The sequence below is a fragment of the Amycolatopsis sp. MtRt-6 genome (genome assembly GCF_017308975.1).
GTDB lineage: Bacteria > Actinomycetota > Actinomycetes > Mycobacteriales > Pseudonocardiaceae > Amycolatopsis.
The window spans coordinates 455,631-511,856 of the sequence record NZ_JADWPD010000001.1; the positions used below are offsets into that span (position 1 = coordinate 455,631).

Genomic DNA, 56,226 nt, shown 5'->3' on the forward strand with positions numbered 1-56,226 from the left:
CTGAACAACCGGATCCGGATCCCGTCGCGGAAGAACGTCACGCAACACGCGGACGGCGCCGCCGCGATCGGGGCGAAGGGCCTGATCGTGCACGGCGGGCACGTCGGCGCGACCGACGACGTCGAAGCCGGCCTGGACAACTGGCGCAAGCTCTTCGAGCGCGAGCAGGAAAAGGGCGGCTTCAAGGTACCGATCCTGATCGAGAACACCGCCGGCGGCGAGAACGCGATGACCCGCGACCTCGACGTCATCGCCCGGCTGTGGGACAAGGTCGGCGAGTTCGGCGCCGGGTTCTGCCTGGACACCTGCCACGCGTTCGCCGCGGGCTGGGACCTGGCCACCGCTGTCGAAAAGGTCAAGGCCATCACCGGCCGGATCGACCTGGTGCACCTCAACAACTCGCGCGACGAGTTCGGCTCGACCCGCGACCGGCACGCCAACGTCGTGCAGGGCGACGGCACGATCGACCCCGAGGTGCTGGTCGCCGTCGCCCGTGACGCGGGTGCACCGGTCGTCGTCGAAACGCCGGCCGACGGCCAGGCCACCGACATCGCCTACCTGCGGGAACAGCTCGGTTAGACGGTGACGGCCTTCCGGCGGCGCCGGACGGCGTTCGGGATGATCACGTCCCGGGCGCCGTCGAGGAAGCCGCCGGCCGGGTCGTCGTCGCCGTCCATCCGGACGAGGTCGGTGGCCGGCCGGTAGATCTCCCGCACGACCAGCACGCACAGGCCGATGACGGCGAGGTCGCGGACCACGACCGTGCCGAGGAACCAGCCTTCGGGCAGGCCCTTGTGGTCGACGCCGAGGTAGTAGAACATCCGCGGCACCCAGACCACGGCGTCGATCAGCATCCAGCCGAGCAGCAGCCGCCAGCGCGGGATCGCCAGCACCGCCAGCGGGACGAGCCACAGCGAGTACTGCGGGCTCCACACCTTGTTCGTCAGCAGGAACGCGGCCACGACGAGGAACGCGAGCTGGCCGACGCGCGGCCGCCGCGGGGCGGCGAGGGCGAGGTAGGCGATCCCGGCGCAGCAGGTCAGGAACAGCACGGCCACCGTGATGTTGAGGTACGTCGGCGTCTGGTTCTTCTGCAGCACGCCGTCGAACCCGGCCCAGCCGGTGACGTACGAGAAGACGTTGTAGAGCGAGTCCGGGTCCATCGGCCGCAGGGTGCTCATCCGGAAGAACTCCCACCAGCCGCGGGTCGCGGTGAGGATGAACGGCGCGTTCACCGCCAGCCACGTCACGACCGTGGCCCCCGCGGTCTTCCAGAACGGCGTGAGCTTGCCCGCGCGCAGGCAGAGCGCGAACAGCACGCCGAGCAGGAAGAGCGGGTAGAGCTTCGCCGTCGCGCCGAGGCCGAGCAGGAGCCCGGCGAGCAGCGGGCGCTTCCGCGCCCAGGCGAGCAGGCCGGTCGCGGTGAACGCGGTCGCGATCGCGTCGAAGTTGGTGAAGGCGTGCACCAGCACCAGGGGCGAGATCGCCACCAGCACCATGTCCCACGGCCGGCGTTTCACCGTCCGGCCGGTCGCCCAGACGGTGACGAGCCAGGCGAGCGCGAGGAAGAACGCCGTGATGTCGAAGTAGATCGCCACCGGCAGGGCGCCCGGCAGCCAGCCGGCCTGGGCGACGTTGTACCAGCCCTGGGCGAGCTTCGCGTTGGCCCACTGGAAGAGGCCGGTGAACACCGGGTACTCCATGTACCGCGTGTTGTTCTCGGCGGTCTGCGAGCTCTCCTTCCACGACGTGTAGTACGGGAAGGTGCCCGGCCGGTCGAGCCGCTCGGAGCCGTAGAGCGGCACGATGTCGGAGTAGCACATGGCGACGAACGGGCGGCCCGCGCGCCAGTCGAGCTGGGTGTTGCCGTTCGAGTCCTGGTACTGCTGGATGCAGGAGCCCTTGCCGAACCAGCACAGCATCAGCGCCAGCGTGGCCAGCAGCAGGCCGACGCGCTGGGGCGACCAGAACCAGTGCCTGCCGACCGCCGCGTGCTCACCGAGCGGGCCGCCGATGGGTCTGGTGACCGCCGCCGCGAGGGGCTCGTTCCAGCTGGGGACGACCCGGTCCGCCCCGGTCAGCGTCACGGGGGCGGGGTCCGCCTCCCGCGTGGTCTCCTCTGGCACGAGGCGGATGGTATCGGTGATCGACGTGCGTGGCGGTGAAGCCGGTGATCACGCCGGATTCGCGTAGTAGGAGGCCAGGACCTCGGCGGCCGCGCCGCGGGTGACGAGCTCCTCGCCGGAGGTGTCTTCGACGACCTCGATGCGCTGCCAGTGCGGCAGCGGCAGCAGCTCCTCGAGCCGGGCCGAAACGGCTTCGCGGTGGACGTCCGGCTCGTCCCGGACCGCCCGCCCGGCCAGCACGATCCGCTCCAGGTCGAGCACCTGCACGAGGTCGGCCAGCCCGATGCCGAGGAAGCCGGCGGCGGCCCGGGTGCCCGGCGCGCGCTTGGCCATGATCTCGACGCAGCCGCGTCGCCCGCAGGCGCACCGCGGCCCGTCGAAGGCGATGGTCGTGTGTCCGAACTCACCCGCGTTGGTCCGCGGGCCGCGGTAGAGCCGCCCGTCGATCAGCAGGCCGACGCCGATGCCGGTGCCGACGAGCACCACCGCGGTCGCCGTCGGCTCGCCGTGCGGCCAGAGCCGGGCGAACGCGGCGGCGTTGGTGTTCTTGTCGAGCGTCACCGGCAGCCCGGTGCGCTGTTCGAGCAGGTCGCGCAGGGGCACGTCGTGCCAGCCGGGCATGTTCGTCGCGGCCCGGACCAGGCCGGCGCGGTGGTCCAGCGGGCCGACCGCGCCGAGGCCGAGGCCGAGCACGTCGAAGCCGTCGGCGAGCTCCAGCGCGGTGGCCCCGATGGCGTCGACGGCCTGCGCGGGCGTGAAGCCGCGCGGCAGCGGCCCGCCCGCCGTCTCCTCGACCTCGCCGACGAGGTTGGCGCGCAGCACGTGGTACTCGTCGCGGTCGAGGCGCGCGCCGAGCGCGTGCTTGGCACCCGCCCGGATGCGCAGCGCCGTGCGGGGCTTGCCGACACCGGCGGAGGGCTGGCGCTGCTCGTCCAGCAGGCCGGTTTCGAGCAGCTCGGGGACGATCTTGGAGACGGCCTGCTGGGTGAGCCCGGTGCGTTCGGCGAGCTCGACCCGGCTGAGGCCGCCGGCGCGCAGGATGTGCGTGAGCAGCAGGGCGCGGTTGTGCGCGCGCACGTCGCGCAGGTTCACGCCGGTGTCCGCCATGGATGGATCTTCGCACGTCTGGTCAATTAGGCAACGCTGTTGTTTAATGACGGCATGGCGGACGACTTGCGTGTGGGCATCCTGGGGTACGGCATCGGTGGCCGCGTGTTCCACGCGCCGCTGGTCGCGGCGACCCCGGGGCTCACCCCGGCGGTCATCACGACGTCGGGCAACGCCGCGCAGGCCCGCACCGACCACCCGGGCGCGGAGGTCGTGCCCGACGCCGACGCGTTGTTCGAGCGGGCGGCTGACCTCGACCTCGTCGTGGTCAGCACGCCCAACCGCACGCACGTGCCGCTCGCGCTGCGGGCGATCGAAGCCGGCCTGCCGGTGGTCGTCGACAAGCCGTTCGCGCCGACCGCGGCCGAAGCCGAGCGGGTTGTCGAGGCGGCGAAGGCGGCGGGTGTCGGCCTGACGGTCTTCCAGAACCGGCGGCTCGACTCCGACTTCCTCACCGTGCGGAAGGTCCTCGAGTCCGGGCGGCTCGGCGAGGTGTTCCGCTTCGAGTCCCGCTACGACCGCTGGGTGCCGAAGCCCAAGGACAACTGGCGCGAGTTCGGCGACCCGGCCGAGGCCGGCGGCCTGCTCTACGACCTCGGCGCGCACATCGTCGACCAGGCGCTGCAGCTGTTCGGCCCGGTCACCCGCGTCTACGCGGAGGTCGACCGCCGCCGGGCGGGCGTCCAGGTCGACGACGACGTCTTCGTCGCGCTGCACCACGCGAGCGGGGTCCGGTCGCACCTGTGGGCGTCCGCGCTCGCGGGCACCCTCAACCCGCGGTTCCGGGTCCTCGGCGAGCGGGCGACGTTCACCAAGTACGGCCTCGACGTGCAGGAACCGCAGATCAAGGCGGGCATGCGCCCCGGCGACGACGGCTGGGGCGTGGAGCCCGCGGCGGACGCGGGCCGGATCGGCGTCGGCAGCGACGTCAGGACGGTGCCCACCGAGACCGGCCGCTACGAGCAGTTCTACGCCGAGGTGCGCGACGCGCTGCGCGGCGAAGGCGAGTTCCCGGTCGACCCGGCCTCGTCGGTCGAGGCCCTGCGCGTGATCGAGGCCGCCCACCGCTCCGGCGTCGAAGGCACCGTGGTCGAGCTCTGACCCCCTGACCGGCCGTGACCTCGGTGACCCCCAGCTCCGAGGTCACGGCCTCCTTCGTGGTCAGGGGCCGAAGTTCGCCTGGCCGGTGTCGTTGCCGTTGCCGCGCCCGCGGCCGTCGCGCCGGTCGCCGTCGCGCACGCCGTCTTGCTGCTGCCGCTGGTCCCGGTCGTCGCCGCGGCCGATCGTGAAGCGGTCGTCGTCCTGCTGTTGTTGCTGCTGTTGCAGTTGCCGCTGCTGGAGCTGGAACTGCAGCTGGTCGTCCTGCGGCGAGGTGATCGCCTGGACGCGGTCGAAGCGCTCGGCCGGCTTCCCGGCCAGGTAGAGCTGCATGAACCGCTGCCACACGGGGGCGGCCACGACCGACGGCGTCAGCGGGGCGCCGTTCGGGGCGCGCAGCGCCTTGTCGCCGTCGCCGCCCACCCACACCGCGGCGGACACCGAGGGCGTGTAGCCCACCATCCACGTCTGCGAGTTCGTGTTCGCGGCGGACGCCGGTTCGTCGGCGGCGGGTGTGTGCTGCTGGGTCCCGGTCTTGCCCGCGCACTCGTGCCCGGCCGGGCAGGACAGCCGCGAGAACGGGATCACCGGCGCCAGCGCGGCGGTCACGTTGCCGGCGATCTGCCGGCTCCGGTCCCGGTCGTTGTCCGCGAACGCGTCCGTCGCGCGCGCGCCGGTCTCGTAGGCGGTCTCGCCCTGGGAGTTCGTCACCTTCTGCACGAAGTGGCGGCTGTGCTGGATCCCGCCGGCGGCGAAGGTCGCGTACGCCGAGGCCATGTCCGCCGGTGTCACCGCGGTCTGGCCGCCGCCGATCGAGATGTTGTTGTCCCCGGTGAACAGCACGCTGCGGCCGCCGTTGTCCTTCGTGCGGATGCCCGCTTCCTGCGCGGCCTCGGCCACCCCCGCCGGCTTGGTCACGTTGAGCACCATGTCGTAGAAGACGGTGTTGGTCGACCGCTGCATCGCCTCGGCCACCGTGCACACCTCCGAGCAGCTGCTGCTGGTGCCGGCGTTGCGCACCGGCAGCGGCACGTCCGGGAACGACCGCGGCGAGCGGCCGTCGAAGACCGCGTTGAGCCCGCGGCCGCCCTTGAGGAACGCGGTGAGGTCGAACGGCTTCATCGACGACCCGGGGTTGTGCGCTTCGTCCGCCCAGTCGCGCCCGGCCTGGTCCTCGCCGTTCGGGCCCTTCACGATCGGCTCGCCGCCGTAGTAGGCGAGCACACCTCCGGTCTGCGGGTCGACGGCGACCATCGCGCCGAGGATGCGGTCGTCGGTCTGCCCGGCCATGCCCTGCGCCACGGCCTGCTCGGCGGCGTCCTGCGCCTTCGAGTCGATCGTCGTGAACACCTGGAACCCGCCCGAGTAGTACTTCTCCTCGGGGATCCCCGCCGCGGCCAGCTCGGCCTTCACCTGCTTCTTGACGAACGGGTTGACCGTGTTCCCCTGCCGCGATTCGACGAGCGGGATCGGGGTCGGGAACCGCGCCGCCTTCCGGTCGGCGGCGGAGAGGTAACCGTTGCGCTGCATGCGGTCCAGCGCGGTGCTCCACCGGTCGCGGGCCACCGTCTGGTTCTCCGACCGGCCCGGCTGCTGGATCAGCCCGGCGAGCAGCGCGGACTCGGAGAAGTTCAGCTGGGCGGCGTCCTTGCCGAAGAACGCCTGCGCCGCCGCCTGGACGCCGTAGGCGCCGCGGCCGAAGTAGATGATGTTGAGGTAGGCGGTGATGATGTCCGCCTTCTCGTAGGTCTGGTTCATCTTGAACGACTTCGCGAGCTCGACCCACTTGCGCGTCAACGTCGGCGAGTCGTCACCGGAGGCGTTCTTGATGTACTGCTGGGAAATCGTCGAACCGCCGCCGGAGCCGCCGGTGACCTGGTTGTAGGCGGCCCGCAGGATGCCGGAGACGTCGAAGCCGGAGTTGGTCTCGAAGGACGCGTCCTCGGTGGCGATCACGGCCTTCTTGACGACGTCCGGGATCTGTGCGGGGTCGAGGAGCTGCCGGTTCCCACCGGTGGGCACGTCCTTGCCCATCTCGGTGCCGTCGGCGTAGAGGTAGGTGACCGCCTGGCCCTGCGACTGCGCGACCGAGGCCGGCGAAGGCACGTCGACGGCGAAGTAGGTGATCACGAAGGCGACCGCGGGCACCAGGAAGAACAGGCCGGACAGCACGTACACCACCCGGCGGACGGTCTTCCAGCGGCGGTTGCGCGGGCCGGGGGCGATGGCGGCGGTGAGCTCGTCCGGTTCGTCCGGCCGCGGGAGAGGCCGTCGTGGCTGGTAACGACCACGCGGAACCGGCCGGCGGCCGAGCCTCGAGCGATTTCGGTCGGTGTACACGGGCCGTCCTCGGGTACGCAAGTGGGCTGCGGGCGCAGACCCCTCGACACTCCACACGGACCGCGGACGGCGGCGGTTCACGGAAACCGGAAGGCCCCGCACCGTGCAGGTGCGGGGCCTTCGGTCAGCCGTCCTCCGAACCCGGTGGCCGGGCGAACCCGTTGCCGTCGCCGCCGGGGATCGGGATGGTGGACCCGCCCGGTCCCGGCCGCGGCGTCCTGGTCTTCGTCGACGACGACTCGGTCTCGGTGGGCGTTTCGGTGGGCGTCTCCGAGGGCGTCGAGGTCGGCGTCTCCGTCTCCGTCGGCGTGCTCGACGGCTTCGACTGTGTCGTGGTGACGTCGTTGGGGTCCTTGCCGATCGGGTCGACCTTGTCGAACTTCTCGCCCGGGGTCCCCTCCAGGTACTTCTTCATGAAGTCTTCCCACATGGGCCCGGCGATGGTGCTACCGAAGATGGGCTTGTTCGATTTGTCGTGCAGCGGGATGTTGCCGTCGCCGCCGACCCAGGCCGCGGCCGAGACCGACGGGGTGTAGCCGACCATCCAGGTCTGGGCGTTGCGGTCCTTGTACGCCGCGGGGTCGCCGTCGCGCGGGTCGTACTGCTGCGTACCGGTCTTGCCGGCGCACTGGTGACCGGTCGGGCACTCCAGCTTCGAGTGGGGGATGACCGGGCCGAGCGCCGTGGTCACGTTGCCGGCGATCTGCGCGGTCTTCTGCGCGTCGCTGTCGAACGCGGGCTTGGCCTGGTACTTGCTCTCGTCGAACTCGACCTCGTCCTGGGCGTTGGTCAGCTTCGCGACGAAGTGGGCGTCACGGTGCATGCCGTCACCGGCGAAGGTGGCGTACCCCGCGGCCATGGCCTCCGGCGTCGCCACGGTGGCGCCACCGCCGAGCGCGATGTTGATGTCCTGGCTCATCTGCGGTGACGTCGGAACGCCCGCTTCGTTGGCGGCCTGGGCCACCCGCGCCGGCTTCGTCACGTTGTACACCATGTCGTAGAACACGGTGTTCGCCGAGATCTCCATCGCCTTGGCGACGGTGCACTGGGGGCCGCAGCTGGAACTCTCGCCCGCGTTGCGGATCGTCTTCGGCGGGTTGCCGAACTTCCGGTTGTTGGACCCGTCGAAGGTGTCGCCGAGACCCTTGCCCATCTTCAGGTACGCGGTGAGGTCGAACGCCTTGAACGACGAACCCGGGTTCCGCGGCTGGTCGGCCCGGTCCTGGCCGGTCTGGTCCTTGCCTTCCGCGTTCTTCACGATGTCCGGGCCGCCGTAGTAAGCGAGGACGCCGCCGGTCTTCGGGCTCACCGCGACCAGCGCGCTGAGGAGCCGGTCGTCGGTCTGGCCCTTCATGTTTTCCGCGACCGCTTCCTCGGCCGCCTTCTGGGCCTTGGGGTCGATCGTGGTGTAGACCTTGGCGCCGGACGCGTGCAGCTTGGCGCTGTCGTAGCCCTCGGCGGCCAGCTCTTCTTCGATCCGCTGCTGGATGTGGTACGACATCGTCTGCTGACCGGTGTCCTTGGACGCCTTCGGGATCGGCGTCGGGAACTGCGCGCTCGCGCGTTCGTCGGCGCGCAGCCACTTGTTGGCGACCATCTGGTCCATCACGTACGTCCACCGCCGGTGGATGTACTCCTGGTTCTCCGACTTGCCTGGGCCCTGGATGAGGCCCGCGAGCAGGGCCGCCTCGGACGGGCTGAGGTCCTTGGTGTCCTTGCCGAAGTACGCCTTGGCCGCCGCCTGGATCCCGTTGGCGCCGCGTCCGAAGTAGACGATGTTCAGGTAGCCCGTGATGATCTCTTCCTTGGACTCCTGGTTGTTCATCTTGAACGACTTGGCCAGCTCGGTCCACTTGCGGGTCAGCGTCGGGGCGTCGTTCTGGGTGGCCTGCTTGATGTACTGCTGGGAGATCGTCGAGCCACCGCCCTGGCCGCCGGTCGCCTGGTTGAAGACCGCGCGCAGGATGCCGGTGAAGTCGAAGCCGGAGTTGGTCTCGAACGTCGCGTCCTCGGCCGAGTACACGGCGTGCTTGACGACGTCGGGGATCTCGCCCGGCTTGAGCAGCTGGCGGTCGCCGCCCTTGGGCAGTGACCGCCCCATGACGCTGTTGTCGGAGTAGTAGTACGTGACCGGCTGGCTCTGCAGCGCCGCGACGCTCTCCGGCGTCGGCACGTCGACCATGAAGTACGTGATCACGAACGCGATCGCCGGGACCACGAAGAAGACGCCGACGCACGCGTAGGCGACCCGCCGGATGATCTTCCAGCGGCGCTTCTTCCGCTGCGCCGGGGTGAGGACCTTCCGGCCCTTCTCGTCGAGCTCCTGCTGGGGCTCGATGTCGTCGGCGAACTCGTCGTACCGGCGGTCGTCGTCGTACGGGTCGTAGGCGTCTTCGGTCCCGTTGTGCGCGTGGTGGGTGATGAGATCCGGCTCACGCTCGGGTTCCGGTTCCGGACGGCGCCCGGCGGGCGGTGGCTGCCGGAAGCCCTGCGGCGGCGAACCGGGCGGGCCACCGGGACGGCGGCCGCCGGGCGGTGGCGGCTGACGACGGCCGGACGCGCCGGCCGGCCCCTGCGGACGTCGTGGCTGCTCACCGGGCCACTGACGGCCGCCTTCGTCGCCGGCGGGCCAGGCCGGGCCGCCCTGCCGGGGGTTGCCGCGAGGCGGGGTGGCGCGCCGGGGCGACTCACCGGGCCACGCCGGTCCCGCGTCTTCACCCGGCCACTGGGCGCGGCGGGGTGCGTCTGGCTCCTGGTTCGGCCAGGAGCGGTTGTCGTCGGTCACGGATGGGCCTCCCGGATCAGTACCCGCAGGGGTACTGACCTGCGTGTTGCGATGGTCGTGCGGTGGCTCACCGGCCCGCGGTCCTTCGCGGACCCGCCGGTTCCCCTGTGCCCAGGACGTATGACCGCACCAAGTGGTTCCAGTGGCACGCCCGGCACACTTCGACGTCGTACACGGTGAACTCGGCGAACAAGCCGGCCATCCTGGCCAGCTCCTCGGGGGTCCTCGCCGAGCCCGCGACGTGCTTGAGTTCGTCGCCGTAGACCCAGGACACCAGGGTCAGCGGCTCCTGGCGGCAGATCGGGCAGGGGAGATCACCGTCCCGGCCGTGGAACTTCGCCGCCCGCAGCAGGTACGGGCTCGCGTCACAGGCCTCGTGGCTGCCGACGCGCCCGGAGCGGACTTCGGCCAGCAGCGCACGGCGCTGCAGCGCGTAGTCCACGACCTGCCGCTGGTTAATCACGAGGACAGAGTACGGGCTCTTCCTGTGTCGTCCACGCCCCCTAGCGCCCGCAGGCCCGGGACCGGGGCGGACACGCCGGACGTTCGATAACTCTCCGGTGAATTTCGCCCCTGATGGGTAATCGGGCGAGGTTAGCTTCGCCACTTCGATGTATCGGCGCGATATAGTGGCTGAGTAGGTTGGATCGAGGCGCTCGTTCGGAGCAACGCGGGTCGTCTCGGTTTGTTCCCGGAAGGGGGTGCGGTGTGCTGGAGTTCGCGATCCTCGGTCTTCTGCACGAAGCGCCCATGCACGGGTACGTGCTGCGCAAGCGGCTGCACGAGACGCTCGGCACGTTCCGGACGTTCTCGTACGGCTCGCTGTACCCGACCCTGCGGAAGCTGCTGCGGGCCGGGTACCTGGTCGAGGAGCTGGACGAGGCCGACGACCGGGCGTGGTCGCGGCGCGGACGGCGGGTCTACAAGCTCACCGCGGAGGGCAAGGAGCGCTTCGGGGAGCTGCTCGGCGACGCCGGGCCGCAGACCTGGGACGACGAAGGTTTCGGCGTCCACCTGGCCTTCTTCTCGCGCACCCCGGCCGACGTGCGGATGCGGATCCTCGAGGGCCGCCGCCGCCGCGTCGAAGAACGCCGCGAGGGTTTGCGGGCGGCGCTGGCCAGGGCCGAGGAGAAGATCGATCGCTACACCCGCGAGCTGCACCGGCTGGGGCTGGAGACCAGCGAGCGGGAGGTGCGCTGGCTCAACGAGCTGATCGCGCACGAACAAGCCGAACGGCAGGGTCCGGAGACCTGAGCCGGCCGGCCCGGGCCGCAGCGTCGCGGCACCAGACCTACTGAACAGACGGATTGAAGGAGAAACCCCCATGGGCGACAACCGCCGCGTACGGGTGGCCATCGTGGGCGTCGGCAACTGCGCGGCGTCGCTGGTCCAGGGTGTCCAGTACTACCGCGACGCGGACCCGGCCACCCGCGTCCCCGGTCTGATGCACGTCGACTTCGGCGGCTACCACGTCCGCGACATCGAGTTCGTCGCCGCGTTCGACGTGGACGCCAAGAAGGTCAGCCGCGACCTGTCCGAGGCGATCTTCGCGTCCGAGAACAACACCATCAAGATCGCCGACGTGCCGCCGCTCGGCGTCACCGTCCAGCGCGGTCACACCCACGACGGCCTCGGCCGCTTCTACCGCGAGACGATCGAGGAGTCCGACGAGACCCCGGTCGACGTCGTCGCCGCGCTGCGCGAGGCGCAGGCCGACGTGCTCGTGTCGTACCTGCCGGTGGGCTCCGAGGTGGCCGACAAGTTCTACGCCCAGGCCGCGATCGACGCCGGCGTGGCGTTCGTCAACGCGCTGCCGGTGTTCATCGCCTCCGACCCCGAGTGGGCGAAGAAGTTCGAAGACGCCGGTGTCCCGATCGTCGGCGACGACATCAAGTCGCAGGTCGGCGCCACCATCACGCACCGCGTGCTGGCCAAGCTGTTCGAGGACCGCGGCGTCCAGCTCGACCGGACGATGCAGCTCAACGTGGGCGGGAACATGGACTTCCTGAACATGAAGGAGCTGGAGCGGCTCGAGTCCAAGAAGATCTCCAAGACCCAGTCCGTCACCTCGCAGGTCGATCGCGAGCTGGGCAAGGGCAACGTCCACATCGGACCGTCGGACTACGTGCAGTGGCTCGACGACCGCAAGTGGGCCTACGTCCGGCTCGAGGGCCGCGCGTTCGGCGACGTGCCGCTGAACCTGGAGTACAAGCTCGAGGTCTGGGACTCGCCGAACTCGGCGGGTATCATCATCGACGCGGTCCGCGCCGCGAAGATCGCGAAGGACCGCGGCATCGGCGGCCCGATCCTCTCGGCGTCCTCCTACTTCATGAAGTCGCCGCCGGAGCAGTACGACGACGCGACCGCCCGCGACGCCGTCGAGCAGTTCATCCGCGGTGAAATCGAGCGCTGAGCCGTCCCGCGAGAAGGCCGTCACCGCTGGTGGCGGCCTTCTTCGCGTGGTCCACTAAACCGGTGGGGCGGGGTGCGCGTTGGCGGGGTGTGAGTGCGAGCGTGGGCGAGAGCGTGCCGGGGGACCTGGGCGCGCCGACCTTCCACGACCTGTTCCGGGAGTACTTCGGCCAGATGACCCGCTTGGCCCACCTGCTCGGCGCGGACGACGCGGAGAACGTCGCCCAGGAGGCCTTCGTCAAGCTGCACCAGCGCTGGGACACCCTGACCGACCACACGCGCGTGGCCGGCTACCTCCGCACGACCGTGGTGAACATGTCGCGGTCGCGGACCCGGCACCTGCGCGTCGTCCGGCGGACCCCGCAGGACCGGCCACCGGACGAGCTGTCGGCCGAGGTCAGGGCCGTGGCCAACTGGGAGAACCAGCAGCTGCGCGCGGTGGTGGCGAAGCTGTCCCGCCGGCAGCGCGAGGTGCTGGTGCTGCGGTACTGGCTCGACCTCAGCACGGCGGCCATCGCGGAAACCCTGGGCATCTCCCCGGGCACGGTCAAGGCGACGACGCACCACGCGATGGAGAATCTGCGCAAGCACCTGGGGGACGACCTGGGAGGTGAGCGATGACCGACCTGGAACGCAAGCTGGCCGAAGCACTGCGGGGGCAGGCCCGGGAGGTCACGCCCGACCTCGACGCGGCCTGGGCCGAACAGCAGCGCAGGCAGCGGCGGCCACCGCGCCGCCGCAAGGTGGCGGTGTGGGGTGCCCCGCTGGCCGCGGTGCTGGTGGTGCTGACCAGCGTGCTGCTGGCCACCCAGCTGAACACGGCTTCGCCCCCGCCTCCGCAGCCCGCGACGCAGCCGGGGCAGGAGCTGGTGTTCGCCAAGCCCGAGATCGCGCCGAAGAACCTGGCCGGCGGCGACGAGCCGCTGGCGCTCACCGACTTCGCCGGCCAGACGGACACCTGGACCTCGTACGCGACCAACCCGGCCGACCAAGCGGGGAAGTCGTGGTTCTGCGTCGAGACGTTCGCCAAAGGCACCACCCACGGCGGGCCCGGCTCGCAGTACGGCATCGAGTCGCCGTCGTGCGTCCCGCTGTCGGATGGCGCCGTCCGCGCCGGGTACGTGGGCAAGTACGGTGGCCCGCTGCCGGCGGGCAAGGCGGTCCTCCTCGTCGGCGCCGAGGTCCGGGACCTGCGCCTCTACGACGAGGCCGGCGACCTGAGCCCGGCGAAGGAAGTCGGCGTGCTGGGACGCGACCGGGTGTTCCTCGCCGAGGTGAACCCCGGTTCGCCGCCGGTCCGCTACGAGATCAACCCAACCCCAGTGCCCCCGGCAAGCCGGTGATCTTCTCCACCACCGCGGTCGCCTGCTTCAGCACGTCGGGATCGGGCGGGAAGTGCGGGTTCGGCACCGCGTACACCGCCATCTTCGCCGCCAACGCCGAGCGCAGCCCGTTCGTCGTGTCTTCGACGGCCGCGCAGTCCTGCGGCGCCACGCCGAGCAGCTCGGCCGCCCGCAGGTAGACGTCCGGCGCCGGCTTGCCCGCCCCGACCTGCTCCGACGACACCGCCGCCCCGACCGGCAGGCCGGTCACGTCGAGGAACCCCTTGATCAGGATCACCGGCGACGAGCTGGCGATCGCCACCGGCCACCGCGCCGACACCTGCCGGACGACGTCCACCGCGCCCGGGATCAGCGGCGGCTCCGCCGCGTACCGGGCGGCCATGCGCTTGACGACGAGCGTGGCGATCTCCGGCGGCGACAGCTGTGCGCCGAGCTCCTCCACCAGGTAGCGGGCCCATTCCGGGGTGCTCATCCCCTGCTGGGCCCGGGTCGCCTCCGCGCGCCAGGTGCCGCCGTGCTCGGCGACGACCGCGCGCCGCACCTCGTCCCAGATCCGCTCGGAGTCCACCAGTACGCCGTCGAGGTCGAAGATCACCGCGTCCATGGCTCCGAGCCTAACCTGTGAGCGGACTTACTTAGGCACCCTTACCAATTTTTGTTAGCCTGGCTAAGTGACTTCCGCGATCACCGATCTCGCCCACCGGCTGCGGCCGCTGGTCTTCCGGCTCTACCAGCAGGTGCGCCGCCAGACCCCGCAGCTGACACTGACCCTCACCCAGGGCTCGGTGCTGAGCGAGCTGGTCAACGGCGGCCCGCGGCGGATGAGCACGCTGGCCGAGCTCGAGCAGGTCAAGCTCCCGTCGATGACCGACGTCGTCGGCCGGCTCGAACGGCTCGGCCTGGCGACCCGTCGTCCGGACCCCGCCGACGGCCGCGCGGTGCTCGTCGAAGTCACCGACGAGGGCCTGCGCTTTTACGCCGAACTGGTGACGGCTCGCGAGGAGTTCCTCCGCGAGCGGCTCATCGCCATGGACGAAGCCGACCGCGCCGCGATCGAGGCCGCCCTGCCCGCTCTCGCCAAATTGCTCGTCGGCACCAAGAAGGAGGAACTGATCAGCGATGAGCGCTGAACACCACTCGAGCCTGCTGGACGCGGTCAAGGGCCAGCCGAAGCAGGTGTGGATCACCGCGTTCGCCGCGGTCATCGCCTTCATGGGGATCGGCCTGGTCGACCCCATCCTGCTGTCCATCGCCAAGGGGCTCGACGCGACGCCGTCCCAGGTCACCCTGCTCTTCTCGTCCTACCTCGGCGTCCAGGTCGTCGCGATGCTGCTCGCCGGCGCGGCGAGCGCCCGCTTCGGGGCGAAGCGCACGGTGCTGGCCGGGCTGACGCTGATCGTCGCCGCCACCGCCCTGTGCGCGGCCGCCGGGTCGATCGAGCAGCTCGTCGGGCTGCGCGCGGTCTGGGGCCTCGGCAACGCGTTCTTCATCGCGACGGCCCTTTCGGTGATCGTCGGCGCCGCGACCGGCGGCCAGTCCGGCGCGATCCTGCTCTACGAGGCCGCCCTCGGCGTCGGCCTGTCGGTCGGCCCGCTGCTGGGCGCGCTGCTCGGCAGCATCTCGTGGCGCGGCCCGTTCCTCGGCACCGCGATCCTGATGGCCGGCGCGCTCGTGCTGTGCGCGGTCTTCCTCAAGAGCGACAGGCACGAGCGGCGGACGCCGATCAAGCTGCTCGACCCGCTGCGCGCGCTCAAGCACCCTGGCCTGCTGCGCACGTCCGTCGCCTCGGCGCTGTACACCGCCGCGTTCTTCGCGGTGCTCGCCTGGTCGCCGTTCGTCCTCGGCTGGAGCGCGATCGCCGTCGGCCTGGTCTTCTGCGGCTGGGGCCTGTGCGTCGCCGTCGCCGGAGTCGCCCTCGCGCCACGGCTCGCCGCCCGGCTCGGTGAACGGCACGCCGCCGCGGCCGCCGTCTTCGGGTACGCCGTGCTGATGCTGGTCCTCGCCGTGCCGAGCAAGCCGGTGCTCGTGGCCGGGATCATCGTCTCCGGGCTGGTGTCCGGCCTGCTGAACACGCTGTTCACCGGCACCGCGATGGCGATCAGCGACGCGCCGCGCCCGGTCGCCAGCGCGGGCTACAACTTCTGCCGCTGGCTGGGCGGGGCGGTCGCCGCGACGCTGGTCGGGCACGTCGCCGAGTGGTTCGGCTCCCCGCAGGCGCCGTTCGTCGCTTCGGCCGTGCTGTGCGTCGTCGCGGGTGCGTTGCTCTCGCCGCGCGAGAAGAAGGCGGACCCGCACACCGTGCCGCGGGAAGCGGTGCTCGTCGGCGAAGAGTTCTGAATCTCACGCTGAGCGACGGCCCCTGGACCAATTGTCCGGGGGCCGTCGGCCGTTCGGGCCGGACGTTTGCGGGCATTGCGAGCAATACACCTGTTGTTCATCCGGATGTCTGGATCGGCTGGTTTTCGGCACATACGGTCACTTCGTTCCCGAATGCCACCATGGAGGCGCTGTGCCCGACCGTCTGCTCCCGCTGTTCCCCGCGCACGCGGGTGGACGTTCCCCGATCACCTGCGAGTACCGCTGCGGCAACGCGTGCGCGCACCCGGAGCCGAACCAGTCCGGGAACGAGTACTTCGGCGACCTCGTCAAGGACATGTCCCGCCGCCGGGTCTTCAAGGCCGGCGCCGTGCTCGCCGCCACCGCGGGCGGCCTCGCCGCGCTGTCCGGGACCGCGGCCGCCGCCGACGGCAGCGCGACCGCGGCCGCGAACGGCCACGGCGGGCCGAAGCCGCGTCCGGTCCCCGGCACCGACTTCGACCCGGTCCCGCCGAACAAGCTCGACGCGGTCACCATCCCCGACGGCTACGCCCAGCGCGTTGTCATCCGCTGGGGCGACCCCGTCGTGCCGGGCGCGCCGAAGTTCGACTTCACCAAGCAGACCGCGGCCGCGCAGGCCAAGCAGTTCGGCTACAACAACGACTTCGTCGGCCTGATCCCGCAGGACCCGCTGGGCCTGACCAACCTGCTCGTGGTGAACCACGAGTACACCGCCGAGCCGCACATGTTCCCGGCCGACCAGTACGACCCGGCCAACCCGACCGAGGAACAGGTCAAGATCGCCTGGGCGGCCCACGGGCTGTCGGTGCTGCTGACCCGCCGCGACCCGGTCCGCGGCCACCTCGAGGTCGTCCCGAGCCGGTACGGCCGCCGGATCACCCTCGACACGGTCTTCGAGGTGCGCGGCCCGGCCGCCGGCTCGAAGTACCTCAAGACGTCGGCCGACCCGACCGGGCGCAAGGTCCACGGCACGCAGAACAACTGCTCCGGCGGCGTGACGCCGTGGGGCACGGTGCTCTCCGGCGAGGAGAACATCCACCAGTACTTCGCCAACTCCGACAAGGTCACCGACCCGGTGGCGGCCGCGCGGCTGAAGCGGTACGCGATCGGGGCCGGCGCCAGCACCCGCAAGTGGGAGCGGTTCGACAAGCGCTGGGACGTCGCGCAGGAGCCCAACGAGCCGAACCGGTTCGGCTGGGTCGTCGAGATCGACCCGAACGACCCGAACTCGACGCCGATCAAGCACACCGCGCTGGGCCGCCTCAAGCACGAGGGCGCGAACATCAAGATCACCGCCGACGGCCGCGTCGCCGCCTACACCGGTGACGACGAGCGGTTCGAATACATCTACAAGTTCGTCTCGAACGGCAAGTACAAGCCCGGCAAGAGCGCGCACGCGCGGCGGCACAACTCGGCGCTGCTCGACGACGGCACCCTGTACGTCGCCCGCTTCACCGGCGACAGCCCGGGCGAGGTCGACGGCACCGGCAAGCTCCCGGCCGACGGCGAGTTCGACGGCACCGGCGAGTGGATCCCGCTGGCGAGCGGCAACAAGTCCTTTGTGGACGGCATGACCGCCGAGGAGGTCTACGTCTTCACCCGGCAGGCGGCCGACAAGGTCGCGGCCACGAAGATGGACCGCCCGGAGGACATCGAGCCCAACCCGGTCAACGGCCGGGTCTACGCGGCGCTGACCAACAACAGCGACCGCGGCGCGGCGGGCAAGGCGGGCCCGGACGAGGTGAACCCGCGGGTGGCCAACAAGAACGGCCAGGTCCTGGAGTGGGAGGAGGACTGCGGCGACGCGGCCTCGACCCGGTTCTCCTGGCGGCTGCTGCTGGTCTGCGGCGACCCGAAGGCGGCCGACACCTATTACGGCGGCTTCCCGAAGGACCAGGTCAGCCCGATCTCCTGCCCGGACAACGTCGCCTTCGACCGGCACGGCAACCTGTGGGTCTCCACCGACGGCAACGCGCTGGGCTGGAACGACGGCCTGTTCTCGGTGCCGGTCACCGGCCCGGAGCGCGGGCACGTCAAGCAGTTCCTCTCGGTGCCGGTCGGGGCCGAGACGTGCGGTCCGGTCATTACCGACCACCTGGTGCTGGTCGCGGTGCAGCACCCGGGTGAGGATGCGAAGAGCTCGGCGAACCCGACGTCGCACTGGCCCGACGGCGGCACCTCGCAGCCGCGGCCGTCGCTGGTCTCGGTGTGGAAGAAGGGCCACTTCGGGCTGCCCGGCCGCATCGGCGAACGCTGACACCCGGGCCCGCACCGCCGAGCAAGGTTCACTCTTAAGTGGACGGTTCTCGGCCGGTGCGGGCCCGCGCCGCGCGCCATAGTCGAGAGGTGATCTTCTCGGGACGCACGGTGGCGGTGGCGGTGGTGGCGATCGCGGCGGCGGTCGTGCCCGCGTCCGCGTCCGTCGCCGAGGACGCCCCGCCGGTCTGCGGCGGGCTCGCGGCGAACCCGAGCCTCGAGCTCGCGGCCCGCAACGGCGCCCCGGACGGGTACGTCTTCGCCCCGGCCGCCCCGGTCCCGCCTGGAACGCCCGCCGCGAAGGTGCCCAGGCTGCTGACAGTGCAGGAGTACGCCGTCGACGGGCAGCGGGCCGCGGTCATCCAGACGCCGGACGGCAAGACCAGCACCGCCTACCAGAACGAGCGGTTCGTGCCCGGCGGCGTCTACACCCTCAGCGTCTGGACCGCTTCGCGCGCGCCGAGGTACGAACCGGCCACCGGCCTGCGGTTCTACGACAACACCGGCACGCAGATCCAGGAGACCAAGCTCGTTGCCGACCACTACGCCGGCGACGGCGCCCTCGTCCGGCAGGAGTTCCCGGCGGCGACCGCGCCGGCCAAGGCGACCGCGGTGAAGTTCTTCGCCACCACCACCCTCGACCGGCTGCACTGGGACTGCGTAGACCTCCAGCTCGCGGCGTACTCGGTGAAGAAGGAAGTGCGGAACCCGGCGACCGGCGCGTGGGCGTCGTTCGCGACGGTGACCGCGGGCGAAACCGCGCACTACCGCATCACCGTGACCAACGACGGCACCCAGGACCTGAGCGGGATCACGGTGCAGGACCCGTGGTGCCCGGGGACGTTCGAGCCGTTTTCACTGGCCGCGGGCGCGAACCGGCAGCTGACCTGCGACCACCCGGACCTCACGGTGGCCGACAGCGGGCACGTCAACACGGCGAAGGTCACCGGCGTGCACCACCCGGGCGGCACGCTCGGCGACAAGACGGCGTCGGCGACGATCACGGTGCTGCCGCCGCCGGCCATCGCGAAGATCGGCGACTTCGTCTGGGCCGACCGCAACCGCGACGGCCTGCAGGACCCGGGCGAGCCCGGCGTCGCGGGCGTCAAGGTGACGCTGAAGGACGGCGCGGGCGGCACGGTCGGCACCACGACGACCGACGACAAGGGCAAGTACGGCTTCGACAAGCTGAAGGACGGCACCTACCAGGTCTGCTTCGCCGTTCCGGCGGACTTCACCGTGACCCGCCGCGACGCGGGCGGCGAAGACCGCGATTCCGACGCCGACCCGGACGGCTGCACCGCACCCCGCACGGTGGGCGGCCCGTCGCACGAGGACTTCGCGGCCGACCTCGGGCTGCTCTCCCCGACCAACCGGATCGGCGACTTCGCCTGGGCCGACACGAACGGCAACGGCCGGCAGGACGCGGGCGAGCCGGGCCTCGCCGGGGTCAAGGCGGTCCTGAAGGACGCGGCAGGCACGGAGCAGGCAACGGTGGTCACCAGCCCCGACGGGTCGTACGTCTTCGACGGCCTGGAGGACGGCACGTACCAGGTGTGCTTCACCGCCGAGGGCCACCACCCGACGGCCAAGGACACCGGCGACGACACCGGCGACTCCGACGCCGACCCGGCGTCCGGCTGCGCGGACCCGCGCGCGGTGGGGCCCGGCAAGCGCGAAGACCGCACGGTGGACGCCGGGTTCGCCGCTACGGTGAGGGCATGACGGATCTCCCCCTGGCCCTGGTGACCGGAGCTTCCCGCGGAATCGGCGCGGCGGTCGCCCACCAGCTGTCCCCGACGCACCGCCTGCTCCTCGGCGGCCGCGACGCCGACGCACTGGCCGCGCTGGCGAAGGAGCTCCCGGGCGCGAAGCCGTGGCCGGTGGAGCTGACGGACCCGGCATCCCTGGCCGAGGCGGTCGCGGACATCGCCGCGCTGGACGTCCTGGTCCACTCGGCGGGCGTGGCGCGCCTGGGCCGCATCGAGGACGCCGGCGGCCAGGCGTGGCGCGACAACTTCGAGGTCAACACCCTGGCGGTGGTCGAGCTGACCCGCCTGCTCCTCCCGGCCCTGCGCGCGGCCCGCGGCCACGTGGTGGTGATCAACTCGGGAGCGGGCCTGAACGCCCGCCCGGGCTGGTCCCCGTACGCGGCGAGCAAGTTCGCGGTCCGCGCCTTCGCCGACGCCCTCCGCGAGGAGGAGCCGGAGATCCGCGTGACGTCGGTGTACCCGGGCCGCACGGACACGGAGATGCAGCAGGAGATCTTCGCGGGCGAGGGGCGCGAGTACGACACCTCCCACCTGTTGAAGGCGGACTCGGTGGCCACCGCGGTGGTGACGGCGCTGTCGGCCACCCCGGACGCCCACCCGACGGAGCTCATCCTCCGCCCGCGCTAGGCCCGCAGCCGGGCGGCGGTGTCGGCCACGCCGGCCTGCACCTTCGCCCGGTCCACCTTCGTCGGCTCGCCGTCGGCCACGACCTGCTCGCCCGCGACCCACACGTCCCGTACCCGCCGCGACCCCGCGGCCCACACGAGGTTCGACAGCAGCTGCACGTCCGGCACGTCCAGGCCGCACGCGAACGCCGGGTCGTCCAGGTCGACGTGCACCAGGTCGGCCCACCGGCCCGGCTCCAACGCGCCGATGTCGGACCGGCCCAGCGCCGCCGCCCCACCGCGGGTTGCCAGCAGGAACACGTCCGCCGCCGTCAGCACCGTCGAATCCCCCGTGGCCAACCGGGCGAACATGGCCGCGAGCTGCAGTTCTTCCCACAGGTCGATGTCGTCGTTGGACGCCGGCCCGTCCGTGCCGAGCCCGACCGCGACCCCCGCCGCCCGAAGCTCCGCGATGCGCGCGATCCCCGAAGCCAGCTTCGCGTTCGACCCCGGGCAGTGCGCCATCCCGACCCCGTGCGCGGCGTACAGCGCGATGTCCGCGTCCGACAGGTGGATCGAATGCGCCGCCAGCACCCGGCCGTCCAGCATGCCCAGCTCCTTGAGCAAAGCCGGCACCGAACCGTGCGCCTCGCGGACCGCCGTGTCCTCGGCCGCCGCCTCGGCGACGTGGATCTGGACCAGCGCGCCCCGCGAAGCAGCCGACTCCGCCGTAGCGCGCAATCCGTCCGAAGACAGCATGTACGCCGAGTGCGGGCCGTAGCCCAGCTCGATGCGGTCGCCGTGGCCGAAGCGGAGGCCGTCCGCGTCGATCCAGCGCTCGATTCCGGCGAGCTGGGTCTTCCAGTCCAGGCCCGGCAGCTCCATCACCGGTGGCGCGACCAGCACGCGGCCGCCCGTCGTGAGCACCGCGTCGACCAGCTGCTCGCCCTCGAAGTACATCTCGGCGCTGGTCGTGACGCCGTGGCGGAGCATCTCGACCGAGCCGAGCAGCATGCCGGTGCGGACGTCCTCCGGGCGCAGCTTCGCCTCGGCCGGCCAGATGATCTCGTTCAGCCAGGGCAGCAGCGGCAGGTCGCCACCCATGCCGCGCAGCAACGTCATCGGGCTGTGCGCGTGCGTGTTGACCAGGCCGGGAAGCAGGATGCCGGTCAGGGTGGTGACCGGCGCGGCGGACTCGGGGGCGGTGGCCGCCGGTCCGCAGTAGGCAATGCGCCCGTCGGCGTCGACGTCGACGACCGCGTCACGGACAAGCGAACAGGACGGGTCGGCGGGGAGAACGACAGGTGCGTGGAAACGGCGTTGCATCTCTGGATACTACGCACCCGGAATCACGAAACGACTCCGCTCCGCCACGCCCACGCCGCGGTCTCCACCCGGTTCCGCGCGCCGATCTTGCTCTGCACCGACGCCAGGTGCGTCTTCACCGTCGACAGCGACATGAACAGCTCCTTGCCGATCTCGGTGTTCGTCATCCCCTGCGCGGCCGCCTTGACGACCTCCAGCTCACGCGCGGTCAGCGGCTCGGACGGCGGCGGGACCTGCGGCTTCGCCGCGCCGGACCCGTCGAAGTGCTTGAGCAGCCGGACGGTGATCTGCGGCGAGACCAGCGCGTCGCCGCGGTCGGCCGCGCGGACCGCCTCGATCAGCAGCGCCGGGCCCGCGTCCTTCAGCAGGAACCCCGACGCGCCGTTGCGCAGCGCGGTGTGGACGTACTCGTCGAGGTCGAACGTCGTGACGACGACCACCTTCAGCGGGTCGGTCACGTCCGGCCCGGCCAGCTGCCGGGTGACTTCCAGGCCGTCGAGGCCGGGCATGCGGATGTCGAGCAGGCAGACGTCCGGGCGCAGTTCGCGGGCCTTCGAGACCGCCGAGACGCCGTCCGCGACGTCGGCGACGACCTCGATGTCGTCCTGCGCGTCCAGGATCATGCGGAACCCCATCCGCACCATTTCCTGGTCGTCGGCGATCAGTACCCGGATCACTCGTCCCCTTCCATGTCTTCTCCAGTGGCCAGCGGCAGCCAGGCTTCGACGCGCCAGCCGCCGTCCGGGTCCCGCCCGGCCGACAGCCGGCCCTTGAGCAGCGCGACGCGTTCGCGCATGCCGACCAGACCGTAGCCGCCCGACCCGCCGGCCGGACGGCGTGTCGTCCCGCGCCCGTTGTCGGTCACCCGCAGGTGCAGTTGAGCACCCTGCACTTCGGCGACGACGACCGCTTCGGTCGCGTCGGCGGCGTGCTTGCCGACGTTCGTCAGCGACTCCTGCACCAGCCGCAGCGCCGAGCGGCCGACCTCGTGCGGCAGGTCCGGCGGCAGGTCGAGGTGCATCGACGTCGTCACGCCGTGGTTGGCGCTTTCGACCAGCTTCCGCAGGTCGGCGCCCAGGTCGGTGGTCGCCTGCTCGCTGAACTCGCTGGACCCCGCCGGCGCGTCACCCCGCATCGACCGGACCAGCCGCCGCATCGCCGCGAGCGCCTCGACGCCGGCGTTCTCGATCCGGCCCATCGCCTCGACGGCGATCTGCGGGTTCTTCTCGGCCATCATCCGCGCGGCCTGGGCCTGCACGACGATGCCGGTGACGTGGTGGGCGACGACGTCGTGGAGCTCACGGGCCAGCGCCATCCGTTCCGCGGTCTGGGCGTCGCTCACCGCCGACTGGACCGCCGTGGTGCGCTCGGAGTCCCGCGAACGCAGCATCAGGCCGATCGCGATCGAGATGCCCAGCAGCAGCGCCGCGCCGAAGGCGTAGGTGGACAGGTTCTGCGGGTCGGTCTCCAGGCCGCTCGTCCGGCGCGCGTTGAGGATCGTCCCGAGCGCGACGACCGCCGACAGCACGCCGATCCGCGGCCACGCCTGGCTCAGCCCCCGGGCGCGGGTCAGGTTCACGACCACGCCCATCCCGGCGATGACCTGCGTGACCGGCACGCCGGCCGAGACCGGGTAGTCGAAGCCGAGGCGCAGGAACGGCGCGATGAGCGCCGAAACCAGCATGATCCCGCTGAGGCCGAGGAGCGCGTCCGCGGGCCGCCGCGGCGACAGCACCGCGATGACGGCCGCGACGATCGAGCAGAACAGGACCGGGAACGCGCGGGCGCTGCCGGAGTACGTCGAGCCGAACTCGAACAGCAGCGCGAAGCCGAGCAGCCCCATCAGCGGCCACTGGCCCATCGCCAGTTCGTTCACCCGGCGCAGCAGCCGGGTCCGCGGCTCGCCGCGGGGGCTGCGGTCGCGGGCCGCGATGGCGGGCACGAGCGGGGCGACGAGCAGCAGCAGGCCGAACAGCAGCGCCTGGAAGCCCGTGCCGCTGTCGATGTCGGCGACACTCCCGTACCGGCCGAAGACAGCGACGAGGCCGGCGACGACCAGGAAGCTGACCACGCAGAACGCCACGCCCGCCCGCGCCCGGCGGGCCACGAAGTAGACCATCAGCACCCCGGCCACGACCTCGGTGATGGTCACCTTCGGCAGCACGCTGGAGTACGGCGGGATGCGGGCCGCGTGGATGAAGAGCGTGGAGAAGATCAGCACCCCGCCGCCGGCCACCCCGGCGACCGCGGCTCGCTTCTGGGCCCAGAGCCCGCAGGCGGCCATCGCGAAGATACCCGGCAGCAGGCCGAAGTCGACGAGGCGCGGGCCGAGTTCGTCGAGCGCCGCCTGCGTTGTGTAGACGACGTCGAAAACCAGCGCGGCGTACAGGACGGCGGAGGGCACGCCGATGCGCCGCACCAGGGCGGCGGCGCGGGTGTAGAGCGTTTTCGGCAGAGGCGCGGCGGGCACAACGTGACGTTACGTGATTCCCCGTCGCCCGCACCTTGGCCGAGTGGCCCGCCCGCCCTCGGCCGATCGGCCGATGCGGGCCGGGCCGTGACTGGCCGTCTGCCCGAAGTGGACGCACCCCGATCTCGGCGAGGCTCGTCGGCATCAAGATCCGACCGACAGGGAGAAACCTCGTGGACCCGAACACTCCACACGCGACGAGCGGCCCGGTGCTCTCCGGCCGCGGCCTGGTGAAGCGCTACGGCACCCAGCACGCCCTGGCCGGCATCGACATCGACATCCAGCCGCGGGACGCCGTCGCCATCGTCGGGCCGTCCGGCTCGGGCAAGACGTCGCTGCTGCACGTCCTGGCCGGCATCCTCCGGGCCGACGACGGGCAGATCTTCCTGGGCGGGCAGCGGATCGACCACCTCGGCGAGAAGAAGCGCAGCGAGCTGCGCCGCACCGAGTTCGGGTTCGTCTTCCAGTCGGGGATGCTGGTCGCCGAGCTGTCGGCCGAAGAGAACGTCGCGCTGCCGTCGCTGCTGGCCGGGCTCGGCCGCAAGGAAGCCATCGACGCCGGCCGCGTCTGGCTGTCCCGGCTCGGCCTGGCCGGCAAGGAGCGCCGCCGTCCCGGCGAGCTGTCCGGCGGCGAAGCCCAGCGCGTCGCGATCGCGCGGGCGCTGACCCACCGGCCGAAGGTCATCTTCGCCGACGAGCCGACCGGCGCGCTCGACACGCGCACCGGCCGCGAGACGATGGACGCCCTCCTCGGCGCCGCCCACGAGACCGGGGCCGCGGTGATCGTGGTGACGCACGACCGCGAGCTGGCCGAGTCGATGCCCAAGACCGTCGCCATCCGTGACGGCCTGATCGCGACGAGGCTGGCGGCGTGAACTCCCTCCAGATCGCCCTGCGGGTGCTGAAGGTCGACCGGCGGACCCGGACGTCGGCGATCCTCACCGCGATCGGGGTGGCCGTCGCGACCGGGCTGGTGCTGCTGCTGGCGACGCTGCCGTTCGCCACCCAGAACCGCGAACAGCGTGCCCTCTGGCAGGGCGAGCAGTTCTACAGCCGCGGCTCCGACGGCCCGGTCAACCTGCTCTACAACGCGTCGAGGGACTACTTCGACGGCAAGCAGATCGTGCGCGTCGACATCGCGCTGGCCCCCGGCGTGACGCCCGGGTCCGTCCAGCTGCCACCGGGCGTGCCGCAGCTACCCGGCCCCGGCGAGACCGTCGTGTCGCCCGCGCTCGGGCGGCTCCTGCAGGCCAACCCGGCCGCGCAGCTCGGCGACCGGTTCGGCAAGCCCGTCGGCGCGCTCGGCGAGGCCGGCCTCCGGTTCCCGGAGCAGCTCGTCGCGCTGACCGGGCACACGCCGGACGCGATGCCGCAGAACGCCGACAAGATCGCGGGCTTCCCGAGCGGGAAGGCGAGCCCGGACGCCCTGCTCATGCTGCTGTCCTGGGTCGGGATCATCGTGCTGCTGGTGCCGAGCCTGGTGCTGGTCGCGTCGTCGGCGCGGCTGACCGCGGCCCGGCGCGAACGGCGGCTCGCCGCGATCCGGCTGGCCGGGGCGACACCGGGGCAGGTCACGAACATGGTGGCCGCCGAGACGACGTTGTCCGCGGGCATCGGGGCGCTGCTCGGCCTGCTGATCAGCCCGGCACTGCACGGCCTCGCCTCGTTCGTGCCGTGGGCCGGCGGCACCTGGCTGGCGGCGGACTTCGCGCTGCCGGTCGGGCTGACGGTGTTCATCGTCGTGGCCATCCCGGTGCTCGTGGTGCTGGCCGGCGTGCTCGGCCTGCGTCGCGTCCTCAAGAACCCGCTGTTCGCCACCGGCGGTCACACGAAGAAGCCGTTGCGCTGGTGGCGGTTGCTGGCCCTGCCCGCGGCCGGGGTGTTCTTCCTGGTCGCGGTGGCGACGGCGAAGGACTACGGCGGCATCGGGTTCGTCATGGCGGGCCTGTTCCTGCTGGTCGGCTCGGCCGCGATCGTCGGGCCGTGGGTGACGTCGGCGGTGGGTGGCACGTTCGTCCGGATCTGGCGGCGCCCGTCGGCGCTGCTCGCCGGCCGCCGCCTGCGTGACGACCCGAAGGGCGCCTACCGCGCGTCCGCCGGGATCGTGCTGGCGGTGTTCGCCGGGTCGATGGCGCTGACGCTGCTGCCGACGTTCGAGTCGATGGCCGGTGGCGGGCGCTCCTACGCCGACTCCGTGCTCTACGTCGACACCGACGACCAGCACGCGGGCCCGATCGTCGAGCAGGCCAACGCGGCCCTGCAGAAGTACGGCCAGCAGGAGAAGGCGGTCGCGGTCGGCGAGGTCTACCTCGTCAAGGGCACGGCCCCCAACCGGTACGGCCACCGCGCGCTGGTGATGACCTGCGCCGACGCCGTCAAGCTGACCCGCTACGGGCTCACGCCGGAGAACTGCACGGGCGGCCCGGCCGTCATCGGCGACACGGCGATCGACCTCGCGCAGTACAAGTTCGCCGCCGCGTGGGACGGGCCGGCAGTCGCCGCGAAGTCGGGCACGCGGGTGGAAGCCGTGCCGCCCCGCGACCCGGACCTGTCGGACACGCTGATCGTCGATCCGGCCGCGGTGCCGGCCGGGGTCACGCCGACGGACTACACGGTGGTCGCGCCGACCACCGACGCGAACCGCGAGATCGTCCGGACGGCACTGGCCGGGCCGGCGGCCGGCGCGAGTATCGGCAGCCGCGACCAGTACCTGTACAACCAGCAGACCGAGCTCGGCGACCTGCGCCGGGTCACGGTGATCGGGCTGATCGCGGCGGGCGTCCTGGCCGGCTGCAGTGCCGCGGTCGCGACCGCGGGCTCGGTGATGGACCGCCGCCGCACGTTCGGCGCGCTGATGGCCGCGGGCACGCCGGTGCGGGTGCTGGCGCGGGCGTTGCGGATGGAAGCCGCGCTGCCGGCTTTGGTCGCCACCATCGGCGCGGGAATCGTCGGGGTACTGGTCGGCGTTGGGCTCTACAGCATGGTCGACGAGCGCGGCATCGTGCTCAGCCCGTGGCTGCTCGCGCCGGTCGTGCTCGGGGTCGGGGTGGCCCTGCTCGGCGCGTCGGTCTGCACGCCCGCCCTGAAGCGGGTCCAGGCCGAGCCGCTGGCCGACGAATAGGCGTTCGCCTCTCTGTCGGGGGAGGGGCGGATACCGGGGGTAGTGAGCTGAAGGGGACTTTCTCCGCAGGGGATCCGGAGAGAGTCCCCTTCAGTGTCAGCGCTTCTCGAAGATCAGGTCGTGCGAGACGCGGCCCTCGACGTCGGCGCGCTGCTCGAACTTGGTCACCGGCCGCCATTCTGGGCGCGGCGCCCAGCCGTCGTACCGGTTTTTCAGCGCCGGTTCGGCGGAGCAGACCTCGAGCATCTGCTCGGCGTAGTTCTCCCAGTCGGTCGCCATGTGGAAGGTGCCGCCGGGCGCGAGCCGCGACGCCACGAGGGCGGCGAACGACGGCGACACGATCCGCCGCTTGTGGTGCTTCTTCTTCGGCCACGGGTCGGGGAAGAACAGCCGGACGCCGTGCAGCGTCCCCGGCTCGACGTGCTCGGTCAGCAGCACGACGGCGTCGCCGTGCAGCAGCCGCAGGTTTTCCACGCCCAGCTTCTCGGCGCGCAGCATCAGCTGGCCGACGCCCGGGTCGTAGACCTCGGCCGCGACGTAGTTCAGCTCCGGCGCCGCGGCGGCCAGCTGCGACGTCGTCTCGCCCATGCCGGAGCCGATCTCCAGCATGACCGGCGCCTCGCGGCCGAACCACGCGGTGAAGTCCAGCGGCCCCGGGGGCAGCTCGCTCACCGTGCGGCCGAGTTCAGGCCACAGCTCGTCCCAAGCGCGCTGCTGCCCGACGGTCATCCGGCCGCCGCGTTTGACGTAACTGACCACGCTGCGCAGCCGGGGCTGGTCCTCGTTTTCCACCAGCCGAGGTTAACGAACGGCTTCGAACACCCCGAGACGAGATCGCAGCCCGGCCAGCCCGGCCACCGGGATCGGGTCCGGTGTCGGCCCGGTGTGCGCGGGGAGGACGTCGATCCAGCCCGGGTGCCGGTCGGTGTTCATCACCGTCGTCGGAATCGCGTGTCCCGATTTGCCGCGTTCGGACGGCATGAACTCCCAGTAACCGGATTCGCCGTCCGCGGCCCACGGGACGAATTCCCACCCCGGGCGCCTGCCGAGCAGTTGCGCGATCCGGTCCTCGACGCGGAAACCCTGTTCCCGGGAATCGAGCTTGCCGTCCGCGACCGCGCGCAGCCACCACGGCGCGGGGATCGGGCCCGCCATCCCGGCCGAAGCGCGGAACAGGGCCAGGACGCTGTCTTCCGGCGCGCGGTGCACCCACGCCCGGCGGAGTTCGGCGGGCGTCGCCGCCGTCATGGCGGCCTGTGGGAGTTCGATCGCCCGCGACCATTCGAGGTCCAGCATGGGTTCGAGCCGGGGAGCGTCGTCTTCGACGCGGGCTCGGGGAATCGTGCCACCCAATTCTTGCCCGGTGTCCACCGTCAAGATTCACCTCCTGGGGGGAGTTCAGACGGGTCCGGTGCTCTCACTTATGAATCTGGCCTGGTCGTAGCAGTATGTCCGGTGGCTGTGAGAGAAGCCACAGCTGTTTCACCTTTTGTTAACAAGGTTCTCTGCGGTATTGAGACCGCGGTCACGCTCAGGCGTCGCGTCGTGCCGTCACGAGCACGCCGGCCACGAACAGGGCAACGGTGATCGCCGCGAAGTAACCGAGGTAGCCCCACGGGCCGAGCGGCGCGGCCGGCAGCCCGAGCGGGCCCGCGGCGAACCCGCCCGCCCCGACGAACTCGTCGGCGGCGTGGAACGGCATCCACTGGTAGATGTGCTTGCCGATACCCGGGATGAAGACGAGGACGCCCTCCAGCACCTGCGTCCACACGAGGACCACCGTCAGCGCGAAGGCGACGCTGCGCAGCAGGAGCGCGACGCCGACCCCGGCGACCGCGGTGAACAGGAAGACCAGGCTCTGGCCGAGCACCGAGCGCCACGCGGCGCCCGAGTGCAGCGCGAGGTCGGCGTCCGGCTGCACCAGCGTCGCCACGCCCCAGGAGCCGAAGCCGACGACCAGCCCGAGGGCCGCGCCCACCGCGCCGACGACCATGACCTTGGCCAGCAGCGCGGGCACCCGGCTCGGCACCGCCTGGAACGTCAGCCGCATGGTGCCCCAGTTGAACTCCGACGCGGTCGCGAGCACCGCGAGGACGAGCAGCACGGTCCGGCCGTTGCCGCTCGCGAGCTGGGTGTTGCCGACGGTCGGCGGGATCTCCGGCCCGGCCAGCGCGAAGAACAGCACGGTGAAGCCGAGCGGCGCGAGGATCGCGATGGCCAGGCACCACCAGGGCGCCCGCGTGCTGAAGAGCTTGATGCGCTCGGCGCGGAAGAGGTGGGTGATCATCGGGTGGCCTCCGAAGACGGCACCGCGAACTCGACGGCGTCGCGGGTGAGGTCGAGGTAGGCCTGCTCGAGCGAGCCGGTGATCGGGCTCAGCTCGTGCAGGGTCGCGCCGGCGTCGAAGGCGAGCTGACCGACCCGGTCACTGTCCAAGCCGGACACCACGAAGGCGCCGTCGGCTTCGGTGAACTCGGCCTGCCCGGCCAGCGCCGCGCGCAGCTGGTCGGCGTGCGGGGTGCGCACGCGGACGCCGTGCTCGCTCGTCTGCGCGACGAAGTCGTCCATGGTGCCCTGGTAGATCAGCCTGCCGCGGCCGATCACGACGAGGTCCTGCGCGGTCTGTGCCATCTCGGGCAGCAGGTGGCTGGAGACGAACACGGTCCGGCCCTCGCCGGCCAGTGCGTGCAGCAGCTGCCGGATCCAGGCCATGCCTTCGGGGTCGAGGCCGTTCACCGGCTCGTCGAACAGCAGCACGCGCGGGTCGCCGAGCATGGCGGCGGCGATCCCCAGCCGCTGCTGCATGCCGAGCGAGTACTGCAGGACGCGCGTCTTGCCCACGCTCGTCAGGCCGACCAGCGCGAGCACCTCTTCGACGCGTTTGTCCGGGATGCCGTTGGTCGCGGCCAGCCAGCGCAGGTGATCGCGTCCGCTGCGGCCGGGGTGGCGCCAGGTGGCGTCCAGCATCGCGCCGACCGTCCTCAGTGGATCTTTCAGCTCCCGGTACGGGACGCCGTCGACGAGCACCTGGCCCGCGTCCGGGCTGTCGAGGCCGAGGATCAGCCGCATGGTCGTGGACTTGCCGGCGCCGTTCGGGCCGAGGAACCCGGTGACGCGGCCCGAGCGCGCGGTGAACGTCAGTTCGTTGACCGCGGTCGTGGCGCCGTACCGCTTGGTCAGTGCTGTCGCTTCGATCATGGGGCTCCCCCGTCCGTCCAGGCGAAGCCTACTGCGAAACACCGGATCCGGGTCGCCCCCCGACAGCGCGGCCCGGATCCGGTGTTTTCCCCTATTCCCCTGTTTCCCCTCAGGCGTCCCGCTTCTTCGCGACCCCGAGCGCGATGAGCAGGAACACGATCGCGATGCCGGCGAAGTACGCCAGCGCCCAGCCGGGGCTCAGCGGCGAGTCCGACGGCGGCGGGCCGTCGCCCCCGGCGGCGGAGCCGCGCAGGAACTTGTTCGCCACGTTGAACGGCAGCCACTCGTGGATGTGGCGCCCGACCTTCGGGATGAGCTGCACCAGCTCTTCGACGGCCAAGTAGTAGATGAGCAGCAGGGCGATGGCGCCGGCGCTGTGCCGGACGAGGATCCCGAGCGCGACGGCGAGCACGGCGGCGACCGCGAACACCGGCCCGAGCCCGGCGACGTTCATCCAGTCCTGCGTGGTGTGCAGGCCGATGCCGTCGTTCGGCCGCATCAGCATGCTGAGGCCGAGGGCGCCGAACGCGGCGATCTCCCCGATGACCAGCGCGACCACCGCGACGACGATCGCCTTGGCGACCAGCGCCGGCGAGCGGTGCGGCACCGCCTGGAAGGTCGTCCGGATGGTGTTGAAGCGGTATTCGGTGGTCACCGCGAGCGCGGCGAGCACCATGACGACGGCGATGCCGAACTGGGAGCCGCCGAACTGCGTGGCGGCCACGGTGACCGGTTCGTCGGCGGGCGACGCGCCGGCGAAGATGGCGGCGAAGCCGATGGCCAGGGCCAGGGTGATGAGCGCGCACCACCACGGCGAGCGGGTCGAGAACAGCTTGATGCGTTCCACGGCGAGCAGGTTCATGGTCTTGGTTTCCCCGGTTACTTGACGGACTCGAGCACGTGCTGCGCCTCGGCGTCGAGGCCGGTGTGGTACTCGACGGAGTCGCCGGTGATCTGCATGAAGGCCTGCTCGAGCGAGCCGGTCTGCGGGCTCAGCTCGTGCAGCACGATGCGGTTGGCGGCGGCGATCTCGCCGATCTTGTCGCTGTCCATCCCGGACACCACGAGCGCGTTCGCTTCCTCGGTGACCCCGGCGCTGGCGCGCTGCAGGGCGTCCCGGAGCTCGGCCAGCTGCGGAGAACGCACCTTGACCGTGTTTTCGGCCGCGCGAGCGACGAAGTCCTCGGTCGACGACTGCGAAATCAGTTGTCCGCGGCCGATCACCACGAGGTTGCTCGCGGTCAGCGCCATCTCCGAAAGCAGGTGGCTGGACACGAAAACGGTGCGGCCTTCGTCGGCCAGCCGGTGCATGAACTTCCGGATCCACAGGATGCCCTCGGGGTCCAGGCCGTTCACCGGCTCGTCGAACAGCAGCACCTCGGGGTCGCCGAGCAGGGCGGCCGCGATGCCGAGCCGCTGCGACATGCCGAGCGAGAACCCGCCGGCGCGCTTGCCCGCGACGCTGGTCAGGCCGACCGTCTCGAGCACCTCGTCGACGCGGGACGCCGGGATGTGGTTGGACTTCGCCATCCACTGCAGGTGGGCGCGCGCCGAGCGGTTGGGGTGCACCCACTTCGCGTCGAGCAGCGCGCCGACGGTGCGCAGCGGTTCCTTGAGTTCGTGGTACTTCTTGCCCCCGATGGTGACCTGGCCGCCGGTCGGGTTGTCCAGGCCCAGGATCATCCGCATGGTGGTGGACTTGCCGGCCCCGTTCGGACCGAGGAAGCCGGTGACCTGACCCGCGGACACGGAGAACGACAGGTTGTTCACCGCCAGCGTTTTTCCGTACCGTTTGGTGAGGCCGGTTGCCTCGATCATGGCTGCTCCTCTTCCGCCCCTCGCTTACGACGCGTTCATCGTCGCGGGTCGAGGGTGGTTCGCGCGTCACCCTGAAGGCCGAACCGGTCCCCCTACCTGAGTAGTACCTTGCTGGCTTTTCGGCCGATGCGCGATCCGTGATGACCCTGAGTCGACCCTGATTCGCCGTAGTTAATGAACTGTGGTTCAATAACTACGTGGCCCGGCCGAGGAGCATCACCGACGAACGGCTGCTGAGTGCGGCGGAGACCGTGATCGGCCGCTGCGGCCCGGGTTTCACGCTGGCGCAGGTGGCGGCGGAGGCCGGGGTTTCGGTCGGCACGGTCGCGCAGCGGTTCGGCTCCAAGAGCGGCCTGCTGCAGGCGATGAGCCGCCGGGCCACGCGGCGGGCGGTCGAGCAGATGCGGGAGTGCGCCGCGCGGGCGGACGACCCGGTCGACGGCCTGCGCGCGGCGGCGGTGTCGGTCTACGCGGTCCTCGGCGACGCCGAAGAGGCGGCGAACCACCTGGGCCAGCTCGGCGTGGACATCGGCGACCCGGTGCTGCGGTCGCTGCTGGGCGAGCACTTCACGGCGGTCGAGGAAGAACTGCGGCGCCTGGTGCGGGCGGCGGTTTCTTCCTTGCCGCACGCGCCGAGCGTGCCGCGAGCCGCGCGCGCTGTGCTCGGCGTGATCAACGGGGTGTCGATCGACTGGTCGATCCGGCCGCACGGGCGGCTGGCCGACCGGCTGGCGGAGGACGTCGACGCGGTGCTGACCGCGTGGCGGGGACGACGGGAGGAAGCATGAGTTTGCAGGGCAAGGTCGCGGTGGTCACCGGGGCGACGAGGGGCTGCGGCCGGGCGATCGCGGTGGAGCTGGGCCGAGCGGGCGCGACGGTGTACGTCACCGGCCGTACGACCCGCGAAACGCGGTCCCCCATGCAACGCCCGGAAACGATCGAAGAGACGGGCGAACTGGTCGAGGCGGCGGGCGGCAAGGCGGTCGTCGTCCGCTGCGACTTCACCTCGGTGTCCGATGTGGACGCTCTGCGGGCGCGTGTCGAGTCCGAAGCAGCCGGAATCGACATCCTGGTCGACGACGTCTGGGGCGGCGACATGTACTTCCACTTCGACGCGCCGTTCTGGGAGACGCCGCTGGAAGACGCGCTGAAACTGACGCACAACGCGCTCGACACGCACCTGATCGCGCTGCACAAGCTGCTGCCACTGGTGGTCGCCCGTCGCGGCCTGGTGCTGGAGGTGACCGACGGCGACAACGACGACTACGTCGGCGCGGGCCTGCCGTACTACCTGGCCAAGTGCGGCATCCGCGCGCTCGGCCGGGCATTGGGAGTGGAGCTGAAGAAGAACGACTGCGTCGGCCTCGCGGTGACACCGGGCTTCCTCCGGTCGGAGTCGATGCTCGACCACTTCGAGGTCACGGAGGAAAACTGGCGCGACGCGGTCGGCAAGCTCGCCCCGGTCGACTTCAAGATCTCCGAGACGCCGTACCTGCTGGCCCGCGGCGTCGCGGCCCTCGCGCAGGACCCGAAGGTGTCCCGTTTCGCGGGGCAGACGCTGGCGTCCTGGACCCTGATGAAGGAGTACGGCTACACGGACGTCGACGGCGACCGCCCGGACTTCGGCCGCTGGATCACCGAGGTCCGCAACGCCGGCAAGGACCCGGCCACCACCCCACCGGACGCCTTCCGCTGACGCTCAACCGAGGCCGGGGCGGGCGAGGCCGGTTTCGTAGGCCAGCACCACGGCCTGCACCCGGTCCCGCAGCTCCAGCTTCGCCAGGATCCGCCCGACGTGCGTCTTCACCGTCGCCTCCGAGAGGAACAGCGCTTCCGCGATCTCCAGGTTCGACATGCCCTTGGCGATCAGCACCAGCACCTCACGCTCGCGGTCGGTGAGCACGTCCAGCTCGGCCGTGTCCCGCATCGGCGCGCCGCCGGTACCGACGAAGCGGTCGAGCAGCCTGCGGGTCACCGAAGGCGACACCACCGCGTCGCCCGAGGCGACCGCGCGCAGCGCCGACACCAGGTGGTCGGGCTGGGTGTCCTTGAGCAGGAACCCGCTCGCCCCGCCCTGCAGTGCCGCGTACACGTACTCGTCGAGGTCGAACGTCGTCATCACCAGCACGCGCGCGGTGCCGGCGGCGACGATCCGCTTCGTCGCCTCGACGCCGTCGAGCACCGGCATCCGGACGTCCATCAACACGACGTCCGGCCGCAGTCGCGACGCCATTTCGATCGCCTGCGCGCCGTCGCCCGCCTCGCCGACGACGTCGATGTCGGCCTGGGCGCCCAGCACCATCCGGAACCCGACGCGCATCAGTTCCTGGTCGTCGACGACCACCACCTTGATCACTTGTCCAACCTAACCGGCAGGGCCGCGCGGACCTGCCACCCTCCGCCCGGTGCCGGGCCCACGTCCAATGTCCCGCCGTACACGTGCGCGCGTTCGCGCATGCCGATCAAGCCGTTGCCGCCCGGCAGGCGGGGGTCGCGCCGGGCGGCCGGGACCAGCTGCGGGACGTGGCCGGCGCCGTCGTCGGACACCAGCACCTCCACCAGGTCGCCGGTGCGGTGCACCCGCACCGAAGCGGTCGCGCCGCGCCCGGCGTGCTTGAGCGTGTTGGTCAGCGACTCCTGCACGATCCGGTAGATGCCCAGCGAGACGCCGGCCGGCAGGTCGCCGAGCTCGCCGAGCTCCAGCTCCACCGGCACGCCCGCGGTGCGCATCCGGTCGGCCAGCTCGGCGACGGCGTGCGCGTCCGGCTGCGGCACGCGGGGTTCGCCGTCGGCGTCGTCGCTGCGGAGCACGTCGAGCAGGCGCCGCAGCTCGCCGAGGGCGCCGCGGCCGGTCTCGGAAATCGTCTGCAGGGCCCGCTGGGCGAGCTCGGGGTTGCTCCGGATCGCGTAGGACGCGCCGTCGGCCTGCACGACCATGACGCTCACCGCGTGCGCGACGACGTCGTGCAGCTCGCGCGCGATCCGCCCGCGTTCTTCGGCCACCGCGATCCGGGTGGCCTGGTCACGTTCGGTCTCGAGCAGGTGCAACCTGGCCTCCACTTCCACGTCGTAGGCGCGCCGGGCCCCGACGAACTCGCCGAGGGTCCAGCACAGGGCGATGCCGAACGCGAGGAACAGCGCCGAGATGACGGTCTCGTCCGACTGGTCCAGCGCCAGCCCCACGGCCGAGGCGACGACCACCGCGCCGACGTACAGCAGCCCCTGCCGCCGCCCGGCGTAGACGACGACCGAGTAGACGCTCATCGCCAGCCCGGCCACGCTGGCGACGCCGACCACCAGCGTCGCGTGCACGACGCCGATCACCAGCACGCAGTAGGCCGACCACAGCGGCGACCGCCGCCGGAACACCAGCGGCGTGACCATCGCGACGTTCAGCGGCAGGGCGATGTACCAGGGCGCCAGCTCCGGCGCGTCGGACAGGCTGTCCGCGGCGAGCAGCAGCAGGTCGAGCAAGCCGAGCAGGACGGCCAGCACCGTGTCGCCCGCCATGGGGTGGGCACGCATCCAGAGACTCAGCCGTCGCACCACACAACACTAGGTCGCGCGATCGGAACCGCGCGTCGGTCGCCGGTACCACCTTCGGTGCGACCACGGGATGAGGCGCATGGCACGATTCAGGGGTAGTCCGAGAGACGGGGAGGGCTGGGGGCCGTGACGTCACCGGAGCAGGGCCGGCTCGCGGGTCCGCTGTCGATGTCGGTGGCCAACCTGTGTCACCGCCTGCAGCCGCAGGTCTCCGCGCGCACCGCCGCCGGGTTCGCCGAGGTGCTGCGCCGGCTCGGCGCGCCCCTGCAGGTCGCCGTCGCCGGCCGGATCAAGTCGGGCAAGTCCACGCTGGTCAACGCGCTGATCGGGCGCCGGGTCGCGCCGACCGACATCGGTGAGTGCACCCGGCTGGTGACCCGGTTCCAGTACGGCACGGTCGACCGCGTCGAGATCGTCTTCACCGACGGCCGCAAGCAGGTGCTCCCCTTCGCCGCCGACGGCATGATCCCCGCCGAGCTGGGCGTCGACATCGAGCAGGTCTCGCACATCGAGGCGTACCTCACCAACGCCGTCCTCCAGGGCATGACGGTGATCGACACCCCGGGCCTCGGCTCGCTCGATGCCGCTTCGGTGTCCCGCACCGAGCAGCTGCTGGGCGCGGCGAAGCACCGCAAAGAAGAGGACGACGAAGAGGGCTCGGACGAGCTCGACGACACCTCGCGCAACGCCGTCGCCGGCGCGGAGGCCGTGCTGTACGTCGTCACCCAGGGCGTCCGCGCGGACGACCAGCAGGCCCTCGCCGCCTTCACCGCGGCCACGGCGAGCCGCGAGGCGGGTCCGGTCAACGCGATCGCCGTCCTCAACAAGGCCGACACCATCACGCCGGAGTCGGTCGAGGGCTCCGGCGGCGACGTCTGGAAGGCCGCGACGCTGCTCGCCGAGAAGCAGGCGTCGACGTTGAAGCCGCGGGTCGCGGACGTGCTGCCGGTGATCGGCCTGATCGCCGAGTCCGCCGAGTCGGGTGGGTTCACCTCCGCCGACGCCGAGGCCCTGCGGCAGCTCGCCGAGCTCGAGGACGACGTCCTGCAGACCATGCTGATCTCGGCCGACATCTTCACCAGCTGGGAGTGCGACGTCCCGGCGGGCACCCGGCTGCGGCTGCTGGAGAAGCTCGACCTGTTCGGCATCTCGCACGCCGTCGAGGCCATCCGCAAGGAACCGGAGATCACCGCGGGCGCGCTGCGGCGGGCCCTGCTCGACGCGTCCGGCCTGGAAGCCGTCCGGCAGCGGTTGTCGATCGTGTTCGCCGCCCGCGCCGACGGCATCAAGGCGGCCGCGGCACTGGCCTCGGTGACCGCGCTCGCGCACGCTTCGGCCGACCCGGCGGAGCGCCAGCGCGTCCACGACGCCATCGAGGTGCTGCTCGCCAAGCCCGAGGCCCACCAGCTGCGGCTGCTCGAAGCGCTGACGCTGGTCGCCTCCGGCGCGGTCGACATGCCCGAAGACCTCGCCGAAGAGGTGCTGCGGGTCGGCAGCAACGCCGACATCGGCGCCCAGCTCGGCAAGCCCGGCGCCCCGCGGCCGGAGCTGGCCGCGCACGCGCTCGAACGCGCGGGCTGGTGGCGGTCCTTCGCCTCCTTCGGGGCCACGCCGGCGCAGAGCCGCGTCGCGCACGTCGTCCACCGGGCGTACTTCCTGATCTGGCAACAGGTCCGCGAAGCGTGAGTTTGTTTCTGCTTGCCGACTTGGCCTGAACACGGCATTCTCCCGCGTACTGTTGAGTCGTGCGCCTAGAAAACACGACATCCTGGCGAGCCGGCTGGAGCAGCGAGAACGAGGTCGACGTCGCGCTGTACATCCGTGACGCCCTGGCGCTGTCCGTTTCCGAGGGACAGGTGCTGCCGCCGGTGGAGCCGCAGGTCCCGGTGCACGTCCCACCCGGGGTCGACCGGGCGGCCGTCCAGGCGCAGTGGGCCGACTGGTGGGTCGACCTGCTGGCCTTCCTCCGCAACCGCGAAGACCCGGACCCGCGCAGCGCCCGCGCCCGCTACGGCCGGACGGCGCTCGCCCCGGGCTCGGCGATGCGCCAGGCGGTCGACTTCTTCGCCGCGGACGCGGCCCGCCACTTCGCCAACGCGCGCGGTCCCGCCCTGCGCGGCGCGCACGAGCCGCCGGGTGGCACGCCGTGGGCGCCCGGCTTCTACCGCCGCCAGATCGTCGCCGGCGAGCGGCTCGGCCAGCTGGTCCGCGAGGCCGAAGTTCGTCAGGGCCGCCGCGCGTACCCCTTCCGGCTGAACGTCATCGAGATTTCGGTTGCCGGCTCGATCTGGCTGCGCACGGCCGAAGACCAGCTGCTCGTCTCGTCCCGCCTCGCCGAAGACGGCCCGGGCCTGGAAGTGGTCCTCCGCGAGGTGATCGGCGAGCTCGTCTGACCCCCGGCTTTCATAAACCGAGTACGCGGTCTAATAATAGGCGGCATGGAGACGATCGTCGACGAGCCGTCGTGGCTGCGCACCGGGTCCTGGATCGGCTGCCCGCTCATCGGTGGCGCGCTCGGCGTGGGGGTCTGGGCCACCGCGGCCTGGGTCAGCAGCCTGCCCGCCTTCCCGTTCCAGGGCGTGTTCAAGGTGCTCACGAAGCTGCCGCAGCCGTGGGCGACACTGGCCGCGGTCGCCGGCGGGCTCGTGCTCGGCCTGCTGTTCGCCGCGATCTGGGCGCACGAACGGCTCGTCGTCACGGTGTCGCCGACCCGCGTCACGCTGGTCCGCGGCGACAAGACCCGGCGCATCGAGGCCGACCTCGAAGCCGTCTACCTCGACGGCAAGGAACTCGTCCTCCGCACCACCGACGGCCGCGAGATCGCCCGCGAGAAAACCGACCTCAAGAGTCACGAGCTGGCACCCGCCTTCGCCGAGCACGGCTACCCCTGGCATGCCGAGCCACCGGTCGAGCGATGAGGACCGTCGACCCGGCCAAGCACGCGGCCAAGCGCCACGCGATCGTCGACGCCGCCGCCGGCTGCTTCGCCGAGAAGGGCTTCGAACGGACGACGACGGCGGACATCTGCCGGGCGGCGGGCATCAGCTCCGGCAGCCTCTTCCACTACTTCCCCAGCAAGCGCGCGGTTTTCACGGCGATCTTCACCGACGACGCCGCCGAGACGGCCGAACGCCTCGAAACCGCGGCGAAGACGGACGACCCGCTGGCGGCGCTGCTCGACGTCGTCACCGAGCTGGCCGGCCAGGTCGCGCACCCGGCCGTCGTCCGGCTCGTGCTGGAGGCCGCCGCCCAGGCCGCCCGCGACGACGAGTTCGCCGAGCTGATCCAGCGCAACGACCGGGCGATGCGGGACGGCCTGACCGTCCTGGTCGCCCGCGCCGACGCGGCCGGGCAGATCGACCCCGGCGTCGCCCCGCGCGCGGTCGCCGGCTGGCTCGTCGGCCTGATCGACGCGATGATTTCGCGGGCCAGTCTCGACCCCGACCTCGATCTGGCCGCCGAACAGGCGATCCTCCGGACGATCCTGATCAGGTTCCTTCGCCCGGTTTCGCCCCCGGATCGCACCTGAGTCCGTCAAACTGTGGCCATGGCGTGGTTTCGCAAGGAGGGAACCGACGGCGGCTCGTCCGCGTCGGACACCGATGTGCACCCCTTGCAGCAGGTCACCGACCTGGAACGGGCTCTCGCGGACCGCCAGGCGCTGATCCAGATGTGCCTGTACGCCCTGGACCGCGCCCGCAGCGGCGGCGTCGTCGAACGGCTTGAGGAGGGGCTCGCCGCGATCGGCGTCCAAGCCCTGCGGCCCGACGGCGAGCGGTTCGACCCGGCCCGCCACGAAGCAGGCGGCGCGGTCCCGACCGAAGACCCCGCGCTCGACGGCATCGTCGCGGAAACCGAGGTCACCGGCTTCGCCGACCACGACCGCCTCCTGCGTGCCCCGATCGTCACCGTCTACGCGAAGAAGAACACGTGAGCGCACCCACCGCGCCGAGCCTGCCCGCGCAGGTCGCCGCGACCCGAGACCAGCTGCTGACCGTCGTCCGCGAAGCCGATCCGGACGCCGCCAAGTGGGTCGAGGACATCCGGAAGGCCCGGCCGAAGAAGCCGGCCGTCGTGGTCGTCGGCGAGACGAACCGTGGCAAGAGCTCGCTGGTCAACGCGCTGATCGCGCGGCCGGGCCTGTCCCCGGTGGACGCCGACGTCGCCACCGCGACCTACCTGGTGTTCGACCACGCGGACACCTGGGGCGCGCACGCCTGCTACCCCGGCCAGCTCGCCCCGGTGCCGATCGACCTCGGCCAGCTGATCAACTGGGTCTCCGCGGCGCACGAGCTGCCGCCGGGCCAGCTCCCGCCGCGGTACGTCGAGGTCACCGGGCCGGTGCCGCTGCTCGAACGGCTTTCGCTGGTCGACACGCCGGGCGTCGGCGGGCTCGACTCGATGCACGGCGAGCTCGCCAAGGAGGCCGCCGCGGGTGCCACGGCGCTGCTGTTCGTCGTCGACGCGTCGGCGCCGTTCACCTCCACCGAGCTGCAGTTCCTGCGCGACGTCGGCGAGCGCGTCGAGACCGTGGTGTTCGCGCTGACCAAGGTGGACATGTTCCGCGGCTGGCGCGAGGTCATGGAGGCCGACCGGCAGCTGCTGCGCGACCACGCGCCCCGCTTCGCCGACGCGGTGTTCCACCCGGTGTCGGCGCGGATGTTCGAGACCGCGGCGAAGGCGCCCAACGAGCAGATGGCCGCGATGCTGCGCGAGAAGTCCGGGGTCGCGGCGATCCAGACGGCGCTGCAGGAGCTGCTCGTCGGCCGGTCGGCGATGCTCGGCGAGGCGAACACGCTGCGCGCGCTGTCCAGCGCGCTGGGCGAGCTGAAGGCCAAGCTGCAGGCCGAGAGCCGGGCGCTGTCCGCCGGCGAGGCCGAAGCCGAGCAGCTGCGCGAACGCCGTGACCAGCTGCAGGCCGAACGCCGCAGCTCCACCCGCGGCTGGCAGCTGAAGCTGCGCGGCGAGGTGCAGCGCACCCGCGTCGAGGTCGGCCACGAGTCCAGCAGGCAGATGCGCGACGCGCAGACCCACTTCCGCCAGCTGATCGACGCGGCCAAGCGCGAGGAGCTGGCCGCGCTGCCCCAGCAGGTCGACATCGCGCTGCAGACGACGTCGCAGCGGATCTCGATGCTGCTCTCGCAGCGCCTGAACCAGGTCACCAACGTCTCGCTGTCGGAGCTGTTCTCGCCCGAAGAGCTCGACGTCATCCGCGCGCAGTTCGCCAGGGCGGGCGGCCCGCCGGTGGTGCTGCGCCCGCCGGACAAGAAGCCGCCGACGGCCGAGGACAAGCTGCTCGTCTTCATGGGCATCTCCGGCGGGGTCGGCGCGGGCAAGGTCGCCGCGCTGCCGCTGGCCGGCGTCGCGATCCTCAACCCGGTCGTGCTGCCCGCGACGATCATCATCGGCCTCGGCGCCGGCTGGTGGATGGCCCGCACGCGCAAGCACGCGGCCGACAAGCAGCACATGAAGCAGTGGCTGGTGGAGGCCATCGCGGACGCCCGCTCGACGCTCGACCAGCTCGTCGCCGAGCAGCTCATCGAGGCCGAGCAGCAGCTGTCGATGGCGCTGGACGAAGCGCTCGGCCGCCGCATCGACGCCATCGAGGCGGAGATGAAGGAAGTCGACAAGACGATCAAGATGGGCGCGCAGGAGCGGGCCAAGAAGATCGCCGTCGTCTCGAAGCGGCTCAAGGAGGTCAGCGACGGCCGCGAGCGCGCCGAGGCCTTCCTGAGCCGGATCCGGGCACTCCGGGACAAAACGGCCTGATCACCGGTCCGGTTGTGGATCGGAACCGAACGGGCCTACGGTGAGTCATACCCTCAGACAGCAGGTCGGAGCGTTTCGAAGGGGGAAGTCCCATGTGGGTCGACGAGAGCGGCGGCAGCGACACCGACGCGAGCAGCTCGGACGCGATGACCGTCCACGTCGACGGCCAGGAGTACCAGGCCGAGGTCAACTACGACGTGAACGAAGACGGGGTGAACGACACCGCGATCATCGAGCACGAAGACGGCTCGGCCCAGGCCTTCATCGACACGAACCACGACGGCGAGGCCGACCACTACGCGGTGCTGGACGAAAACGGGAAGGTCGTCGAGCAGGCCGTCTACGACGAGGCCAGCGGCCAGTGGGTCCAGGACGGCTCGAGTGGCGGTCACGACGACTCCGGCACCGGCCGGGACGACAGCTCCGGCGGCCACATCCACGCCGACCTGCCGGACGGCGAGGTCGACGCCGGGGTCGCGACCGTCGACACCGACCACGACGGTCACAACGACACCGCCATCGTCGAGACGAAGAGCGGCGGCACCATCGCCTTCACCGACAAGGACGGCGACGGCGAAGCGGACATCGCGGTGCAGACCGAGGCCGACGGCACGACCACGACGTTCGAACACTCCGGCCCCGGCCAGTGGACCGAGGTCTCCAGTGGACTGATGAACGCGGGGACCGAAGGCGACCCGGCCGCCGACGCCGCCTGGGGCGAGGCCGGCACGCAGACGCTGGAAGGCGTCGCGCGCATCGACTCCGGCACGGGACAGTGGATTTCGCCGAACTGAGCGTAACCCACGTCACAGTTTGAAAGCCCGGGACGCGCGTCCCGGGCTTTCTTCATGTCTTCAATGAAAACGAGCAGGTCACGGCTGTGAGCCGGGCCACCGGAAGATTTTCAGCGAATACACCGATCAAGTGACATCTGAATCGATTCCCTTATCGTTCTTGTGAGAGAACCTACACGTCAGCTCTCGGTTACTTGCCAGTCATGCGGCTACTCTCGGGGAATCCCAAAACATCCACACCGGTTCGCCAGCCGGTGTGCGAAGCCATTCGGTCGCCGGCAACGAGGCCCGCGTCGGAACACTGACGTTCCGAGGCGGGCTCATTTGTCGTCGGAAGTCAGGAGTAGAGATGACCGCAGTCGCCATCCCCGGACTGGACACCGCGCCGACGACGCACACTGGCGTGCTGTCCTTCGTCCGGGAGGTCGCCGAGCTGACCACCCCGGACCGCGTGGTGTGGGTCGACGGGTCTGACGAAGAAGCCGCCCGCATCAACCAGGAGTTGGTCGAGGCGGGCACGTTCGTGCAGCTCAAGTCGAAGCCGAACTCCTTCTGGGCCACTTCCGACCCCAACGACGTCGCCCGCGTGGAAGACCGGACCTTCATCTGTTCGGAGCGTCCGGAGGACGCCGGCCCGACCAACAACTGGATGGACCCGGCCGAGATGAAGGCCACCATGACCGAGCTGTTCCGCGGCTCGATGCGTGGCCGCACGATGTACGTCATCCCGTTCTGCATGGGCCCGCTCGGCGACGACAATCCCAAGCTGGGTATCGAAATCACGGATTTCGCCTACGTCGTCGCTTCGATGCGCGTGATGACCCGCGCGGGCAAGGCGGCACTCGAGAAGTTCATTGCCCCGGACGGCAGCGAGCGCGAATTCGTGCCCGCGCTGCACTCGGTCGGCAAGCCGCTCGAACCGGGCGAGAAGGACGTTTCCTGGCCCTGCAACGAAACGAAGTACATTTCGCACTTCCCCGAGGAGCGCGCGATCTGGAGCTACGGCTCGGGTTACGGCGGCAACTCCTTGCTGGGCAAGAAGTGCTACTCGCTGCGCATCGCTTCGGTGATGGCGCGTGACGAGGGCTGGCTCGCCGAGCACATGCTGATCCTCAAGCTGATCTCGCCCGAGAACAAGGTCCACTACGTCGCGGCCGCGTTCCCGAGCGCCTGCGGCAAGACCAACCTCGCCATGCTGCAGCCGACCATCCCGGGCTGGCGCGCCGAGACCCTGGGCGACGACATCGCCTGGATGCGCTTCGGCGAAGACGGCCGCCTGTACGCGGTCAACCCCGAGTTCGGCTTCTTCGGCGTCGCGCCGGGCACCGACTGGCACACCAACCCGAACGCCATGCGCACGATCGAGCAGGGCAACACGGTCTTCACGAACGTCGCCCTGACCGACGACGGCGACATCTGGTGGGAGGGCATGGAGAACAAGCCCGCGCACGCCACCTCCTGGAAGCACCAGGACTGGACGCCGGACTCGGACGAGAAGGCCGCCCACCCGAACTCGCGCTACTGCACGCCGATGTCGCAGTGCCCGATCCTGGCGCCGGAGTGGGACGACCCGAAGGGCGTGCCGATCTCGGCGATCCTGTTCGGCGGCCGCCGCAAGACGACGGTCCCGCTGGTGAACGAGGCCCGCGACTGGCAGCACGGCGTGTTCATGGGTGCCACCATGTCGTCGGAGACCACCGCTGCCGCGGCCGGCGCGGTCGGCAACGTCCGCCGCGACCCGATGGCCATGCTGCCGTTCCTCGGCTACCACGCCGGTGACTACTTCAAGCACTGGCTGAACCTGGGCAAGAACGCCGACGCGAACAAGCTGCCGAAGATCTTCTACGTCAACTGGTTCCGCCGCGGCGACGACGGCCGGTTCCTGTGGCCGGGCTTCGGCGAGAACTCGCGGATCCTCAAGTGGGTCATCGAGCGCGTCGAGGGCAAGGGCAACGCGGTCGAGACGCCGGTCGGCTTCGTGCCGCGCGCGGAGGACCTCGACACCGAGGGCCTGACCGAGCCGATCGAGGACATCCAGGCCGCCCTGGAGGTCAAGCCCGAGGAGTGGCGCGAGGAGCTGCCGCTGATCGAGGAGTGGTTCGAGAAGATCGGCGACAAGGTCCCGACGTCGCTGCGTGACGAGCTCGACGCGCTGGCCCAGCGCCTCGCCTGAGCTTTCTGACGAAGAAGGGGACGTCCTGCGGGACGTCCCCTTCTTCGTTTTCCCGGTAACTTCGCGGCCATGAGACCGTTCCGCTTCGGCGTGGCGTTGTACGTGCCCGGCTCACGGGCCGAGTGGGTGGCGAAGTGCCGCGCGGCCGAGGACCTCGGCTACGACGTCGTCGGCGTGGTCGACCACCTCGGCCGGGTCGCGCCGGTGCCCGCCCTGCTCGTCGCCGCCGAGGCCACCGAGCGGATCCGGCTGAACACCTACGTCCTCAACGCGAGCTTCCACAACCCGGTGGTCCTGGCTCGCGACCTCGCCGCGCTCGACGAGTTCACCGGCGGCCGGGTGGAGATCGGGATCGGCGCCGGGTACGTCCGCGCGGAGTTCGAAGCCGCCGGGATCGACTGGGGCACGCCCGGCGACCGGTTCCGGCGGCTCGCCGCCGCGGTCACCGAGGTCGAGCGCGCGTTCGATGGCCGCCCGCGGCCGCCGCTGCTGCTCGGCGGCCGCGGCGACCGGATGCTGACCTTCGCCGCCGCGCACGCCGACACCATCGCCCTCACCGGCACCGCGCCCGGCGCGGCCGAGGGGCGGCTGGCCCTGGCCGGTCCCGCCGCGCTGGCCGAGCGCGCGGGCTTCGTCAAGAAGGTGCTCGACGGCCGGGAGGCCGAGCTGAACCTGATGGTCCACTTCGTCCGGATCACCGACGACCGGCGGGCGGCACTGGAGACGGCTCACCAGCTCGTGCCGCACCTCGGCGTCGAAGAGCTCGGCGAGCTGGCCACGGTGCTCGCCGGCTCGGCCGAAGCGGTCGCCGAGCAGCTGCTGCGCACCCGCGAAACCCTCGGCGTCAGCTACTTCACCGTGCTCGAAGACGATCTGGCCACCCTCGCGCCGGTGATCGAAAAGCTCCGGTGAGTACCTTGGTCGGCATGACTGGGGATTTCCGCTTCGGTGTCAACATGGTCGTGCCGGACAGCCGCGCCGCCTGGGTCGAGAAGTGCCGCAAGGTCGAGGACCTCGGCTACGACGTCCTGTCGGCGGCCGACCACCTCGGCATGGCGCCGCCGTTCCCGGCGCTGGTGCTCGCCGGCGAGGCCACCTCGCGCGTCAAGCTGAACACCTTCGTGCTGAACTCGGCGTTCTACAACCCGACGCTCCTGGCTCGGGAGGTCACGGGCACCGACCAGTTCACCGACGGCCGGCTGGAGCTGGGTCTCGGTGCTGGGTACGTCCAGGCCGAGTTCGAAGCCGCCGGGATGCCGTTCCCGTCGGCGGGCGAGCGCGTCGACCACCTCGAGCGGACCATCACCGAGCTCAAGCGGCTGTACGCCGATCCGGAGCACAAGCCCGCGCCGACGCGTCCCGAAGGGCCGCCGTTGCTCATCGGCGGCCGCGGCGATCGCGTGCTGAGCCTCGCCGTCGAGCACGCCGACACCATCGGCTTCACCGGCGGGGTGAGCGCGGAGCAGGTCGACGAGCGCGTCGCGTTCGTCCGCGCGAAGCTCGGCGCCCGCGAGTCCGAGGTGGAGTTCAACCTGCTCTGCCAGTTCATCACCATCACCGACGACCGCGCGGCGGGGCTGGCCGCCCTCGCCGAGCGCCTGCAAGGCCGCTTGACGGTCGAACAGCTCAGCGAGCTGCCGACGGCCTTCGTCGGCACGCCGGCGCAGATCGCCGACCAGATCCGGGGCCACCGGGAGCGGTTCGGCTTCACCTACTTCACCCTCCTGGAGATGCATCTGGAGGAATTCGCACCAGTCCTCGAACACCTCCGATGATCGACGCGAAGGGGCTCGGCGTCCGGGCCGGCGAGCTGTGGTTGTTCGACGACCTGGACTTCTCCGTCGAACCCGGCGAGTGCGCCGCGATCGTCGGGCCGAACGGAGTCGGCAAGTCGACCCTGATGCGCTGCTTCTACGGCATGCAGAAGCCACAGCGCGGCCGCGTGCTGATCGACGGCAAGGTGCCGGACGAACGGGACGTCGAGTTCCGCCGCAAGGTGTCGGTGCTGTTCGACGACTCCGACTTCTTCGCGGAGCTGACGCCGCTGCAGCACCTCGAGCTGCTGTCCGGCTCGTTCGGCGCCGACCTCGGCGACCACGAGGAGCTGTTGCGCGACGCGGGCCTCGGCGAACGCATGCGCGTGACGTCCGGGCACTTCTCCGCGGGCCAGCGCCGTCGCCTGCTCCTGCTCGGCGTCACGGCCCGGCCGCACCGGGTGCTCCTGCTCGACGAGCCGGAACGCGCGCTGGACACCGCGGGCAAGGAGTGGCTGGTCGAGGTGATCGCCCGGTCGACGGCGGCCGGCGCGGCGGTCGTGGTGGCCACCCACCACCCGCCGCTGCTGGAGGCCGCGGACAGCGTGCTCGAGCTGTGGTGACGCTGACTCCGCGGCGGATGCGGATCCCCGGGCGCAAGCGGTTCGGCGGGATCTTCAGCGGCGACACCGCCACCTTCGTCTTCCTGTTCGGCTTCGGGTTCCTGTTCACCGCGTTCTTCCACGTCGACAGCTGGCGGCCGGCGCTCTACGGATCCTCCATTGTGGACTTCCCAGCCGTGCTCGGCCTGCTGACGCTCTGCTGCGCGGTGGGCTGGCGCGGCCTGCTGCGCCGCGGCTTCGCGTGGGTCGAACCGGCGGAGCTGACCTGGCTCGACTTCGCCCCGGTGGACCGCGGCCGCGTCGTCACGCTGCGGCTGCTCGGCGCGTGGACCGGCGTGGTCGCGGTGACTGGCTACCTGGCCGCGCTGCTGCTCGCCGTCGGCGGCGCCGGGCTGGAGCAGTGGCGGGCCGCGGTCGCGATCGTCGTCGCGACCGGGGTGGCGGCCTTCGCTTCGGCCCGGCGGACGTCGCTGCGCCTCGACGCGCTCGGCCCGCTGGTGCTCGCGGTCGTCGGCCTCGGGATCGCCGCGCTCGGCCTCGGCCCGGCGGTGGTCCAGGTCGTCGCGGTCGGGGTCCTGGTCGCGGCGCTGCCGCTGGCCGTCGGCGGCGAACCGGTGTCACGCGCGGGCCGGGCGGCGCTGCTCGCCGGGTGGGACAGCCGGGTGCTGCGCTCGGTCGCCGTCACCTTCCTCGACCCGATGATGCTGCTGCCGCCGTCCGCGCCCACCGGCGGGCTTTCGCTGCGCCGCCCGACGCCGTTGCGGCTGGCCTGGGCGGGCACGCTCGGCCGCTCGCGGTACGCGGGCGCGGCGATGCTGGTCGGTCTCGCGGTCGTCGTCGCGCACATCGCGCTGCCGACCGTGCCGGGCGCGGTCCTGATCGGCATCGGCGGGTACGTCGCGCTGCTGCCGTTCGGCGGCGGCCTCGGCGAGCTCTGGCGCAACCCGGGGCGCCGGCGGTGGCTGGGCTCGGCGAATCGCGACCTCGTGCTGGCCCACGGCCTGGTGCTCGCCGGAGTGGGTCTCGCCTGGTTGACAGTGCTCGTCGCGGTCACCCTCGCGGGTGGGACGTCGTTCGCCGCGACCGCCTGGCTCGCCGTGCCGCTGTCGGTCCTCTCGATCCTGCGCACGGTCACCCGCACCGCCGTTGACTACGCGAATCCCGGTTTCGTCGACACCCCGATGGGCCCGATGCCCGCCAACCTCACCCGGCAGCTGTTCCGCGGTCTCGATCTCCAGGTCATCGGCATCGTGGTGCTCGCCGCCGCCGTTTGACCTACTCTCGTTGCGACGAAGGGAGCAGCCAGTGGGAGGCGGGCACGCACCGGGCGTCGGGCGCAGGGCGACCAGCGAGTTCCCGGCCGGCTGGACCGACGAGCAGATCATCTCCGTGGTCAAGGACGTCGCGAACGACCCCAGCGAGGCCCGGCGGCAGCAGCGCAACGGCCGGTGGCGCTGCGCCGGCGAGCGGTTCAACGTGCACCTGATCGTGCTGGTCGAGGACAACGGGCACGTCCACACGGCGTACCCGGTGGCCGGGCCGGGCGTGATCCGCAACCCCGACACCGCGCGCGACCCGGCGAACCCGACGGTCGCCGACCTCAAGGGCAACCGGATCAGCTTCTTCGCCGACAGCGTCCTGACGATGATCGGCAACCGCCTCTCCCCGGCGGACTACACGCACTACCGGACCCTGCTCTGGGCCGGCGAGTGGGAGGAGCTGGCCGACGTGCTGGCCGCCCACGCCTACCGCGTCGGCTTCGGCTTTTCCGCCGACGAGTTCTCGGACTTCGAGAAGCTGCTCAACAGCTACGACCTGCCGGTCCCGGGCTGCGCGTTCCTCAACGACCGCGAGCACATCCTCAAGCACCTGCGGCCGGTCTAGTGTCGCGCGGCTGAGGTTCGTCGACGGCGACCCGACTCAAGCGCCCCAATGTGGCCTTCGGTGCGTTCAACGCACCCAATGTGGCCTTCGGTGCGTTGAGCGCAACCAAGGCCACATTGGGGCGCTCGGGGAGCCAGCACCGGCGTCCAGCCCGCCATCGCGACGGGGACGCCGCTCTCCCAGAACGTGAACTCCTTGCCGGCAAAGTTCGAGGCGGCCCCGGCGGTCAGCTCGCCTGGGAGAGCGGTGGTGACGCGGCGGGTGTGACGGCCGCGCGGAGTTCGTCGAGCGGCAGGCCGACGGCGTCGGCGATGGCCGCGACCGTGAAGAACGCCGGCGTCGGGATGCGGCCGGTCTCGATCTTCCGGAGCGTCTCGACGGAGATGCCGGCCTCGGCGGCGACGTCGACCATGCTCCGGCCGGCCCGCGCTTCCCGCAGCGCCTGGCCGAGCCGTTCGCCCCGTTCGCGCTCTTCATCCGTAAGCGGTACGCGCACCATGGGAGGGATTCTAATACCAGACGAGTTGTCCACTGCCTGTGGACAACTCTGTGCACAGGTGTGGAAAAGGCCCCGCCGAACCGAAGTTCGGCGGGGCCCCACCACATCTAGTGCCTTCAGGCGCCCGCGGGCACCGGAAGTGGCATGCCGGGCAGGCTCTGGTCGTTCGGCACCACGCCGTCGACGAGGTAGGCCTCCACGACCTTGTCCACACCCGCGTTGCCGCCGGCGTAGATGCCGTGGTCACCCTCACCGGTGACCGTCAGCATCCGCGAACCCGCGAACGCCTTGTGCGCGCGCTGCGCACCCTCGAGCGGCGTCGCCGGGTCGTGCACCGACTGGACGATCAGCACCGGCGGGACACCCTTGCCGTCCAGCACGGGGAGCGGGGCCGGCGGCTTCTTCCAGAACAGGCACGGCTGGATGAACCAGCCCGCACCCAGGAGCGGCAGCTGCTTGTCGATCAGCTTCTGCGAGTCCCGGATGGCGCTGTTGGGCGAGCCGGTCCACGGACCCTCGTTGCACGGGATGGTCCAGAAGCTGGCGTCGTAGGAGTCGCCGTCGGCCGGCACCATCAGCGGCTGCGGGCCGTAGGTGACGGTGCTCTTGTCGCCGGCCTTGACCTTCTGCGCGGCCGAGGCCTTGGCCTGCGCCGAAGCGGTGCCCTGGGTCAGCGTGCGGACGCTGACCAGGTAGTCGGCCAGGCCGGGGAAAGCGCGCTTCGAGTAGATGTTCGACGCGATGAACGAGTCCAGGCCGTTGGCCGAGACGGTCGAGCCGTCGGGCAGGGTGACCGCGCCCTGGGTCAGGGCGTAGCGGACCTGCTCGTAGGTCTGGCGGGCGGCCTCGCCGGTGGTGCCGAAGTGGTAGAGCTTGTCGTACTTCGCCATCCACGGGAGGAAGTCCGAGCGCCAGCGGCGCTCGAAGCCGAGCGGCTGCCAGTCGAACGACTTCTGCCAGGTCGTGGTGAACTCGGTGGCCGAGTCGAGGACGAACCGGCCGGTGCGCGTCGGGTAGGCCTGCGCGTAGTGCGAGCCCATCCAGGTGCCCGCCGAGTAGCCAACCCAGTTGATCTTGTCGCGACCGAGCAGCACGCGCAGCAGGTCGATGTCCTTGACCGTCTGGTCGGTGTTGATCAGCGGGCCCAGCTCGCCGGACTTCTGCTGGCAGGACAGCGCCGCGTACTTCGTCGCCTGCAGGATGAGGTTGAGGTTGCCGCGGTCGCGGTCACGCGGGTCCAGGTCCGAGCCGGTCCCGATCGCGCCGCCGCAGGTGATGTTGGTGCTCTTGCCGGTGCCGCGCGGGTCGAAGCCGACGATCTCCTGGTGCTCGCGCAGCTTCGTCTGGTTGCGCAGGCGGGCCGGGAAGTTGCGGCCGGGCGCGCCCGGGCCACCGGGGTTGGTGACGACGCTGGCGGTGGCGTCCGACTTCGCCTTCAGCCGGCTGACCGCGATGGTGAGGTCGATCTGGGCGTTGGCCTGGTACCAGTTGCGCGGGGTCTTGTAGGTCGCGCACTCCATGTCCTCGGCGCCCGCGGGCGGGGCCGTCGGCAGCTCGGAGGGGACAGCGCACTTGTGCCAGTCGAGCTTCTGGTTCGCGTACTGAGCCGGGATGTTCGTGGAGTTCAGCGGCTGCTTACCGGCCGCGACCTCCTGACCTGCGAACGCAGGAGTGAACCCGGCCAGCAGGGTGCCGGCAATCGCCGGGATCACCACCGCGTAGCGGAGTCGTGTCATACGGTTGCCCCTTTTGGGTTTTGCGCGTGCGGAGTCGGGCTATTGATATAGGGCCCATGGGGACGAAGCAACCGACGTTGGTTGGCATCGCGGATCGTGGCGATCAAATCGATACCGGACAAGCGTGACTCGCTGTCACGGAGGTCTTAAGGTCAGGCAGTCGGTTACGGGAGTGTTAGGTGAGGTCGATGTCGACTGTGAAGCACGACGGAAAGGTGCGCGGGTTTCAGTTCAGCCCGTGGAACCTGCTCCTGATCGTCCCGCTGCTGGTCCTGGTCACGCCACTGTTCAACATGGACGGTCCGCGGCTGTTCGGGATGCCGTTCTTCTACTGGTTCCAGTTCCTCATGGTGGGCGTCGGGGTGTTGAGCACCTGGGTCGTCTACATGATGACGCGGGACAAGCCGACCGTTGACGCGCCGGACAAGCTGAGCGTCGAGGACCTGGACGAGGGGGACGCTCGATGAGCAACCTGCAGTGGCCCGAGCTGATCATCTTCACGATCTTGTTCGCCCTGGTCACCGTGCTCGGCTTCATGGCGTCGCGCTGGCAGCGCGGCAGCACGCTCGACCACCTGGACGAATGGGGCCTCGGCGGCCGCAAGTTCGGCTCGTGGATCACCTGGTTCCTGCTCGGCGGCGACCTCTACACGGCGTACACGTTCGTCGCGGTGCCCGCGCTGGTGTTCAGCGCCGGCGCGCTCGGCCTCTACGCGCTGCCCTACACGATCGTGGTCTACCCGATCGTGCTGCTCCCGGCGCTGCGGATGTGGTCGGTTTCGCGGGTGCGCGGCTACGTCACCCCGGCCGACTTCGTGCGCGGCCGCTTCGGCTCGCCGATCCTCGCGCTGCTGGTCGCGATCACCGGCATCGTCGCGACCATGCCGTACATCGCGCTGCAGCTGGTCGGCCTCGAAGCCGTGCTGCGGACGATGGGCATCAACGGCTCGGGCATCGTCGGGCACCTGCCGCTGCTGGTCGCCTTCATCATCCTGGCCTTCTACACCTACCAGTCCGGCCTGCGGGCGCCCGCGCTGATCGCGTTCGTCAAGGACATCCTGATCTACCTGGTGATCCTGGTGGCGATCATCTACCTGCCCTCGAAGCTGGGCGGCTGGTCGCACATCTTCGACACCGCGGTGGCGAAGTTCGACAAGACGCCGTCGAAGGCCGACGGCATCCTGCTGACCGCCAACAACCAGCTGCAGTACGCGACCCTGGCGCTGGGTTCGGCGCTCGCGCTGTTCCTCTACCCGCACTCGCTGACCAGCGTGCTGGCCTCGCGCGGGCGCAGCGTCATCAAGCGGAACATGGTCGCGCTGCCGGCGTACTCGCTGGTGCTCGGCCTGCTGGCCCTGCTCGGGTACGTCGCGATCACGGCGGGTGTCAAGCCGCTGACGAACGCGGCGACCGGCTCGGCCGACGGCAACACGATCGTCCCGGTGCTGTTCGAGAACCAGTTCGCCTCGTGGTTCGCGGGCATCGCGTTCGCCGCGATCGGCATCGGCGCCCTGGTCCCGGCCGCGATCATGTCGATCGCCGCGGCCAACCTGTGGACGCGCAACATCTACAAGGAGTACCTCCGCAAGAACGCAACGCCGCAGGAAGAGGCGAAGCAGGCGAAGCTCGCTTCGCTGGTCGTGAAGCTCGGCGCGGTCGCGGTGATCATCCTGATCGACCCGCAGTTCTCGATCGACCTGCAGCTCATCGGCGGCGTGCTGATCCTGCAGACGCTGCCGGCCGTGGCACTGGCGCTGTACACGCGCTGGTTCCACCGCTGGGGCCTGATCGCGGGCTGGGTCGTCGGCATCGGCTGGGGCCTGATCATGCTGTACGGCATCCCCAACCCGGCCAACGGCAAGCTGCACTTCGGCGGCTCGGCGCTGTCGCTGGGCAACCTGTCGCTGTTCGGCTGGCACCCGTTCGCGGGGTCCCCGGTCCAGATCTACGTCGGTTTCGTGGCCCTGATCGGCAACCTGGTGGTCGCGGCCATCGTCACGGTGATCGCGCGGAAGATGAAGGTGTTCAACGGCACCGACGACACCGAGCCCGAGGACTACCACGCCGACGAGCACGACAAGGACCTGCGCCCGATCGGCGTCCACTGAGTCCGTTAAGTCCGTTAAGTCCATTGAGGACGGATGGCCGCCCGTGAGACGAGGTAGAGCACCACGCCGTTGAGCAGGTGCCAGAGGAAGTGCGTGCCGACCGGGACGTAGTCGCATACGTCCCGGTCGAGCGCACGCAGGCTCAGCGAGAGCGCGAAGATCGCCCCGGCCACGAGGTAGTGCGTCCAGGCGGCGTCGCGCTTGACGGCCGTCACGGCGGCGAAGACCCCCAGGCTGATGAGTGCGCCGAGGTAAAGCCCGCCACCCAGCAAAGCCGTGACGACGGTGAGCGCGAGAAACGCCGGCGCGGCAACCCACCTCCAGCGCCCGCGCGCGAACAACACGGCGTACACCAGCATGAACCCGAGGATCGCCACCGAGTCCGCGACGGCGGCCCACCGCGTCGCAAGCAGGTGGAAGACGGTGCCCGCGACGAAGACGAGCCCGATCAGCGCGGCGAGCAAACGCCCGGTCCGGTCCCCGTTGGCCAGCCGCCACACGAGAACCGCGGCAACGAGGAAGGCCAGGTTGCTGAGATCGTTGAGCGGCTCACCCCAGAGCCCGGGCGCGACGCGTTCGCAGTACCCGTCGACGTAGTCCGTCACACCGCCAGCCAACCACGTCTAGCGTGAAGCTGTGACAACCGTGGCTTCGCCCCGGCCGGGGCTCCGCCACCCGGACCCCCGAAGGCGTGTAATGAGCGACGTGAGCCGATTCCCGATCACGGAACTGGAAGACCTGCCCGAAGACCTGCGCGAGCGGATCGGCGTGATCGCGGAGAAGTCCGGGTTCGTGCCGAACATCTTCCGCGCGCTCGGCCACCGCCCCGCCGAGCTGCGCGCCTTCCTCGACTACCACGACGCCCTGATGGAACGCACCGACGGACTCACCAAGGCCGAGCGCGAGCTGGTCGTCGTCGCGACCTCCGGTGCCAACCACTGCACCTACTGCGTCGTCGCCCACGGCGCGATCCTGCGCATCCGCGCCAAGGACCCCGAGCTGGCCGACCGCGTGTCGAGCAATCCGTGGCAGGTCGAACTGGACCAGCGCGGCCGCGCGATCGTCGACCTGGCGCTGGCGCTCGCCCAGGACTCGGCTCTGTTCGGCGAAGGCGACCTTGAAGCCGCGCGCAACGCCGGCCTCACCGAAGACGAGATCTGGGACGTCGGCGCGATCACGGCGTTGTTCGCGATGTCGAACCGGCTCGCCCACCTGACGGCCCTCCGGCCCAACCCCGAGTTCTTCCTGCTCGGCCGGACGCCCCGCTAGAACTCCAGGCGCCAGGTCTCGTCGGTCAGCTTCGGTCCCCAGTCGTCGAAGTCATGTTCGCCGACGAGCCGGAACCCGGCGGCGCGGTAGATCGAACGCGCGGCGCCGAGGACGGAGACCGTCGACAGCTCCATCGCGCGGTAGCCGTGCGCCCTGGCGAACTCGACGCACTCGGTGACCAGCCGCTTGCCCACGCCGTGGCCCCGCGCCGACGGCTCGAGCAGCAGCAGCCGCAGCTTCGCGGTGTCCGCGTCCGGCCCGCGGCCGCAGCCGATGCCGCCCACCCGTTCGCCGTCGAGTTCGGCGATCCAGAACGCCTGCCGCGGGTCGTCGTGGGCGGCCAGGAAGTCCGCGGCGATCCGGGCGACGAGCGCCTCGAACCGGGCGTCGAAGCCGTACTCGCGGGCGTAGAGCGCGCCGTGCCGTTCCACCACCCAACCGAGGTCACCCGGTCGTGGCGGCCGCAGCACGAGGGCCGGGTCGCGGCGGCGGTCGCCGACCAGGTCGCCGATCGTGCGCATCGCGGCGAGCAGGCGCTGCTGGTCCTTGTCGGCGAAGCGGCGCAGCAGCCCGCCGATCCGGTCGGCGGACCGGCGGTTCAGCACGGCGAAGGCATCCCGGCCCGCGGCGGTCGGCCGCACGAGCTGGCGGCGGGCGTCCTCCTCGGATCGTTCGCGCACGATCAGCCCGCGGGACTCGAGGCGCGCCAGCAGTCTGCTGGCGTAGCCGGCGTCGAGGTCGAGGCGTTTCCGCAGGTCCGTGACCGGCATGGGGTCCTGGTGGGCGAGCTCGAAGAGCACCCGGGCTTCCGGCAGGGAGTACTCGGCGTCCGCCGGCCCTTCGTCGAGCACGCCGATGACCGCGGTGTAGAGCCGGTTGAAGGAGCGGACCGCGGCCACGCGTTCGTCGTTCATTGACCACCTCAACAAGTTCGTTGACGAAGTCAAAGATTACTGCGTAAAGCGCCGAGGGCAAGGGGTTTCCGGGGAAATGGGAAACCCCGCGATGCTGCCAGGTCGGGGGTCCGCCAGCATCACGGGGTCGTACTGGGTATCGACGCCCCTCCGGGCGGCGTTACACCATGAGCACATTGTGGCCTACGTCACTCGAATGGGCGACCGGCCACGGGGTGAGAGATCAGCGCATGTAGCCCGAGCGAGCCTGCGCGATCGCGATGAGTTCCTGACGGACCGTCGCGGTGGCGGCGGTGTCGATCGCCCGGTTCAGCGCCCGGCGAGTGCGAGCCTCGGCGCGACGGGCACGGAGCTTGGCGGCGATGTTGTTCATCGGTTTCTGCATCCCCTTCTAGGGTCTTGGTGGCTTGTAGGTCTAGTATGCGCCTTTTTTCACAAGGACGCCAATGAATATCCGGTGACCTCGCACACTTGCCGATGAATCATCGGCAAACATGGGTATGGGCCGGAGAGATTCAGGGTGGCGGCGGTCACGGCGAAGCAACCGGCTACAGCTTTATAGATCTCTATAGTGAATACACAATACAATCGTAGCGACGCTCATAGACCGCGAGAGAGCCGGAAAAGCCCAGGTCAGTCGCGGCCGAGCAGGTAGTGGCCGAAGTGCGGCACGGTGAAGGCGATCTGTCCCCGCTCGGCGGAGTACACGAGGCCCTTCTTCATCAGGCTGTCGCGCGCCGGCGACAGCGACGACGGCTTCCGCCCGAGGAACACGGCGACGTCGGCGGTGCCGGCGGGCTCGTCGCGGCCCTGGGTGAGCGAGGCCATCGCCTGCAGGTACTCCCGCTCGGCCGGCGTCGCGCGCTCGTAGCGCGAGCCGAAGAACCCGACCGCGAGCTCCGACTCCGCCTCGGGCGCGGCGACCTGGACGTCCTTGACGGTGATCGGGTCGGACGGCGCCGCGTCCCAGGCCGCCTTGCCGTAAGCCTGGATGAAGTACGGGTAGCCGCCGGAGGCGTCGAAGAGCGCGTCGAGGGCCTCCGG

At 70.9% G+C, this 56,226-nt stretch carries 54 protein-coding genes (2 of these 54 running past the window's edge); 31 read left to right on the forward strand and 23 right to left on the reverse strand.

The features are described 5' to 3' along the window. Window positions 1-579, forward strand: the 3' portion of a protein-coding gene (locus I4Q55_RS02295) for a deoxyribonuclease IV (protein ID WP_206784302.1). Its footprint begins 195 nt before the window's first position; the window shows 579 of its 774 coding nt (coding positions 196-774); its start codon lies beyond the left edge, outside the window; the stop codon is at window positions 577-579. Here the strand turns inward: I4Q55_RS02295 and I4Q55_RS02300 are convergent. Both I4Q55_RS02300 and I4Q55_RS02305 read right to left on the reverse strand, forming a co-directional pair. Next, a complete protein-coding gene (locus tag I4Q55_RS02300; RefSeq protein ID WP_206784303.1) occupies window positions 576-2,126 on the reverse strand; it encodes a glycosyltransferase family 87 protein in 1,551 nt (516 codons plus the stop codon). The two genes, I4Q55_RS02295 and I4Q55_RS02300, sit on opposite strands and share 4 nt — an antisense overlap. Window positions 2,127-2,174: 48 nt before the next feature. Then, window positions 2,175-3,233 carry an ROK family transcriptional regulator gene (locus I4Q55_RS02305; RefSeq protein WP_206784304.1) on the reverse strand — a complete coding sequence of 353 codons (1,059 nt, stop codon included), beginning with the start codon at window positions 3,231-3,233 and terminating at the stop codon, window positions 2,175-2,177. A gap of 54 nt (window positions 3,234-3,287) precedes the next feature. On the opposite strand from I4Q55_RS02305, the gene I4Q55_RS02310 reads away from it, so the two are divergent. Then, a complete protein-coding gene (locus I4Q55_RS02310) occupies window positions 3,288-4,334 on the forward strand; it encodes a Gfo/Idh/MocA family oxidoreductase (RefSeq protein WP_206784305.1) in 1,047 nt (348 codons plus the stop codon). A gap of 60 nt (window positions 4,335-4,394) precedes the next feature. Here I4Q55_RS02310 and I4Q55_RS02315 read toward each other — a convergent pair whose 3' ends face one another. From I4Q55_RS02315 to I4Q55_RS02325, 3 genes are all read right to left on the reverse strand, one after another. Continuing rightward, window positions 4,395-6,671 (reverse strand): transglycosylase domain-containing protein, encoded by a 2,277-nt coding sequence (locus I4Q55_RS02315; RefSeq protein WP_206784306.1) that lies wholly within the window; start codon window positions 6,669-6,671, stop codon window positions 4,395-4,397. 124 nt (window positions 6,672-6,795) lie between these two features. Beyond that, window positions 6,796-9,456, reverse strand: a complete 2,661-nt coding sequence (locus tag I4Q55_RS02320; protein WP_206784307.1) for a transglycosylase domain-containing protein — start codon at window positions 9,454-9,456, stop codon at window positions 6,796-6,798. 67 nt (window positions 9,457-9,523) lie between these two features. After that, window positions 9,524-9,919, reverse strand: coding sequence for a DUF5318 domain-containing protein (locus tag I4Q55_RS02325; protein WP_206784308.1), 396 nt, complete (start codon window positions 9,917-9,919; stop codon window positions 9,524-9,526). A gap of 245 nt (window positions 9,920-10,164) precedes the next feature. Between I4Q55_RS02325 and I4Q55_RS02330 the strand changes: the two genes are divergently transcribed. The 4 genes from I4Q55_RS02330 (at window position 10,165) to I4Q55_RS02345 (ending at window position 13,211) form a co-directional block, all read left to right on the forward strand. After that, window positions 10,165-10,710, forward strand: coding sequence for a PadR family transcriptional regulator (locus I4Q55_RS02330; RefSeq protein WP_206784309.1), 546 nt, complete (start codon window positions 10,165-10,167; stop codon window positions 10,708-10,710). Window positions 10,711-10,780: 70 nt separating this feature from the next. After that, a complete protein-coding gene (locus I4Q55_RS02335) occupies window positions 10,781-11,869 on the forward strand; it encodes an inositol-3-phosphate synthase (RefSeq protein WP_206784310.1) in 1,089 nt (362 codons plus the stop codon). 89 nt (window positions 11,870-11,958) lie between these two features. After that, window positions 11,959-12,489 (forward strand): SigE family RNA polymerase sigma factor, encoded by a 531-nt coding sequence (locus tag I4Q55_RS02340; RefSeq protein WP_307793096.1) that lies wholly within the window; start codon window positions 11,959-11,961, stop codon window positions 12,487-12,489. Next, window positions 12,486-13,211, forward strand: coding sequence for a hypothetical protein (locus I4Q55_RS02345; RefSeq protein ID WP_206784311.1), 726 nt, complete (start codon window positions 12,486-12,488; stop codon window positions 13,209-13,211). The genes I4Q55_RS02340 and I4Q55_RS02345 overlap by 4 nt, the downstream gene beginning before the upstream one ends. On the opposite strand, the gene I4Q55_RS02350 is transcribed toward I4Q55_RS02345, so the two are convergent. Further along, window positions 13,177-13,815 carry an HAD family phosphatase gene (locus tag I4Q55_RS02350; protein ID WP_206784312.1) on the reverse strand — a complete coding sequence of 213 codons (639 nt, stop codon included), beginning with the start codon at window positions 13,813-13,815 and terminating at the stop codon, window positions 13,177-13,179. The genes I4Q55_RS02345 and I4Q55_RS02350 overlap by 35 nt on opposite strands. Before the next feature lie 67 nt (window positions 13,816-13,882). Between I4Q55_RS02350 and I4Q55_RS02355 the strand changes: the two genes are divergently transcribed. The 5 genes from I4Q55_RS02355 (at window position 13,883) to I4Q55_RS02375 (ending at window position 20,203) form a co-directional block, all read left to right on the forward strand. Next, window positions 13,883-14,341 (forward strand): MarR family transcriptional regulator, encoded by a 459-nt coding sequence (locus I4Q55_RS02355; RefSeq protein ID WP_206784313.1) that lies wholly within the window; start codon window positions 13,883-13,885, stop codon window positions 14,339-14,341. Further along, window positions 14,331-15,548 carry an MFS transporter gene (locus I4Q55_RS02360; RefSeq protein WP_206784314.1) on the forward strand — a complete coding sequence of 406 codons (1,218 nt, stop codon included), beginning with the start codon at window positions 14,331-14,333 and terminating at the stop codon, window positions 15,546-15,548. The genes I4Q55_RS02355 and I4Q55_RS02360 overlap by 11 nt, the downstream gene beginning before the upstream one ends. A 172-nt stretch (window positions 15,549-15,720) precedes the next feature. Continuing rightward, a complete protein-coding gene (locus I4Q55_RS02365; RefSeq protein ID WP_206784315.1) occupies window positions 15,721-17,805 on the forward strand; it encodes a PhoX family phosphatase in 2,085 nt (694 codons plus the stop codon). An 89-nt stretch (window positions 17,806-17,894) separates the two neighbouring features. Continuing rightward, window positions 17,895-19,529, forward strand: a complete 1,635-nt coding sequence (locus I4Q55_RS50070) for an SdrD B-like domain-containing protein (RefSeq protein WP_206784316.1) — start codon at window positions 17,895-17,897, stop codon at window positions 19,527-19,529. Next, entirely contained in the window at window positions 19,526-20,203 is a 678-nt protein-coding gene (locus I4Q55_RS02375) for an SDR family oxidoreductase (RefSeq protein ID WP_206784317.1), read from the forward strand. The genes I4Q55_RS50070 and I4Q55_RS02375 overlap by 4 nt, the downstream gene beginning before the upstream one ends. On the opposite strand, the gene I4Q55_RS02380 is transcribed toward I4Q55_RS02375, so the two are convergent. From I4Q55_RS02380 to I4Q55_RS02390, 3 genes are read right to left on the reverse strand one after another with little or no spacing between them, the layout of a single operon-like run. Next, complete coding sequence (locus I4Q55_RS02380) at window positions 20,200-21,507, reverse strand: amidohydrolase family protein (RefSeq protein WP_206784318.1); 1,308 nt, start codon at window positions 21,505-21,507, stop codon at window positions 20,200-20,202. The genes I4Q55_RS02375 and I4Q55_RS02380 overlap by 4 nt on opposite strands. A 23-nt stretch (window positions 21,508-21,530) precedes the next feature. Continuing rightward, window positions 21,531-22,184, reverse strand: coding sequence for a response regulator transcription factor (locus I4Q55_RS02385; RefSeq protein WP_206784319.1), 654 nt, complete (start codon window positions 22,182-22,184; stop codon window positions 21,531-21,533). Beyond that, window positions 22,181-23,977 (reverse strand): histidine kinase, encoded by a 1,797-nt coding sequence (locus I4Q55_RS02390; RefSeq protein WP_206784320.1) that lies wholly within the window; start codon window positions 23,975-23,977, stop codon window positions 22,181-22,183. The genes I4Q55_RS02385 and I4Q55_RS02390 overlap by 4 nt, the downstream gene beginning before the upstream one ends. 173 nt (window positions 23,978-24,150) lie before the next feature. On the opposite strand from I4Q55_RS02390, the gene I4Q55_RS02395 reads away from it, so the two are divergent. Next, window positions 24,151-24,852, forward strand: a complete 702-nt coding sequence (locus I4Q55_RS02395) for an ABC transporter ATP-binding protein (protein WP_206784321.1) — start codon at window positions 24,151-24,153, stop codon at window positions 24,850-24,852. Continuing rightward, on the forward strand, window positions 24,849-27,098 hold the full coding sequence (locus tag I4Q55_RS02400) for an ABC transporter permease (protein WP_206784322.1): 2,250 nt from the start codon (window positions 24,849-24,851) through the stop codon (window positions 27,096-27,098). The genes I4Q55_RS02395 and I4Q55_RS02400 overlap by 4 nt, the downstream gene beginning before the upstream one ends. A 96-nt stretch (window positions 27,099-27,194) precedes the next feature. On the opposite strand, the gene trmB is transcribed toward I4Q55_RS02400, so the two are convergent. The 6 genes from trmB to I4Q55_RS02430 all read right to left on the reverse strand — a co-directional run bounded on the left by trmB (window position 27,195) and on the right by I4Q55_RS02430 (window position 32,114). After that, window positions 27,195-27,890, reverse strand: coding sequence for a tRNA (guanosine(46)-N7)-methyltransferase TrmB (gene trmB / locus I4Q55_RS02405; RefSeq protein ID WP_206784323.1), 696 nt, complete (start codon window positions 27,888-27,890; stop codon window positions 27,195-27,197). A 9-nt stretch (window positions 27,891-27,899) separates the two neighbouring features. Further along, window positions 27,900-28,451, reverse strand: a complete 552-nt coding sequence (locus I4Q55_RS02410; RefSeq protein WP_206784545.1) for a hypothetical protein — start codon at window positions 28,449-28,451, stop codon at window positions 27,900-27,902. Window positions 28,452-28,629: 178 nt separating this feature from the next. Beyond that, a complete protein-coding gene (locus I4Q55_RS02415; protein ID WP_206784324.1) occupies window positions 28,630-29,385 on the reverse strand; it encodes a hypothetical protein in 756 nt (251 codons plus the stop codon). Next, window positions 29,382-30,296 carry an ATP-binding cassette domain-containing protein gene (locus I4Q55_RS02420; RefSeq protein WP_206784325.1) on the reverse strand — a complete coding sequence of 305 codons (915 nt, stop codon included), beginning with the start codon at window positions 30,294-30,296 and terminating at the stop codon, window positions 29,382-29,384. The genes I4Q55_RS02415 and I4Q55_RS02420 overlap by 4 nt, the downstream gene beginning before the upstream one ends. Window positions 30,297-30,405: 109 nt before the next feature. Further along, window positions 30,406-31,158, reverse strand: coding sequence for an ABC transporter permease (locus I4Q55_RS02425; RefSeq protein WP_206784326.1), 753 nt, complete (start codon window positions 31,156-31,158; stop codon window positions 30,406-30,408). A 17-nt stretch (window positions 31,159-31,175) separates the two neighbouring features. Then, window positions 31,176-32,114, reverse strand: a complete 939-nt coding sequence (locus tag I4Q55_RS02430) for an ABC transporter ATP-binding protein (RefSeq protein WP_206784327.1) — start codon at window positions 32,112-32,114, stop codon at window positions 31,176-31,178. A 197-nt stretch (window positions 32,115-32,311) separates the two neighbouring features. Here I4Q55_RS02430 and I4Q55_RS02435 point away from each other — a divergent pair, with 197 nt between their 5' ends. Then, window positions 32,312-32,902, forward strand: a complete 591-nt coding sequence (locus I4Q55_RS02435) for a TetR/AcrR family transcriptional regulator (RefSeq protein WP_206784328.1) — start codon at window positions 32,312-32,314, stop codon at window positions 32,900-32,902. Continuing rightward, window positions 32,899-33,810: an SDR family NAD(P)-dependent oxidoreductase gene (locus I4Q55_RS02440; protein WP_206784329.1), complete on the forward strand. Its 912-nt coding sequence runs from the start codon at window positions 32,899-32,901 to the stop codon at window positions 33,808-33,810. Before I4Q55_RS02435 ends, I4Q55_RS02440 begins: the two co-directional genes overlap by 4 nt. A gap of 3 nt (window positions 33,811-33,813) precedes the next feature. Here I4Q55_RS02440 and I4Q55_RS02445 read toward each other — a convergent pair whose 3' ends face one another. Then, on the reverse strand, window positions 33,814-34,470 hold the full coding sequence (locus I4Q55_RS02445; RefSeq protein ID WP_206784330.1) for a response regulator transcription factor: 657 nt from the start codon (window positions 34,468-34,470) through the stop codon (window positions 33,814-33,816). Then, window positions 34,467-35,624: a sensor histidine kinase gene (locus I4Q55_RS02450; protein ID WP_206784546.1), complete on the reverse strand. Its 1,158-nt coding sequence runs from the start codon at window positions 35,622-35,624 to the stop codon at window positions 34,467-34,469. The genes I4Q55_RS02445 and I4Q55_RS02450 overlap by 4 nt, the downstream gene beginning before the upstream one ends. Before the next feature lie 204 nt (window positions 35,625-35,828). Here I4Q55_RS02450 and I4Q55_RS02455 point away from each other — a divergent pair, with 204 nt between their 5' ends. The 13 genes from I4Q55_RS02455 (at window position 35,829) to I4Q55_RS02515 (ending at window position 48,657) form a co-directional block, all read left to right on the forward strand. After that, the gene (locus I4Q55_RS02455; RefSeq protein WP_206784547.1) at window positions 35,829-37,346 is read left to right on the forward strand and encodes a dynamin family protein; all 1,518 of its coding nucleotides are present in this window, start codon (window positions 35,829-35,831) and stop codon (window positions 37,344-37,346) included. A 59-nt stretch (window positions 37,347-37,405) separates the two neighbouring features. Then, on the forward strand, window positions 37,406-38,053 hold the full coding sequence (locus I4Q55_RS02460) for a hypothetical protein (protein ID WP_206784331.1): 648 nt from the start codon (window positions 37,406-37,408) through the stop codon (window positions 38,051-38,053). Between the two features lie 45 nt (window positions 38,054-38,098). Then, on the forward strand, window positions 38,099-38,578 hold the full coding sequence (locus tag I4Q55_RS02465) for a hypothetical protein (protein ID WP_206784332.1): 480 nt from the start codon (window positions 38,099-38,101) through the stop codon (window positions 38,576-38,578). After that, entirely contained in the window at window positions 38,575-39,189 is a 615-nt protein-coding gene (locus tag I4Q55_RS02470) for a TetR/AcrR family transcriptional regulator (RefSeq protein WP_206784333.1), read from the forward strand. Before I4Q55_RS02465 ends, I4Q55_RS02470 begins: the two co-directional genes overlap by 4 nt. 18 nt (window positions 39,190-39,207) lie before the next feature. Next, window positions 39,208-39,594: a nucleotide exchange factor GrpE gene (locus I4Q55_RS02475; RefSeq protein ID WP_206784334.1), complete on the forward strand. Its 387-nt coding sequence runs from the start codon at window positions 39,208-39,210 to the stop codon at window positions 39,592-39,594. After that, on the forward strand, window positions 39,591-41,429 hold the full coding sequence (locus I4Q55_RS02480; protein ID WP_206784335.1) for a dynamin family protein: 1,839 nt from the start codon (window positions 39,591-39,593) through the stop codon (window positions 41,427-41,429). Before I4Q55_RS02475 ends, I4Q55_RS02480 begins: the two co-directional genes overlap by 4 nt. Window positions 41,430-41,521: 92 nt before the next feature. Then, window positions 41,522-42,223: a hypothetical protein gene (locus I4Q55_RS02485; protein WP_206784336.1), complete on the forward strand. Its 702-nt coding sequence runs from the start codon at window positions 41,522-41,524 to the stop codon at window positions 42,221-42,223. A gap of 349 nt (window positions 42,224-42,572) precedes the next feature. Continuing rightward, a complete protein-coding gene (locus I4Q55_RS02490; protein WP_206784337.1) occupies window positions 42,573-44,396 on the forward strand; it encodes a phosphoenolpyruvate carboxykinase (GTP) in 1,824 nt (607 codons plus the stop codon). 69 nt (window positions 44,397-44,465) lie between these two features. Next, entirely contained in the window at window positions 44,466-45,308 is an 843-nt protein-coding gene (locus tag I4Q55_RS02495; RefSeq protein ID WP_206784338.1) for a TIGR03621 family F420-dependent LLM class oxidoreductase, read from the forward strand. Between the two features lie 14 nt (window positions 45,309-45,322). Beyond that, on the forward strand, window positions 45,323-46,171 hold the full coding sequence (locus tag I4Q55_RS02500) for an LLM class F420-dependent oxidoreductase (protein WP_206784339.1): 849 nt from the start codon (window positions 45,323-45,325) through the stop codon (window positions 46,169-46,171). Continuing rightward, window positions 46,168-46,773 (forward strand): ABC transporter ATP-binding protein, encoded by a 606-nt coding sequence (locus tag I4Q55_RS02505; RefSeq protein ID WP_206784340.1) that lies wholly within the window; start codon window positions 46,168-46,170, stop codon window positions 46,771-46,773. The genes I4Q55_RS02500 and I4Q55_RS02505 overlap by 4 nt, the downstream gene beginning before the upstream one ends. Next, a complete protein-coding gene (locus tag I4Q55_RS02510; protein ID WP_206784341.1) occupies window positions 46,767-48,047 on the forward strand; it encodes a hypothetical protein in 1,281 nt (426 codons plus the stop codon). The genes I4Q55_RS02505 and I4Q55_RS02510 overlap by 7 nt, the downstream gene beginning before the upstream one ends. 31 nt (window positions 48,048-48,078) lie before the next feature. Next, the gene (locus tag I4Q55_RS02515; protein ID WP_206784342.1) at window positions 48,079-48,657 is read left to right on the forward strand and encodes an EndoU domain-containing protein; all 579 of its coding nucleotides are present in this window, start codon (window positions 48,079-48,081) and stop codon (window positions 48,655-48,657) included. A 226-nt stretch (window positions 48,658-48,883) separates the two neighbouring features. Here the strand turns inward: I4Q55_RS02515 and I4Q55_RS02520 are convergent, their stop codons facing one another. Both I4Q55_RS02520 and I4Q55_RS02525 read right to left on the reverse strand, forming a co-directional pair. After that, window positions 48,884-49,156, reverse strand: coding sequence for a helix-turn-helix domain-containing protein (locus I4Q55_RS02520; RefSeq protein ID WP_206784343.1), 273 nt, complete (start codon window positions 49,154-49,156; stop codon window positions 48,884-48,886). 116 nt (window positions 49,157-49,272) lie between these two features. Continuing rightward, window positions 49,273-50,892: an alpha/beta hydrolase gene (locus tag I4Q55_RS02525; protein ID WP_206784344.1), complete on the reverse strand. Its 1,620-nt coding sequence runs from the start codon at window positions 50,890-50,892 to the stop codon at window positions 49,273-49,275. A 188-nt stretch (window positions 50,893-51,080) separates the two neighbouring features. Here I4Q55_RS02525 and I4Q55_RS02530 point away from each other — a divergent pair, with 188 nt between their 5' ends. Beyond that, window positions 51,081-51,359 (forward strand): DUF3311 domain-containing protein, encoded by a 279-nt coding sequence (locus tag I4Q55_RS02530; RefSeq protein WP_206784345.1) that lies wholly within the window; start codon window positions 51,081-51,083, stop codon window positions 51,357-51,359. Further along, the gene (gene mctP / locus I4Q55_RS02535; protein ID WP_206784346.1) at window positions 51,356-52,999 is read left to right on the forward strand and encodes a monocarboxylate uptake permease MctP; all 1,644 of its coding nucleotides are present in this window, start codon (window positions 51,356-51,358) and stop codon (window positions 52,997-52,999) included. Before I4Q55_RS02530 ends, mctP begins: the two co-directional genes overlap by 4 nt. 14 nt (window positions 53,000-53,013) lie before the next feature. Here mctP and I4Q55_RS02540 read toward each other — a convergent pair whose 3' ends face one another. Further along, the gene (locus I4Q55_RS02540) at window positions 53,014-53,604 is read right to left on the reverse strand and encodes a hypothetical protein (RefSeq protein WP_206784347.1); all 591 of its coding nucleotides are present in this window, start codon (window positions 53,602-53,604) and stop codon (window positions 53,014-53,016) included. A 91-nt stretch (window positions 53,605-53,695) separates the two neighbouring features. On the opposite strand from I4Q55_RS02540, the gene I4Q55_RS02545 reads away from it, so the two are divergent. Then, the gene (locus tag I4Q55_RS02545) at window positions 53,696-54,268 is read left to right on the forward strand and encodes a peroxidase-related enzyme (protein WP_206784348.1); all 573 of its coding nucleotides are present in this window, start codon (window positions 53,696-53,698) and stop codon (window positions 54,266-54,268) included. Here I4Q55_RS02545 and I4Q55_RS02550 read toward each other — a convergent pair. From I4Q55_RS02550 to I4Q55_RS02560, 3 genes are all read right to left on the reverse strand, one after another. Beyond that, complete coding sequence (locus I4Q55_RS02550) at window positions 54,265-55,182, reverse strand: bifunctional helix-turn-helix transcriptional regulator/GNAT family N-acetyltransferase (RefSeq protein ID WP_206784349.1); 918 nt, start codon at window positions 55,180-55,182, stop codon at window positions 54,265-54,267. The two genes, I4Q55_RS02545 and I4Q55_RS02550, sit on opposite strands and share 4 nt — an antisense overlap. Before the next feature lie 223 nt (window positions 55,183-55,405). Further along, window positions 55,406-55,567, reverse strand: a complete 162-nt coding sequence (locus tag I4Q55_RS02555) for a hypothetical protein (RefSeq protein WP_003058002.1) — start codon at window positions 55,565-55,567, stop codon at window positions 55,406-55,408. A gap of 248 nt (window positions 55,568-55,815) precedes the next feature. Beyond that, window positions 55,816-56,226, reverse strand: partial view of an ATP-binding protein gene (locus tag I4Q55_RS02560; RefSeq protein WP_003058004.1) — the final stretch only. Its footprint extends 780 nt past the window's final position; only the last 411 of its 1,191 coding nucleotides appear in the window; the start codon falls outside the window, past its right edge; it ends in the stop codon at window positions 55,816-55,818.

Excerpts from the sequence above, each read along its gene's own strand:
- I4Q55_RS02305 (WP_206784304.1), bottom strand. The coding sequence starts at position 3,233 with ATGGCGGACACCGGCGTGAACCTGCGCGACGTGCGCGCGCACAACCGC.
- I4Q55_RS02310 (WP_206784305.1), top strand. The coding sequence starts at position 3,288 with ATGGCGGACGACTTGCGTGTGGGCATCCTGGGGTACGGCATCGGTGGC.
- I4Q55_RS02335 (WP_206784310.1), top strand. The coding sequence starts at position 10,781 with ATGGGCGACAACCGCCGCGTACGGGTGGCCATCGTGGGCGTCGGCAAC.
- I4Q55_RS02345 (WP_206784311.1), top strand. The coding sequence starts at position 12,486 with ATGACCGACCTGGAACGCAAGCTGGCCGAAGCACTGCGGGGGCAGGCC.
- I4Q55_RS02350 (WP_206784312.1), bottom strand. The coding sequence starts at position 13,815 with ATGGACGCGGTGATCTTCGACCTCGACGGCGTACTGGTGGACTCCGAG.
- I4Q55_RS02360 (WP_206784314.1), top strand. The coding sequence starts at position 14,331 with ATGAGCGCTGAACACCACTCGAGCCTGCTGGACGCGGTCAAGGGCCAG.
- I4Q55_RS02375 (WP_206784317.1), top strand. The coding sequence starts at position 19,526 with ATGACGGATCTCCCCCTGGCCCTGGTGACCGGAGCTTCCCGCGGAATC.
- I4Q55_RS02380 (WP_206784318.1), bottom strand. The coding sequence starts at position 21,507 with ATGCAACGCCGTTTCCACGCACCTGTCGTTCTCCCCGCCGACCCGTCC.
- I4Q55_RS02415 (WP_206784324.1), bottom strand. The coding sequence starts at position 29,385 with ATGATCACCCACCTCTTCCGCGCCGAGCGCATCAAGCTCTTCAGCACG.
- I4Q55_RS02420 (WP_206784325.1), bottom strand. The coding sequence starts at position 30,296 with ATGATCGAAGCGACAGCACTGACCAAGCGGTACGGCGCCACGACCGCG.
- I4Q55_RS02425 (WP_206784326.1), bottom strand. The coding sequence starts at position 31,158 with ATGAACCTGCTCGCCGTGGAACGCATCAAGCTGTTCTCGACCCGCTCG.
- I4Q55_RS02430 (WP_206784327.1), bottom strand. The coding sequence starts at position 32,114 with ATGATCGAGGCAACCGGCCTCACCAAACGGTACGGAAAAACGCTGGCG.
- I4Q55_RS02440 (WP_206784329.1), top strand. The coding sequence starts at position 32,899 with ATGAGTTTGCAGGGCAAGGTCGCGGTGGTCACCGGGGCGACGAGGGGC.
- I4Q55_RS02450 (WP_206784546.1), bottom strand. The coding sequence starts at position 35,624 with ATGGCGGGCGACACGGTGCTGGCCGTCCTGCTCGGCTTGCTCGACCTG.
- I4Q55_RS02455 (WP_206784547.1), top strand. The coding sequence starts at position 35,829 with ATGTCGGTGGCCAACCTGTGTCACCGCCTGCAGCCGCAGGTCTCCGCG.
- I4Q55_RS02465 (WP_206784332.1), top strand. The coding sequence starts at position 38,099 with ATGGAGACGATCGTCGACGAGCCGTCGTGGCTGCGCACCGGGTCCTGG.
- I4Q55_RS02470 (WP_206784333.1), top strand. The coding sequence starts at position 38,575 with ATGAGGACCGTCGACCCGGCCAAGCACGCGGCCAAGCGCCACGCGATC.
- I4Q55_RS02475 (WP_206784334.1), top strand. The coding sequence starts at position 39,208 with ATGGCGTGGTTTCGCAAGGAGGGAACCGACGGCGGCTCGTCCGCGTCG.
- I4Q55_RS02485 (WP_206784336.1), top strand. The coding sequence starts at position 41,522 with ATGTGGGTCGACGAGAGCGGCGGCAGCGACACCGACGCGAGCAGCTCG.
- I4Q55_RS02490 (WP_206784337.1), top strand. The coding sequence starts at position 42,573 with ATGACCGCAGTCGCCATCCCCGGACTGGACACCGCGCCGACGACGCAC.
- I4Q55_RS02495 (WP_206784338.1), top strand. The coding sequence starts at position 44,466 with ATGAGACCGTTCCGCTTCGGCGTGGCGTTGTACGTGCCCGGCTCACGG.
- I4Q55_RS02500 (WP_206784339.1), top strand. The coding sequence starts at position 45,323 with ATGACTGGGGATTTCCGCTTCGGTGTCAACATGGTCGTGCCGGACAGC.
- I4Q55_RS02505 (WP_206784340.1), top strand. The coding sequence starts at position 46,168 with ATGATCGACGCGAAGGGGCTCGGCGTCCGGGCCGGCGAGCTGTGGTTG.
- I4Q55_RS02520 (WP_206784343.1), bottom strand. The coding sequence starts at position 49,156 with ATGGTGCGCGTACCGCTTACGGATGAAGAGCGCGAACGGGGCGAACGG.
- I4Q55_RS02525 (WP_206784344.1), bottom strand. The coding sequence starts at position 50,892 with ATGACACGACTCCGCTACGCGGTGGTGATCCCGGCGATTGCCGGCACC.
- I4Q55_RS02530 (WP_206784345.1), top strand. The coding sequence starts at position 51,081 with ATGTCGACTGTGAAGCACGACGGAAAGGTGCGCGGGTTTCAGTTCAGC.
- mctP (WP_206784346.1), top strand. The coding sequence starts at position 51,356 with ATGAGCAACCTGCAGTGGCCCGAGCTGATCATCTTCACGATCTTGTTC.
- I4Q55_RS02545 (WP_206784348.1), top strand. The coding sequence starts at position 53,696 with ATGAGCGACGTGAGCCGATTCCCGATCACGGAACTGGAAGACCTGCCC.
- I4Q55_RS02550 (WP_206784349.1), bottom strand. The coding sequence starts at position 55,182 with ATGAACGACGAACGCGTGGCCGCGGTCCGCTCCTTCAACCGGCTCTAC.
- I4Q55_RS02555 (WP_003058002.1), bottom strand. The coding sequence starts at position 55,567 with ATGCAGAAACCGATGAACAACATCGCCGCCAAGCTCCGTGCCCGTCGC.